Origin of the sequence: Serratia sp. NPDC078593 (assembly GCF_050268245.1) — a bacterium.
In the GTDB taxonomy this organism is placed as follows: Bacteria; Pseudomonadota; Gammaproteobacteria; order Enterobacterales; family Enterobacteriaceae; genus JBNNGK01.
The window spans coordinates 115,343-172,615 of sequence record NZ_JBNNGK010000006.1 but is presented as its reverse complement, the minus strand read 5'-3'; the positions used below and the strand labels follow the sequence as shown (position 1 = coordinate 172,615).

Annotated in this window: 56 protein-coding genes (2 of these 56 only partly in view); 42 read left to right on the top strand and 14 right to left on the bottom strand. The window is 51.8% G+C overall.

Annotation, left to right across the window (positions count from 1 at the left end):
• Both ACQKDS_RS09440 and ACQKDS_RS09435 read left to right on the top strand, forming a co-directional pair.
• A protein-coding gene (locus ACQKDS_RS09440) for a type II toxin-antitoxin system RatA family toxin (protein WP_399669146.1) crosses the window boundary here: on the top strand, positions 1-101 show its end. Its footprint begins 334 nt before the window's first position; 101 of the gene's 435 nt are visible here — the last part of the coding sequence; its start codon lies off the left edge, out of view; the stop codon is at positions 99-101.
• On the top strand, positions 94-378 hold the full coding sequence (locus ACQKDS_RS09435; protein ID WP_399669143.1) for an RnfH family protein: 285 nt from the start codon (positions 94-96) through the stop codon (positions 376-378). The genes ACQKDS_RS09440 and ACQKDS_RS09435 overlap by 8 nt, the downstream gene beginning before the upstream one ends.
• 110 nt (positions 379-488) lie before the next feature.
• Here the strand turns inward: ACQKDS_RS09435 and bamE are convergent, their stop codons facing one another.
• From bamE to nadK, 3 genes are all read right to left on the bottom strand, one after another.
• A complete protein-coding gene (gene bamE, locus ACQKDS_RS09430; RefSeq protein ID WP_399669140.1) occupies positions 489-827 on the bottom strand; it encodes an outer membrane protein assembly factor BamE in 339 nt (112 codons plus the stop codon).
• A 349-nt stretch (positions 828-1,176) separates the two neighbouring features.
• Positions 1,177-2,838 (bottom strand): DNA repair protein RecN, encoded by a 1,662-nt coding sequence (recN, locus tag ACQKDS_RS09425; protein ID WP_399669137.1) that lies wholly within the window; start codon positions 2,836-2,838, stop codon positions 1,177-1,179.
• A gap of 86 nt (positions 2,839-2,924) precedes the next feature.
• A complete protein-coding gene (gene nadK / locus ACQKDS_RS09420) occupies positions 2,925-3,803 on the bottom strand; it encodes an NAD(+) kinase (protein WP_399669134.1) in 879 nt (292 codons plus the stop codon).
• Between the two features lie 124 nt (positions 3,804-3,927).
• On the opposite strand from nadK, the gene grpE reads away from it, so the two are divergent.
• The gene (grpE, locus tag ACQKDS_RS09415; RefSeq protein ID WP_399669131.1) at positions 3,928-4,509 is read left to right on the top strand and encodes a nucleotide exchange factor GrpE; all 582 of its coding nucleotides are present in this window, start codon (positions 3,928-3,930) and stop codon (positions 4,507-4,509) included.
• 51 nt (positions 4,510-4,560) lie between these two features.
• On the opposite strand, the gene ung is transcribed toward grpE, so the two are convergent.
• The gene (gene ung, locus ACQKDS_RS09410) at positions 4,561-5,256 is read right to left on the bottom strand and encodes a uracil-DNA glycosylase (protein WP_399669128.1); all 696 of its coding nucleotides are present in this window, start codon (positions 5,254-5,256) and stop codon (positions 4,561-4,563) included.
• Positions 5,257-5,603: 347 nt separating this feature from the next.
• Between ung and grcA the strand changes: the two genes are divergently transcribed.
• The 3 genes from grcA to ACQKDS_RS09395 all read left to right on the top strand — a co-directional run bounded on the left by grcA (position 5,604) and on the right by ACQKDS_RS09395 (position 7,922).
• Complete coding sequence (grcA, locus tag ACQKDS_RS09405) at positions 5,604-5,987, top strand: autonomous glycyl radical cofactor GrcA (protein ID WP_399669125.1); 384 nt, start codon at positions 5,604-5,606, stop codon at positions 5,985-5,987.
• Between the two features lie 191 nt (positions 5,988-6,178).
• The gene (locus ACQKDS_RS09400) at positions 6,179-7,180 is read left to right on the top strand and encodes a phospholipase (RefSeq protein WP_399669122.1); all 1,002 of its coding nucleotides are present in this window, start codon (positions 6,179-6,181) and stop codon (positions 7,178-7,180) included.
• On the top strand, positions 7,173-7,922 hold the full coding sequence (locus tag ACQKDS_RS09395) for an ankyrin repeat domain-containing protein (RefSeq protein ID WP_399669119.1): 750 nt from the start codon (positions 7,173-7,175) through the stop codon (positions 7,920-7,922). Before ACQKDS_RS09400 ends, ACQKDS_RS09395 begins: the two co-directional genes overlap by 8 nt.
• A 174-nt stretch (positions 7,923-8,096) precedes the next feature.
• Here the strand turns inward: ACQKDS_RS09395 and srmB are convergent, their stop codons facing one another.
• On the bottom strand, positions 8,097-9,419 hold the full coding sequence (gene srmB / locus ACQKDS_RS09390; protein ID WP_399669116.1) for an ATP-dependent RNA helicase SrmB: 1,323 nt from the start codon (positions 9,417-9,419) through the stop codon (positions 8,097-8,099).
• Between the two features lie 131 nt (positions 9,420-9,550).
• Between srmB and trmN the strand changes: the two genes are divergently transcribed.
• Positions 9,551-10,297 carry a tRNA(1)(Val) (adenine(37)-N(6))-methyltransferase TrmN gene (gene trmN, locus ACQKDS_RS09385; RefSeq protein WP_399669267.1) on the top strand — a complete coding sequence of 249 codons (747 nt, stop codon included), beginning with the start codon at positions 9,551-9,553 and terminating at the stop codon, positions 10,295-10,297.
• Between the two features lie 42 nt (positions 10,298-10,339).
• Here the strand turns inward: trmN and nadB are convergent, their stop codons facing one another.
• Entirely contained in the window at positions 10,340-11,941 is a 1,602-nt protein-coding gene (nadB, locus tag ACQKDS_RS09380; RefSeq protein ID WP_399669114.1) for an L-aspartate oxidase, read from the bottom strand.
• A gap of 214 nt (positions 11,942-12,155) precedes the next feature.
• Between nadB and rpoE the strand changes: the two genes are divergently transcribed.
• The 4 genes from rpoE to rseC are packed head-to-tail and all read left to right on the top strand — an operon-like array spanning position 12,156 to position 14,847.
• Positions 12,156-12,731, top strand: a complete 576-nt coding sequence (rpoE, locus tag ACQKDS_RS09375) for an RNA polymerase sigma factor RpoE (protein ID WP_399669111.1) — start codon at positions 12,156-12,158, stop codon at positions 12,729-12,731.
• A 30-nt stretch (positions 12,732-12,761) separates the two neighbouring features.
• On the top strand, positions 12,762-13,418 hold the full coding sequence (rseA, locus tag ACQKDS_RS09370; RefSeq protein ID WP_399669108.1) for an anti-sigma-E factor RseA: 657 nt from the start codon (positions 12,762-12,764) through the stop codon (positions 13,416-13,418).
• Positions 13,418-14,374, top strand: a complete 957-nt coding sequence (gene rseB, locus ACQKDS_RS09365; RefSeq protein WP_399669105.1) for a sigma-E factor regulatory protein RseB — start codon at positions 13,418-13,420, stop codon at positions 14,372-14,374. Before rseA ends, rseB begins: the two co-directional genes overlap by 1 nt.
• Positions 14,371-14,847, top strand: coding sequence for a SoxR-reducing system protein RseC (gene rseC, locus ACQKDS_RS09360; RefSeq protein WP_399669102.1), 477 nt, complete (start codon positions 14,371-14,373; stop codon positions 14,845-14,847). Before rseB ends, rseC begins: the two co-directional genes overlap by 4 nt.
• Positions 14,848-14,852: 5 nt before the next feature.
• On the opposite strand, the gene ACQKDS_RS09355 is transcribed toward rseC, so the two are convergent.
• Positions 14,853-15,683, bottom strand: a complete 831-nt coding sequence (locus tag ACQKDS_RS09355) for a hypothetical protein (protein WP_399669099.1) — start codon at positions 15,681-15,683, stop codon at positions 14,853-14,855.
• A gap of 523 nt (positions 15,684-16,206) precedes the next feature.
• On the opposite strand from ACQKDS_RS09355, the gene lepA reads away from it, so the two are divergent.
• The 7 genes from lepA (at position 16,207) to acpS (ending at position 22,832) form a co-directional block, all read left to right on the top strand.
• Positions 16,207-18,006 (top strand): translation elongation factor 4, encoded by a 1,800-nt coding sequence (gene lepA, locus ACQKDS_RS09350; RefSeq protein WP_399669096.1) that lies wholly within the window; start codon positions 16,207-16,209, stop codon positions 18,004-18,006.
• Positions 18,007-18,037: 31 nt separating this feature from the next.
• Entirely contained in the window at positions 18,038-19,015 is a 978-nt protein-coding gene (gene lepB / locus ACQKDS_RS09345) for a signal peptidase I (protein WP_399669093.1), read from the top strand.
• Positions 19,016-19,324: 309 nt separating this feature from the next.
• Entirely contained in the window at positions 19,325-20,005 is a 681-nt protein-coding gene (gene rnc, locus ACQKDS_RS09340; RefSeq protein WP_004929158.1) for a ribonuclease III, read from the top strand.
• The gene (era, locus tag ACQKDS_RS09335) at positions 20,002-20,910 is read left to right on the top strand and encodes a GTPase Era (protein ID WP_399669087.1); all 909 of its coding nucleotides are present in this window, start codon (positions 20,002-20,004) and stop codon (positions 20,908-20,910) included. Before rnc ends, era begins: the two co-directional genes overlap by 4 nt.
• A 6-nt stretch (positions 20,911-20,916) precedes the next feature.
• Positions 20,917-21,648, top strand: coding sequence for a DNA repair protein RecO (gene recO / locus ACQKDS_RS09330; RefSeq protein ID WP_399669083.1), 732 nt, complete (start codon positions 20,917-20,919; stop codon positions 21,646-21,648).
• 72 nt (positions 21,649-21,720) lie between these two features.
• Positions 21,721-22,452 carry a pyridoxine 5'-phosphate synthase gene (gene pdxJ / locus ACQKDS_RS09325; protein ID WP_399669080.1) on the top strand — a complete coding sequence of 244 codons (732 nt, stop codon included), beginning with the start codon at positions 21,721-21,723 and terminating at the stop codon, positions 22,450-22,452.
• Complete coding sequence (gene acpS, locus ACQKDS_RS09320; protein WP_399669077.1) at positions 22,452-22,832, top strand: holo-ACP synthase; 381 nt, start codon at positions 22,452-22,454, stop codon at positions 22,830-22,832. Before pdxJ ends, acpS begins: the two co-directional genes overlap by 1 nt.
• Before the next feature lie 30 nt (positions 22,833-22,862).
• Here the strand turns inward: acpS and ACQKDS_RS09315 are convergent, their stop codons facing one another.
• Both ACQKDS_RS09315 and ACQKDS_RS09310 read right to left on the bottom strand, forming a co-directional pair.
• Positions 22,863-23,123 carry a YfhL family 4Fe-4S dicluster ferredoxin gene (locus ACQKDS_RS09315; RefSeq protein ID WP_399669074.1) on the bottom strand — a complete coding sequence of 87 codons (261 nt, stop codon included), beginning with the start codon at positions 23,121-23,123 and terminating at the stop codon, positions 22,863-22,865.
• 54 nt (positions 23,124-23,177) lie between these two features.
• The gene (locus tag ACQKDS_RS09310; protein WP_399669071.1) at positions 23,178-24,026 is read right to left on the bottom strand and encodes a MurR/RpiR family transcriptional regulator; all 849 of its coding nucleotides are present in this window, start codon (positions 24,024-24,026) and stop codon (positions 23,178-23,180) included.
• 166 nt (positions 24,027-24,192) lie between these two features.
• Here ACQKDS_RS09310 and murQ point away from each other — a divergent pair, with 166 nt between their 5' ends.
• Genes murQ through yfhb form a run of 3 tightly spaced genes read left to right on the top strand, consistent with a single transcriptional unit; the run spans position 24,193 to position 27,132 of the window.
• Entirely contained in the window at positions 24,193-25,086 is an 894-nt protein-coding gene (gene murQ / locus ACQKDS_RS09305; RefSeq protein ID WP_399669068.1) for an N-acetylmuramic acid 6-phosphate etherase, read from the top strand.
• Positions 25,087-25,104: 18 nt separating this feature from the next.
• Positions 25,105-26,472: a PTS transporter subunit EIIC gene (locus tag ACQKDS_RS09300; protein ID WP_399669065.1), complete on the top strand. Its 1,368-nt coding sequence runs from the start codon at positions 25,105-25,107 to the stop codon at positions 26,470-26,472.
• 3 nt (positions 26,473-26,475) lie between these two features.
• Positions 26,476-27,132 (top strand): phosphatidylglycerophosphatase C, encoded by a 657-nt coding sequence (gene yfhb / locus ACQKDS_RS09295; protein WP_399669062.1) that lies wholly within the window; start codon positions 26,476-26,478, stop codon positions 27,130-27,132.
• A gap of 40 nt (positions 27,133-27,172) precedes the next feature.
• On the opposite strand, the gene yiaY is transcribed toward yfhb, so the two are convergent.
• Positions 27,173-28,324, bottom strand: coding sequence for an L-threonine dehydrogenase (yiaY, locus tag ACQKDS_RS09290; RefSeq protein ID WP_399669059.1), 1,152 nt, complete (start codon positions 28,322-28,324; stop codon positions 27,173-27,175).
• A 319-nt stretch (positions 28,325-28,643) separates the two neighbouring features.
• Between yiaY and tadA the strand changes: the two genes are divergently transcribed.
• Complete coding sequence (tadA, locus tag ACQKDS_RS09285; protein WP_399669057.1) at positions 28,644-29,150, top strand: tRNA adenosine(34) deaminase TadA; 507 nt, start codon at positions 28,644-28,646, stop codon at positions 29,148-29,150.
• Here tadA and mltF read toward each other — a convergent pair.
• Positions 29,147-30,610 carry a membrane-bound lytic murein transglycosylase MltF gene (gene mltF / locus ACQKDS_RS09280; protein WP_399669054.1) on the bottom strand — a complete coding sequence of 488 codons (1,464 nt, stop codon included), beginning with the start codon at positions 30,608-30,610 and terminating at the stop codon, positions 29,147-29,149. The two genes, tadA and mltF, sit on opposite strands and share 4 nt — an antisense overlap.
• Positions 30,611-30,884: 274 nt before the next feature.
• Between mltF and purL the strand changes: the two genes are divergently transcribed.
• The 6 genes from purL (at position 30,885) to glnB (ending at position 41,478) form a co-directional block, all read left to right on the top strand.
• Complete coding sequence (gene purL, locus ACQKDS_RS09275) at positions 30,885-34,778, top strand: phosphoribosylformylglycinamidine synthase (RefSeq protein WP_399669264.1); 3,894 nt, start codon at positions 30,885-30,887, stop codon at positions 34,776-34,778.
• 1,013 nt (positions 34,779-35,791) lie between these two features.
• Positions 35,792-37,228 carry a sensor histidine kinase gene (locus ACQKDS_RS09270; RefSeq protein ID WP_399669051.1) on the top strand — a complete coding sequence of 479 codons (1,437 nt, stop codon included), beginning with the start codon at positions 35,792-35,794 and terminating at the stop codon, positions 37,226-37,228.
• Positions 37,229-37,231: 3 nt separating this feature from the next.
• Positions 37,232-38,104, top strand: a complete 873-nt coding sequence (qseG, locus tag ACQKDS_RS09265) for a two-component system QseEF-associated lipoprotein QseG (protein ID WP_399669048.1) — start codon at positions 37,232-37,234, stop codon at positions 38,102-38,104.
• Positions 38,101-39,438 carry a two-component system response regulator GlrR gene (gene glrR, locus ACQKDS_RS09260; protein ID WP_399669045.1) on the top strand — a complete coding sequence of 446 codons (1,338 nt, stop codon included), beginning with the start codon at positions 38,101-38,103 and terminating at the stop codon, positions 39,436-39,438. Before qseG ends, glrR begins: the two co-directional genes overlap by 4 nt.
• Positions 39,439-39,504: 66 nt before the next feature.
• A complete protein-coding gene (locus ACQKDS_RS09255) occupies positions 39,505-41,127 on the top strand; it encodes an NAD+ synthase (RefSeq protein WP_399669042.1) in 1,623 nt (540 codons plus the stop codon).
• Between the two features lie 12 nt (positions 41,128-41,139).
• Positions 41,140-41,478 (top strand): nitrogen regulatory protein P-II, encoded by a 339-nt coding sequence (glnB, locus tag ACQKDS_RS09250; RefSeq protein WP_004847623.1) that lies wholly within the window; start codon positions 41,140-41,142, stop codon positions 41,476-41,478.
• 69 nt (positions 41,479-41,547) lie between these two features.
• Here glnB and hmpA read toward each other — a convergent pair whose 3' ends face one another.
• Positions 41,548-42,738: an NO-inducible flavohemoprotein gene (gene hmpA, locus ACQKDS_RS09245; RefSeq protein WP_399669039.1), complete on the bottom strand. Its 1,191-nt coding sequence runs from the start codon at positions 42,736-42,738 to the stop codon at positions 41,548-41,550.
• Between the two features lie 356 nt (positions 42,739-43,094).
• On the opposite strand from hmpA, the gene glyA reads away from it, so the two are divergent.
• Both glyA and ACQKDS_RS09235 read left to right on the top strand, forming a co-directional pair.
• On the top strand, positions 43,095-44,348 hold the full coding sequence (glyA, locus tag ACQKDS_RS09240) for a serine hydroxymethyltransferase (RefSeq protein WP_399669036.1): 1,254 nt from the start codon (positions 43,095-43,097) through the stop codon (positions 44,346-44,348).
• A 499-nt stretch (positions 44,349-44,847) separates the two neighbouring features.
• Positions 44,848-46,002, top strand: coding sequence for a 3-phenylpropionate MFS transporter (locus ACQKDS_RS09235; RefSeq protein ID WP_399669033.1), 1,155 nt, complete (start codon positions 44,848-44,850; stop codon positions 46,000-46,002).
• Here the strand turns inward: ACQKDS_RS09235 and csiE are convergent.
• Positions 45,999-47,264, bottom strand: coding sequence for a stationary phase inducible protein CsiE (gene csiE, locus ACQKDS_RS09230; protein ID WP_399669030.1), 1,266 nt, complete (start codon positions 47,262-47,264; stop codon positions 45,999-46,001). The two genes, ACQKDS_RS09235 and csiE, sit on opposite strands and share 4 nt — an antisense overlap.
• 140 nt (positions 47,265-47,404) lie before the next feature.
• On the opposite strand from csiE, the gene ACQKDS_RS09225 reads away from it, so the two are divergent.
• The gene (locus ACQKDS_RS09225; RefSeq protein ID WP_399669027.1) at positions 47,405-48,073 is read left to right on the top strand and encodes a DUF1007 family protein; all 669 of its coding nucleotides are present in this window, start codon (positions 47,405-47,407) and stop codon (positions 48,071-48,073) included.
• Entirely contained in the window at positions 48,064-49,086 is a 1,023-nt protein-coding gene (locus tag ACQKDS_RS09220; protein WP_399669024.1) for a nickel/cobalt transporter, read from the top strand. Before ACQKDS_RS09225 ends, ACQKDS_RS09220 begins: the two co-directional genes overlap by 10 nt.
• A 190-nt stretch (positions 49,087-49,276) precedes the next feature.
• Here ACQKDS_RS09220 and suhB read toward each other — a convergent pair whose 3' ends face one another.
• Positions 49,277-50,080 (bottom strand): inositol-1-monophosphatase, encoded by an 804-nt coding sequence (suhB, locus tag ACQKDS_RS09215; protein WP_399669021.1) that lies wholly within the window; start codon positions 50,078-50,080, stop codon positions 49,277-49,279.
• A 128-nt stretch (positions 50,081-50,208) separates the two neighbouring features.
• On the opposite strand from suhB, the gene trmJ reads away from it, so the two are divergent.
• The 10 genes from trmJ to pepB form a co-directional block, all read left to right on the top strand.
• Positions 50,209-50,934, top strand: coding sequence for a tRNA (cytosine(32)/uridine(32)-2'-O)-methyltransferase TrmJ (gene trmJ / locus ACQKDS_RS09210; RefSeq protein ID WP_399669018.1), 726 nt, complete (start codon positions 50,209-50,211; stop codon positions 50,932-50,934).
• A gap of 205 nt (positions 50,935-51,139) precedes the next feature.
• Positions 51,140-51,634: a Fe-S cluster assembly transcriptional regulator IscR gene (iscR, locus tag ACQKDS_RS09205; RefSeq protein WP_399669015.1), complete on the top strand. Its 495-nt coding sequence runs from the start codon at positions 51,140-51,142 to the stop codon at positions 51,632-51,634.
• A 55-nt stretch (positions 51,635-51,689) separates the two neighbouring features.
• Positions 51,690-52,904, top strand: a complete 1,215-nt coding sequence (gene iscS / locus ACQKDS_RS09200; RefSeq protein WP_399669012.1) for a cysteine desulfurase — start codon at positions 51,690-51,692, stop codon at positions 52,902-52,904.
• 24 nt (positions 52,905-52,928) lie between these two features.
• Positions 52,929-53,315, top strand: a complete 387-nt coding sequence (gene iscU, locus ACQKDS_RS09195) for a Fe-S cluster assembly scaffold IscU (RefSeq protein WP_399669009.1) — start codon at positions 52,929-52,931, stop codon at positions 53,313-53,315.
• An 89-nt stretch (positions 53,316-53,404) separates the two neighbouring features.
• Positions 53,405-53,728, top strand: coding sequence for an iron-sulfur cluster assembly protein IscA (gene iscA, locus ACQKDS_RS09190; RefSeq protein WP_399669006.1), 324 nt, complete (start codon positions 53,405-53,407; stop codon positions 53,726-53,728).
• A gap of 100 nt (positions 53,729-53,828) precedes the next feature.
• Positions 53,829-54,347, top strand: a complete 519-nt coding sequence (gene hscB / locus ACQKDS_RS09185; RefSeq protein WP_399669003.1) for a co-chaperone HscB — start codon at positions 53,829-53,831, stop codon at positions 54,345-54,347.
• Positions 54,348-54,371: 24 nt separating this feature from the next.
• On the top strand, positions 54,372-56,222 hold the full coding sequence (gene hscA / locus ACQKDS_RS09180; protein ID WP_399669001.1) for a Fe-S protein assembly chaperone HscA: 1,851 nt from the start codon (positions 54,372-54,374) through the stop codon (positions 56,220-56,222).
• 2 nt (positions 56,223-56,224) lie between these two features.
• Entirely contained in the window at positions 56,225-56,560 is a 336-nt protein-coding gene (gene fdx, locus ACQKDS_RS09175; protein ID WP_399668998.1) for an ISC system 2Fe-2S type ferredoxin, read from the top strand.
• A 150-nt stretch (positions 56,561-56,710) separates the two neighbouring features.
• Positions 56,711-56,911 (top strand): Fe-S cluster assembly protein IscX, encoded by a 201-nt coding sequence (iscX, locus tag ACQKDS_RS09170; protein ID WP_399668995.1) that lies wholly within the window; start codon positions 56,711-56,713, stop codon positions 56,909-56,911.
• Positions 56,912-56,995: 84 nt separating this feature from the next.
• Positions 56,996-57,273: the 5' end (the start) of an aminopeptidase PepB gene (gene pepB / locus ACQKDS_RS09165; protein ID WP_399668992.1), read on the top strand. 1,018 nt of this gene lie beyond the right edge of the window; 278 of the gene's 1,296 nt are visible here — the first part of the coding sequence; it begins with the start codon at positions 56,996-56,998; its stop codon lies off the right edge, out of view.

Sequence of the window (57,273 nt, the reverse complement as noted above, 5' to 3'; positions counted from 1 at the left end):
ACAAATTGATTGAGTTGGCCTTCGGCAAAGTTTTCAAGGAGCTGGCAGGGAGCATGGTTCAAGCATTCACCCAGCGGGCAAAAGAGGTTTACAGTGTCTGATATACGCGTAGAAGTTGTCTACGCATTACCTGAGCGGCAATACTTGCGGTACGTGACGTTAAAAGCGGGCAGTACTGTTGAAGAGGCTATTCAGGCCTCCGGTTTGTTAGCGATACGTAAAGATATTGACTTAAGCGCTAATAAAGTGGGGATTTATAGTCGTCCTGCTAAGTTGGGTGATGAGCTGCATGATGGCGATCGGGTTGAAATCTATCGGCCTCTGATTGCCGATCCAAAAGAGCTGCGGCGGCAGCGGGCAGAGAAAGCAAAAAAATAAGGCGCTCAAAGCGCCTTATTTTTATCAAACAACACCTTCCGAGTTGCAGCCTACCACTGTCATGCCTGAGATCCTGCTTCCCGCATGGGCCGGAAGTGTTAGCGCATCGATTATTTGGTCAGTGTTGGTTTGTTTTGCATATCCGTTAGCACACCGGCACTGTCGAAAGTCAGCGTCAGCGTTTGCTGCGTGATTTTCTCATGGCCCGGTTGCTGACGGAACACGTAGAACCAAGTCTGAGTGCCAAACGGATCCTGTAGCATTGGGGTTCCCAGAGTGTAAGCCACTTGCTGTTGGGTCATACCCTTATGGATTTTTGCCACGTCGGTTGCGGTCAGGTAGTTCCCTTGGTTGATGTCCGGGCGGTAAACCACTTTCTCAAAGGTAGAACAGCCCGCAGTTAACATCACAAGAACCACAGCGGCAGCAGTTAGCATTTTACAGCGCATAGTAATCACATTCCTTTAGGGCATAAGCTGCCGATGATAATAGACCTTGCAGCAGTTGGAAACCTGAAATCTATTGAATACCCTTTCATTTTTCACGGTGTTGTGATGAAAGGGGGAGCGTTCTGGCGCAAACGTCGGACTGCATGATAGGAAAAAAGTTCAAATAGCCGCTAGCGTGTTGCTCTGCTCAGGGCATTGCCCTTTGACTACTGAAAAAATCGTAACCGATTTTCTAAGGGCAGGGCAGCGTACAATGCCTGCCCACATCTTTTTTGCATTATCTGAACCGGATACGTTTAGCCTGTCAGGTTCAGCAATATGCTTATTTTGTCGAAATTTTATTGGTGTGTTACGCCGCGAGCAGCTCTTTTGCGTTGGCCAGCGTGTTTCGGGTCACTTGGCTGCCGCCGAGCAGGCGCGCAAGTTCTTGCAGACGCGCTCGTTTGTCTAAGGGAGTCATTTGCGTTTCCGTCACGGTGCCGTCGGTTTGTTTGCTCACAAAGAAATGCTGATGCCCACAACCGGCCACTTGCGGTAGGTGGGTCACACACATCACCTGAGTGGACTCCCCAAGTTGGCGCAGTAAACGCCCCACGATAGCGGCAGTTGGGCCACTGATTCCCACATCAACCTCGTCGAAAATTAGCGCTGGCGTTTCCATTTTACGCGCGGTAATGACTTGAATGGCCAAGGCGATGCGCGAAAGTTCGCCGCCAGAAGCGACCTTAGCTAGCGCTTGCAGTGGTTGACCAGGGTTGGTGGAAACACAAAACTCCACGCGGCTCGCGCCTTCGGCCCCTAAATGTTCTGGCTCAAAATGCACCTCAATATGGAACTGACCGTGCGGCATTGAGAGCGTATGCATGCTGCTGGTAATTAACTGGGTGAGCTCATCAGCGTAATGCTGACGTTTTTGGTGCAACTGTTCGGCCAGTGCCAATGCGTGTTGATGATGCTGTAAAACCGCTTCGTTTAGGTGCTGATGGTCACTTTCCTGTTGAGAAAGTGCATGTTGCTCGTCAAGCAATTGTTGATGCCGCAGCGGCAGTGCTTCAGGCGCGATATGGTGTTTACGTGCCAGACTGATTTGGCGCGAAATGCGTTGTTCTAACTCGTATAAACGATTTGGATCCAGATCCATCCGTTCAGCGTAATGGCGCAGTTCATCGCTTGCTTCGCTGATTTGGATTGAGGCCTCCTCCAACATGTCGAGCAGGTTGGACAGCTTGTCATCCATCCCGGTCAATTCCACCAACAGATGTTTAACGCAATGCAGTTGGCTGAGCATGTTGTGCTCATCATCATCGGCCAAATGATGCAAAGCCTGTTGGCTCAGCGTCAGCAATTGGCCGCTGTTAGCCAGCCGCTTATATTCACTATCGATTTGCTCAAACTCACCGGGTTGTGGCGCGAATTCGTTTAGCTCTTTTAATTGATATTGCAGCAGTTGCTTACGCGCCTCACGCTCAATGGATTGCTGCTGATGGTGTGCCAGTTCTCGACAGCTTTGGTGCCACTGCTGAAAGGCTTGGCGCATCGATGCCATCAATGCTGTTTCACCGACGTAGGCATCCAGTAAAGATTTTTGGTGTTCGGGTTTCAGTAGCAGTTGGTGCGCATGCTGGCCGTGAATTTGAATCAACCGTTGACCCAATTCACGCAGTTGCGATAGAGGAACGGAGGTGCCGTTGATATAACCACGGGAGCGGCCATCGGTGCCGATGACCCGCCGGAGCAGGCATTCGTTACTGTCATCCAGATGGTTTTGCTCCAACCATTCGCGGGCGGATGGGGTATCAACCAAGGAGAAGCGCGCGCACAAATCGGCGCGAGAGGCACCTTGGCGCACAACGTTACCCTCGGCGCGGTTACCAAGGCACAGCCCTAACGCATCAATAGCAATCGACTTACCGGCACCGGTTTCACCGGTAATCGCCGTCATACCCGGTTGAAAGTCGATTTCCAACTCACGAACGATAGCAAAATTGCTGATGGTTAATTGTGCCAGCATGGGAACCTTCCTGTGTATAAACACATAACTGTTGTTACATACAGTATAAACTGGTTTTATATACAGTAAAGTGGTTGGCGCAAATTTTAGAATAATTTTTTTGACCAGCCTAGCTTGGTGCTTAATGTATTGAAATAGCTGTAATCTTTTGGATGTATTAGATTGAGATGGTAATCACTGCGGCGAATCAGCACCTCTTCACCTTCTTGGATTGGCAGGGCAATTTGGCTGTCGCAGCTGACTTCCAGGTCGCTACTCACGTGCGAAAACTTGAGGCGAATAGTGCTGTCACCGTTGATCACCAACGGGCGCGCAGAGAGGGTGTGCGGGAACATGGGCACCAATGCGATAGCTTCCAGCGATGGCGTCAGAATTGGGCCACCGGCGGATAACGAATAGGCTGTAGATCCTGTAGGGGTGGCGATGATCAAGCCGTCCGAACGCTGTGAAAAGGCGAAGCGATCGTCAATATAGACCTCAAACTCAATCATATGCGCCACTTTGCCGGGGTGCAGAACCACTTCGTTAATCGCCGTGCTGATGCGGCAATGCTGATGTTCACGATGGACGATGGTTTCCAGCAGGAAGCGTTTTTCGTCGATATACTTGCCTTCCAACACATCGGCTAATTGTTGCAAGGCATTATCGGGATCCAGATCGGTCAGAAAGCCGAGGTTTCCACGGTTAACGCCGATAACTTTGATGTCATAACGTGCCAATGCACGCGCGGCGCCAAGCATGTTGCCGTCGCCACCGACCACAACTGCCAAGTCCGCCTGTTGCCCTATATCCGCCAGGCTGCCCGTTATCGCGTTTTTTAACCCCAATTCTTTGGCGATTTGCCGCTCAATAAGCACGTTATAACCGTGTGCAACTAACCAGTGGAACAGCATCTCGTGGGTAGCCAACGCCGATGGATGACGTGGATGGCCAACAATGCCGATACATGTGAATTTTTTATTCATTGTTGTGATTTTCCTCACCGGAGCCAGAATATGCCCTACATTGTGACCGGTTGACTTGAAACCCCCGTATTGATCCCCATAATAAGCCAAGTTGCGAGATTAATGCTAAAACGCGGAGATATTCATGAGTAGTAAAGAACATAAGACGCCAAACGAGCAAGCCTCGGAAGAAATGGAAAACGTTCAGTACGAAGAAGTGTTGCCGGAAGCAGCTGAAGGTGTCGATCTGCGTGATGATCGCATTGCCGAGCTGGAAGCTCAACTGGCAGAAGCTCAGCAACGTGAGCGCGACAGTGTGCTACGTGCCAAAGCCGAGATGGAGAATGTTCGTCGCCGTACCGAATTGGATATCGAAAAAGCGCATAAATTCGCTTTGGAGAAGTTTTCATCTGATCTGTTGCCCGTGATTGATAACCTAGAACGTGCACTGGAGCTTGCGGATCGCAATAACCCGGAACTGACCGCGATGATTGAAGGGATTGAACTGACGCTGAAGTCCCTGTTAGATGTCGTGCGCAAGTACGGCATTGAGATCGTCGGTGACGTGAATGTACCTTTCAACCCAGATGTCCATCAGGCCATGAGCATGATGGAGTCTGAGGAACATCAGCCAAACCACGTGATGATGGTGATGCAAAAAGGCTATACGCTGAATGGCCGCTTACTGCGCCCAGCAATGGTCGCGGTGTCTAAAGCTAAAGCTTAAGGCACCTATCAACAAAAGGCACTTTAGTATGTGCCTTTTGTTGTATCTGAGTCAGGCCAGTTCTTCATTATCCGGCAGGTGTGGCGCCCAATCGATAGGAGCCAGTCCCTGCTGTTGCAATAATTGGTTTGTTTGCGAGAAATGGTGGCAACCGAGGAAACCGCGATGGGCGGAAAGTGGTGACGGATGTGGAGCCTTTAGCACGTGATGGCGGTTGCGATCGATAAAGTTACCTTTCTTTTGCGCGTGTGCGCCCCAAAGTAAGAACACCACACCTTCGCGGTTTTCATTTAATGCAGCAATAACTTTATCGGTGAAGGTTTCCCAGCCTAGATTGGCGTGTGAATGCGCGCGACCCGCCTCAACCGTTAATACGGTATTCAACAGTAGCACCCCTTGCTTAGCCCAGCTTTGTAAGCAACCGTGATTCGGCCGCTCAAAACCGGGAATATCCGTGACCAACTCTTTGTATATATTCACCAGCGAAGGCGGTGCCGGTATGCCGGGACGCACGGAAAATGATAACCCGTGCGCCTGATTTGGTCCATGGTAAGGATCTTGACCGAGGATCACCACTTTGACGTCGGCTAACTCCGTAAAGCGGAACGCGTTGAAGACGTCTTTTTGCGGTGGGTAAATGGTCTTACCTGCCTGGCGCTCTGCGGCAACAAAGGTGAGCGTATCAACAAAATAGGGTTGCTCTTTCTCTTTCCCGATGACGTCATGCCAGGTGAGGAGGGTAGTCATTAACGCTCTCCTTTGTTTTCGTTAGTAAAATTTATGATGCATAGCTTACCGCTTACTCACGTTCAGCGAAACCCGCTTTTATGCGTTTGCTCTGTGAGTCGGATGGTCTGAATTACAATTAATTTTTAAAATTTACAAAATTAATTGCGTTGGTGAAAATTTGGAATATTGATATAAAACATAAATTTGCCCTTACAGTGAAAAAGGGTATGCGCTGTAAATTGATTTTAATCAAAGAATTGCCGTTGCTGGGCTGGTATACAGAACAACAAGACAACAATGGTTTTACCAAATAGCCAAAACCATAAACGAAATAAAATTTCTCGCCCTAGTACGGAGGCATCAAAATGATTACCGGTATTCAAATCACCAAAGCAAACAATCAGGCGCTGGTTAACTCTTTCTGGCTGCTGGATGACGAAAAATCAGAAGCGCGTTGTGTTTGCGCTAAAGCGGATTACGCTGAAGACCAAATCGTTCCGATGAACGAGCTTGGCCAGATCGAATACCGCGAAGTTCCTATGGAGCTGCAACCTACCGTGCGCGTAGAAGGCGGTCAACATCTGAACGTTAACGTACTGCGTCGTGAAACATTGGAAGACGCCGTTAAAAACCCAGAAAAATATCCACAGCTGACCATCCGCGTTTCTGGCTACGCAGTACGTTTCAACTCACTGACGCCAGAACAACAGCGTGATGTGATTACCCGTACTTTCACTGAAAGTCTGTAATTCTAACGTCGTGTATGTATCAGGGAGCTTCGGCTCCCTTTTTACATTGTGGCTAGCCAGAAACCCAATCGCGATCACATTATCTGACAAAGATAATCGTTCTCATTACAGAATGATATCGACCTGCCGATAGCTAAATCAGCATTCATATGGAATGCGGCTATGAACCCTTTTTCGAACAAGGAGTCGGCATGAGTCTACCTTTGAGTTTCACCTCGGCGGTAAAGCCCACCGTTGCCCAGCCTGAAATCCCTCGCACTGCCATTTCAACCGCCACTCCGCCTGAAACATCTGTACAGTCTGCTAAACCACCACCGTTGAATTTATCGCCACAAACGCAAAATATGCGCAGCCTATTGAATTCGTTGGTTAACGATGTTTCGGCAACGGCAACGGCAACGGCAACGGCAACGGCAACGGCAACGGCAACGGCAACGGCAATGGCTAGCGCGACCATCGCGCGTGGGCAGCAACCGCAAGAGGGCGATTACACTTTGGCATTGCTGGCAAAAGACGTTTATAGCCCAAATAGTGCAGCAGTGAATGGCTTTAGTCGCTTGAGCGATAACGTACTTTTAAGTGCTGGTATTGACCCAGCCAGCCTGCAAGATACTGCTTCGGGTTTTCAGGCCGGTATTTATAGCGATGATCATCAATACGTATTGGCTTTTGCTGGCACCAATGACTGGCGTGATTGGTTAACTAACGTTCGCCAGGCCACGGGGTATGATGATGTGCAGTATAATCATGCGGTATCGCTGGCGAAAAGCGCCAAAGCCGCGTTTGGCGATCGGTTAGTCATTACCGGTCATTCGCTGGGTGGGGGCTTGGCGACCACCGCAGCGCTCAGCACCGGCACGGTTGCCGTGACGTTCAATGCCGCAGGCGTCTCCGATGGCACGTTGAACCGCTTTGGCGTAAACCCAGCCGCGGCGAAGCAAGATGCGCAGGCTGGTGGTATTCGGCGCTACAATGAACAATATGACATGCTAACGTCTACGCAAGAATCGACCTCGCTAATCCCTGATGCTATCGGCCATTCCATTATGTTAGCGAATAATGACACACTGAGCGGTGTGGATGATTGGCGTCCGAGTAAACATGTGGAACGCAGCCTGACGGCGCATGGTATCGACAAAATCATCAGCTCGATGGCCGAGCAAAAACCGTGGCAGGCGACGGCGAATGTTTGATAAATGGCGCTGGCCAACAATGTTTGCATTGTTGGGATTGATATTGGCTGGCGTATGGTTAGCAATGGCGAAGGAGCAACAAATGAAGCAGGAATCCACGCCGTTCGTTGGGTTATCCAATCAGGCTTTGGCGCATGCCGTTGCGCAGGGAGATACGCAGCAAATAGGCGTATTGGCCGCGCCAGAAAGCGTGCGACAGCGTGGTGAGCGGCAGGTGACGATGCTGCAATGGGCCATTCTCGCCCAACAGCCAACGAGCGTACGCGCATTATTACAGGCCGGAGCCGATGCAGCGCAAACCGGTCTGGACGGTAATAGTGCGTTGCATACCGCAGCTCAGATAGAGGATGCCGAGTATTTGTCGCAGTTGTTAACTTCTGGCGCATCGGTCAATGTGGGCAATAGCGTGACCGGGGCGACACCACTGGCTGCGGCAGTATTGGCGGGGCGGGAAAAACAGGTCAAGGTGCTGTTGGAAGCGGGAGCAAACAGCTCGCTGGCCGATCGGCTAGGTGACACCCCTCTGCATGTTGCCGCAAAAACCAATGCGCCCCAGTTGGCGATCATGCTATTGCAGGCTGGGGCTGATGCTAAGGCGCGCAATCAACAGGGGCTGACGTTTCTAGCGTATTTTTCGCAGACGCCGTCACACCTGCAAAACGAAGCCATGCGTGAGGCCTACAAACGGTTGGAAGCCTGGTTGCGGGCGCATCGTCTGGCGACGCAGTACGCGTCATCATAAGAAATAAAAAAACCGCCTTTTCAGGCGGTTACAGCTATTGAGAAAGCCAGTTATTAGCAAGGCCGTGGCGAAGAAGGCGGCGAGTCGTAAGACAGCGGGGTACCCCTCGCTATGCTAGACTTGGGTATCTCGGATCATCAGACAACGTTGCCACCTACCTCAACGCGACCCGGCTTATTTACCGCTGCCTTCTGGCTTGGCTTTTGCCTGACGGCGCTTACCGACGTTTTTGGCGTCGCGATGGCGCACTTTCACTTTGGCTTTTTCTTTGTTCTTTTCTTTATTTTCCGCGCGCTTGGCCAGCACTTTTTTGGACGGCTTACCGTTGCTCTTTTCGCTCGGCACTTTGGTGCTTGGGCGTAACTCATCGATCACGCGCGCTTTTAGCGGTTCATTGAGATAACGCCCCACTTTGCCTAACAGCAAATGGTCATGTGCTTCAACCAGTGAAATGGCGGTGCCTTTACGCCCGGCGCGGCCGGTACGCCCGATACGGTGCAGATAGGTGTCGGCAGTGCGTGGCATATCAAAGTTAAATACGTGAGTGATATCCAGGATATCTAAACCGCGTGCTGCGACGTCGGTAGCCACCAGCACGTTAACTCTACCGTCCATCATGCGTTTTACCGCTTCGTTACGTTTGGCCTGAACCATTTCCCCTTCAAGGTAGCAAGTATTGATACCGGCCTCGCGCAGCCAGGTCGCCAACTCATGCACACGCTCACGCTTACGCACGAAGATCACCGATTTTTGCACATCGGGTTGATTCAGTAAGTGAACCAGCAGCGCGGTTTTATGTTTTACGTCATCGGCGCGGTAGTACCATTGCAGAATTTTTTTGCGTTCGCGGCGTGATGGATCGGCTTCGACTTCTACCGGCTCTTTCAGAATGCGTTCAGCAAACTCACGGATGGCTTCGCCTTCCAATGTGGCAGAGAACAGCAAGGTTTGGTTGCGCCAGCGGGTTTCTGCCGAAATGGTTTCGATGTCCTGAGCAAAACCCATGTCCAGCATGCGGTCAGCTTCATCAAGGATCAGGGTTTCCACCGCTCGGCAGTCAAAATTCTCTTCTTTAATGTATTGCAGCAGACGTCCCGTGGTTGCAACCACCACGTCCTGATTCTCGCTGAACACTTCCGCGTGGTTCATATACGCGACACCGCCGGTGATAGTGGCGATATCCAACGAGGTATGCGCAGCCAGCTCACGCGCCTGATCGGCGACCTGCATCGCCAGCTCACGCGTTGGCGTCAGAATCAATACGCGTGGTGGGCCGGATTTCTTACGTGGGAAATCCAACAGGTGCTGCAACACTGGCAGCAAAAATGCGGCGGTCTTGCCCGTACCGGTGGGCGCCGAACCCAATACGTCACGCCCATCCATGGCCGGCGGAATGGCTGCGGCTTGAATGGCAGTTGGGCGGTCGTAGCCTTTATCGCGCAGGGCGGTTATTAGGCGTTCATCGAGATCGAGTTCGGAAAAATTGGTTGCTGTCATGGTCTACCTCTACTTGGGGCGCCGATTATAGACGGGTTGGCCGCTGGGTTCACCCTTTTTAAGGCAAGCATTGCTTTTACCCGTCGTCAGATTGCCTTATGCTACGACCGTTTTCCAGCCAGGTGATCAATGTGCCCAGTCAATCGAAAGCGAATTTTAAACCACGCCGCGGTGGTTTTACCTTTAAGCAATTTTTTGTTGCCCACGATCGTTGCGCGATGAAGGTCGGCACCGATGGCGTTCTGCTAGGCGCTTGGACGCCGTTGTACTCGGCGCGTAACATCCTGGATATCGGTAGTGGCAGTGGATTGATTGCGCTGATGTTGGCACAGCGCTCAACCGATGACGTACAGATTGATGCCGTTGAATTAGATGCCGCCGCCGCCGAGCAGGCGACAACCAATGTACAGGCATCGCCGTGGCTAAAACGTATCGCTGTGCATGCGCAAGATATTCAAACTTTCGCCCGCCAACATGTCGCCCGTTATGATCTGATTGTCAGCAATCCACCTTATTTTGAACCCGCGGTGGCTTGCAGCAATCGGGCGCGGGATGCGGCACGTTCGACAGAAACGCTGACGCATGACACGCTGCTGGATTGCTCACAACAGTTGTTAAACGCGAGCGGCATGTTGTGTGTGGTGTTACCGCATGAGATTGGGGAGGCATTTGCCGCTAATGCTCTGCGGCGCGGTTGGCATGTCGCGCAGCGGGTGAATGTCAGCGATCGTGCGGATACGCCACGCCATCGCATGCTTTTAGCACTGACGCGTACGCCACAACGGCATGCGGAAAGCGATTTAGCGATCAAAGAGGCGGATGGCAGCTACAGCAAGGCGTTTCGTCTACTGATTACGGACTTCTACCTGTTCTATTAAACCGAAATGCAGGGCGCCAAGGCGCCCTTGATGTTGCTGGGGTCAGGGTTGCAGTATCGTCGGCTGCGGGTTGGGCAGCAGTTCTGGATAGTCAAGCGTATAGTGCAAACCGCGACTTTCTTTGCGCGCCATCGCGCTACGCACGATCAGTTCAGCCACTTGCACCAGATTGCGCAGTTCTAACAAATTATTGGAAATGCGGAAGTTGGCGTAATATTCGTCAATTTCTTGCTGCAAGGTGTTGATACGGCGCAGTGCGCGCTCCAAGCGTTTGGTGGTGCGCACAATGCCGACGTAATCCCACATGAATAATCGCAACTCATGCCAGTTGTGCTGGATCACCACGCGCTCGTCGGAATCATCAACTTGGCTTTCATCCCAATGCGGCAGTGACTTGGCTAACTGGATAACCGGTAGACGGTTTATAATGTCTTCCGCCGCCGACCAGCCATACACCAAACATTCCAGTAATGAATTCGATGCCATGCGATTGGCACCGTGCAAACCGGTATAACTCACCTCACCGATAGCGTATAGCCCATCCAGGTCGGTTCGACCGTATTGATCTGCCATGACACCGCCGCAGGTATAGTGTGCGGCGGGCACAATCGGAATCGGTTGTTGAGTCAGGTCGAAACCGAGCGTCAGCAACTTTTTATGAATCATTGGGAAATGTTCCGTGATGAATTCAGCGGGTTTATGGCTGATATCCAGGAACATGCAGTCGGCACCGAGCCGTTTCATTTCATGGTCGATGGCGCGTGCCACGATATCGCGCGGTGCCAATTCGCCACGCGAATCGAAATCGGGCATAAAACGGCTGCCGTCCGGGCGTTTCAAGTAGGCACCTTCGCCGCGCAATGCTTCAGTCAGCAGGAAGTTACGTGCTTGCGGATGAAACAGACAGGTTGGATGAAACTGATTAAACTCCAAATTAGCGACTCGACAGCCAGCACGCCAAGCCATAGCGATACCATCGCCGGAGGAGATGTCTGGATTGGTGGTGTATTGGTAAACTTTGGCGGCACCACCGGTTGCCAGCACCACGATTTTCGCGCGGTAGGTTTCCACCTGCTCACGTTCGCGGTTCCAGACATAGGCCCCAACCACGCGCCGCGTGCCGGGTAAGCCAATTTTATCTGAGGTGATGAGGTCAACCGCGTTACGGCGCTCCATCACGCAAATATTCGGGTGGGCGCTTGCTTTCGCAACCAGGGTAGTCTCTACTTCCTTACCGGTAGCGTCGGCTGCATGTAATATACGACGGTGGCTGTGGCCGCCTTCGCGGGTCAGGTGATACCGTTCTTCGCCTTGCGCATTGGTTTCGGTGTCGAACAGCACGCCTTGGTTGATCAACCATTGCACGCAGTGGCGAGCGTTGCTGGCGATAAACTCCACCGCGTCTTTATCACACAATCCGGCACCGGCAATGAGCGTGTCATCGACGTGCGAGGCGATACTGTCCGTTTCATCAAATACCGCGGCGATCCCGCCTTGGGCATAAAAGGTTGCGCCTTCGTTAAGTGGGCCTTTGCTCAGCACGGTAACTTTACAGTGTGGTGCTAAGCGCAGGGCTAATGAGAGGCCAGCAGCGCCGCTGCCAACTATCAGTACATCGCTAACATGTTCATATGATGATTGCATAACGTATGATGTTTGCAGAAGAAGGGTGAAAATAATGTTAGCCTACTTATCCGGGCAAAAGCCACGGATCGGATGATATCAACAGAAAAAACAATGGCGATATGGAACTTTGGGTTTCATATGAGCTCCAAGCGAGTGCTTGCTCAGGAAAACAATGTATGGCTGGCAGTACAATTTCACGCGTGGAGGCAGCTTTGGGGAGAATTTACCTCGGATGAGCGAGCAGTTAACGGATCAGGTGCTGGTTGAGCGGGTCCAAAAGGGCGATCAGAAATCGTTTAACTTACTGGTAGTGCGTTACCAGCATAAAGTTGCGAGTCTCGTTTCCCGCTATGTGCCGCAGGGCGATGTGCCGGATGTGGTGCAGGAGTCGTTTATTAAAGCCTATCGCGCACTAGCATCATTTCGTGGTGATAGTGCCTTTTACACGTGGTTATATCGAATCGCTGTGAATACAGCAAAGAATTATCTGGTAGCTCAGGGGCGGCGTCCGCCGGCGAGTGATGTTGACGCCAATGATGCTGAAAATTACGAAAGCGCAGGCGCTCTGAAAGAAATTTCGAACCCTGAGAATTTAATGTTGTCTGAAGAGTTGAGACAGATAGTTTTCCGTACTATTGAGTCGCTCCCTGAGGATCTTCGCATGGCGATTACTCTCAGAGAGTTGGATGGTCTAAGCTACGAAGAGATAGCAACCATCATGGATTGCCCGGTCGGAACCGTACGTTCGCGTATTTTCCGTGCCAGGGAGGCTATCGATAATAAAGTTCAACCGCTGATCCAACGTTAACGATGGCGGACACAGGAAGGGTAACTAGGCATGCAGAAAGAAAAGCTTTCCGCTCTGATGGATGGAGAAACGCTCGACAATGAGCTGTTAGGCTCGTTGTCCAAAGACCAAGCGCTTCAACAAAGCTGGCAGAGCTATCACCTGATACGTGATACGTTACGTGGTGATGTCGGACAAGTAATTCATCTCGATATCGCCGATCGTGTTGCTGCTGCGTTGGAGAAAGAACCTGCACGGCTGGTTCCTTCGTCAGTCCGCGAATCTCAGCCGCAACCACATACTTGGCAGAAAATGCCGTTCTGGCATAAAGTTCGCCCTTGGGCGACACAACTGACTCAAGTGGGGGTTGCTGCGTGTGTATCGCTAGCAGTGATCGTCGGTGTACAGCATTACAATCAGCCAGCGGCTACCGAGCAGGGCGCGACTGAAACGCCAGTATTCAATACGTTGCCAATCATGGGGCAACCTTCACCCGTCAGCCTTGGCGTACCCGCGGACAGTTTCTCGGCCGGTAACGGTCAACAGCAGCAGGTACAAGAGCAGCGCAAGCGGATCAACGCGATGTTGCAAGACTATGAACTGCAACGCCGTTTGCACTCAGATCAGTTGCAACTTGAACAAGGTAATCCGCAGCAAGCGGCCGTTCAGGTTCCGGGCACTCAGTCTTTAGGAATGCAGCAGCAGTAATGAAGCAACTTTGGTTCTCCGTTTGTTTATTAACGGGTAGCCTGCTCTATTCAAACATCGCCCCGGCGCAGACTGCGTCCGGGGCGATGTTACAACAGATGAGCAGTGCCAGCCGTTCGCTTAACTATGAACTCGCCTATATCAGCATCAGTAAGCAGGGGATTGAGTCGTTACGCTATCGTCATGCCGTAATCGACCAGCAATCGCTTGGGCAACTGTTGCATATGGATGGCCCCCGCCGTGAAGTATTGCAACGCGGTGACGGTATTAGCTATTTTGAACCGGGTCTGGAGCCGTTTACGCTGTCCGGCGATCATATCGTCGACGCATTACCAGCCATTGTTTATGCTGATTTTGATCGTCTTAATCAATACTACGACTTTATTTCCGTTGGCCGTACGCGCATTTCCGATCGCCCCTGCGAAGTGATTCGTGTGGTGGCGCGTGATGGTTCGCGTTACAGCTATATTGTCTGGATGGATGAAACAACCAAGCTGCCGTTGCGGGTTGATTTACTCGATCGTGATGGTGAAACGCTAGAACAGTATCGCGTCATTTCTTTCACGGTCAGCCCTGACGTGCAGAATGTGATGCGAGGATTGTTGAAGGTGAATCTGCCACCACTGCTCTCGCTTCCGGCGGCGGAAAAGATCACTCTGAACTGGCAACCTGGCTGGTTACCGGCGGGGGTGACCGAGGTCGCACGTAACCGTCGTAAGTTACCGAATGTATCTGTGCCTGTGGAGTCGCGGTTATACAGTGATGGTTTGTTCAGCTTCTCGGTGAACGTTAGCCCATCGGGCAACGGTGTCAGTCAGCAGTTTTATCGTCAAGGGCGGCGTACTATTCAAACTGAGGTGCGTAACGGCAACGAAATCACCATCGTGGGCGAGTTACCACCGTCGACCGCCAAGCGTATTGCCAATAGCATTTCATTCAAGGTAGCAGCGCAATGATGAAAGAATGGGCCACGGTTATTTCGTGGCAGCAGGGCGTAGCATTGCTGCGCTGTGAACCTAAAGCGGGTTGCAGCAGTTGCAGTGCTCGCACCGGCTGCGGAGCGCGCGCACTCAATGAGCTGGTGCCAGAAACAGAACATCAATTGCAGGTGCACATTCAACAACCGCTTGAACCGGGTCAGCGGGTTGAAGTAGGTATCGCCGAAGGCAGTTTATTGCGCTCTGCCATGTTGGTCTATCTCACGCCGTTACTGGGCATGATCCTCGGAGGGTCGTTACTGCAACTGTGGCAAGGTACCGATGCGGCTGCGGCTTTGGGCGCGCTCATCGGCGGCGTGGGGGCATTTTTGCTGGCACGTAAGCTGGCGCAACGTATTGACGAACAGGATGCCTATCAGCCGGTTGTGTTGCAAATCGGTTTACCGCCGACGGCGTTACATATACGGCCTGACAATTCTCCCCCTCATTAAAATGATTACTTCGTCATCGCTGGGTTATGGTAAGCGGGAATGCGGCTGGCGATCATATGTTCCAATAGTGCAATGAACAAATCTGCACTTAGTAACGAAAAATAACACAGCGTGGCGAGCACCTGCCCCTGATTGTCCAGCAAGAGAATTCTTCCCTTCTGCGAGTCATTTTCCAACGAATGAATTTGCGCAATAGCGATTTCCCGCTGCGGCGTACACAGGCTTTTGGCGCTGAGGCGCAGCGTTTGGCTTCGCGCCTGATGTAAATTGCCACGTAATAGCAAACTTACCCACTGCATTTTGCCGTTGAGATAGCGGAAATCGACGGCATTCCCCTGATACATCGCGTTTAACGCCTGTGCCCCGCGTAACCGAATGTGCTGGTTGAGCAGGGTGTCACGTAGCATTTTGGCCTGCGCGATATTGCTGAAGACCGTAAACCAGCGTTGATCGGCTTCAGAACGAAACGCCACGATCCCGCCGAAGCTCCCCAGTATGGGCAAGTAGCGAAAGCGATAAATATCAGCAATTTTTTCAAACGCGATAAACCGTTCTTTATGATTGCGATTATGACTGACCCGGACGCCGTGCTCGTATAGGCGATAAGTCAATGTGGGGCGTAAAAAGTGGCGCGTAACCAACATAATACCGCCGAGGGAAATTGTTGCAGCACCGATTTGTAGCAATGCCAACACGCGGCTTTCTTCCATGCCACTGAGCAGCGACAATAATAACAATGTGCCGCCAATGGATAACAACGCTGCCGCAACGGCCAAAATGCCCCAATTGATTTTAGAGAAATCGTGCCGACTCAACAGTTGTCCTTTATCGATCATGACCCCCTCCAATCAATGTGCAGAGATAGACTGGCGAACTCAGCTAAGCCCTAATCGTTATGCTTTTGCCGAGCCCTGTTTCCTTTTTATATTTGCCAGTCCAATGCGTATATGGGGATTTTCCTAAAGCTGAAATGAAGCTTTGAAATGTAATTCATTGATCAAGTTATTATTTTTCTTTATTTAGGCGGTGGGTTATTGCGTCATCATCGGTTAGGTATGCGCAGGATAAAATTCAAGCAGAACGCTTGATACGCATTATGCGCTGCGCTAGTTTGCTCTTTGTCTTTTCCGTTCGCACATACTGTTAACATCTACTTTCACAACTTGGCGGGGGATGTAACAATAAACTGAGCATAATAGCGTGCCTTCACTGCACCGATCGCTAGGTTTTCAGTGTTGTGGCATGTAGAATGCAGCGATTCAGGCGAAAGACGGCCGAACCCATTCACTGTCGCTTTAGGTCCATACGGGTTTCTATAGGCGAGTAATTCAGAAATACCAAGGCAGAAAAACTTTTATAATGAAGCATATACGAAATTTCTCCATTATTGCCCATATTGACCACGGTAAGTCGACGCTGTCCGACCGTATTATCCAGATTTGCGGCGGCTTGACCGAGCGTGAAATGGCCGCGCAGGTTCTCGATTCCATGGATCTGGAGCGTGAGCGTGGCATCACCATCAAGGCACAAAGCGTCACGCTGGATTACAAAGCGCTGGATGGCCAGACTTACAATCTTAACTTTATCGATACTCCCGGCCACGTTGACTTCTCTTATGAAGTATCCCGTTCGTTGGCAGCCTGTGAAGGCGCGCTACTGGTGGTGGATGCCGGGCAGGGCGTAGAAGCGCAGACGCTGGCTAACTGCTACACCGCGATCGAAATGGATCTGGAAGTGGTGCCGGTACTGAACAAAATTGACTTGCCAGCGGCCGATCCCGATCGCGCAGCGCAGGAAATCGAAGATATTGTCGGTATCGATGCGACCGATGCGGTGCGCTGCTCGGCAAAAACCGGTGTAGGCGTCTCTGAGGTGCTGGAACGGCTGGTTCGTGACATTCCTCCACCGGAAGGCGATCCAGAAGCACCACTACAGGCGCTGATTATTGATTCATGGTTTGATAACTATCTCGGCGTAGTATCACTGGTGCGTATTAAAAATGGCACTATGCGCAAAGGCGATAAGATCAAGGTGATGAGCACCGGGCAGGTGTATAACGCCGATCGCCTGGGCATCTTCACGCCAAAACGCGTTGACCGTGATGTGCTGAACTGCGGCGAGGTGGGTTGGCTGGTTTGTGCTATCAAAGACATCCTGGGTGCCCCAGTCGGCGATACCTTGACGCTGGCGCGCCAACCCGCAGAAAAACCGTTGCCTGGCTTTAAAAAGGTGAAACCGCAAGTTTATGCCGGTTTGTTCCCTATTAGCTCCGATGATTATGAAGCTTTCCGCGATGCGTTGGGCAAACTCAGTCTGAATGATGCGTCGTTGTTCTACGAACCAGAAAGCTCTACAGCGCTTGGTTTTGGCTTCCGCTGCGGCTTCTTGGGGCTGCTGCATATGGAGATCATTCAGGAGCGCTTGGAGCGTGAATACGATCTGGATCTGATCACCACTGCGCCGACGGTTGTCTACGAAGTAGAAACTACCGGTGGTGAGACGATCTACGTTGATAGTCCTTCGAAATTGCCGCCGTTAAACAATATTGGCGAACTGCGTGAGCCTATCGCTGAGTGTCATATGTTGATGCCGCAGGAGTATCTGGGCAACGTTATTACACTGTGCGTGGAAAAGCGTGGTGTACAGACCAACATGGTTTATCACGGTAATCAGGTTGCCTTGACGTATGAAATCCCGATGGCGGAAGTGGTTCTGGATTTCTTCGATCGCTTGAAATCCACGTCACGCGGTTATGCATCGCTGGATTACAACTTTAAACGTTTCCAGGCGTCTGACATGGTGCGAGTTGACGTGTTGATCAACGGCGAGCGTGTAGATGCGCTGGCGCTGATTACACACCGTGACAATGCTCCGTATCGTGGTCGTGATTTGGTCGAAAAGATGAAGGAATTGATCCCGCGTCAGCAATTCGACATTGCGATTCAGGCAGCGATTGGCACGCACATCATTGCGCGTTCAACGGTGAAGCAGTTGCGTAAAAACGTCCTGGCGAAATGCTACGGCGGTGACGTTAGCCGTAAGAAGAAACTGCTGCAGAAACAGAAAGACGGTAAAAAGCGCATGAAGCAGGTGGGGAACGTTGAGCTGCCACAGGAAGCGTTCTTAGCCATCCTGCACGTTGGGAAAGACGGTAAGTAAGAGCGGAAGCTCACGTAACGAGGGAATTTACATGGCGAATATGTTTGCCCTGATCTTGGCAACGGCAACGTTGGTGACCGGGATCATCTGGTGCTTTGAGCGCTTTAAGTGGGCGCCAGCACGTCGGGCGAAAATCGCATCGCTCAATGAACAAACTGCCGGTGCGGTAGATGAAAAAACGTTGGCTTTGGCGGCTAAGCAGCCAGGCTGGATTGAAACTGGGGCATCGGTTTTTCCGGTATTGCTGCTGGTCTTTGTGGTGCGTTCGTTTATTTACGAACCGTTCCAGATCCCTTCAGGCTCAATGATGCCAACGTTGCTGATTGGCGATTTTATTCTGGTGGAAAAATATGCCTATGGCATTAAAGATCCGATTACCCAGACCACGCTAATTGAAACCGGTCATCCTAAACGCGGGGATATTGCCGTATTTAAGTATCCGCTTGATCCTAAATTGGATTATATCAAGCGCGTCGTGGGGGTTCCGGGTGACCGCGTGACTTACGATCCTGTCAATAAGCGCGTAACCGTGCAGCCGTCGTGCAATACTGACCAACCTTGCGATAAAGCGTTGGCGGTCACGTATAACAATGCGCAGCCAAGTGACTTCGTGCAAATGTTTAGCCGGAGTGGTATGGGCGAAACCAGCAATGGTTTTTATCAAATCCCGGTGACTGATAATGTGCCGCAGGGTGGCATTCGCTTGCGTGAGCGTAATGAAACGCTGGGCAATGTGACACACCACATTCTGAGCGTGCCGGGCACGCAGGATCAAGTGGGTGCTTATTATCGGCAGCCTGGGCAACAACTGGCTGAATGGATTGTGCCAGCGGGCCATTACTTCATGATGGGTGATAACCGTGATAACAGCGCTGACAGCCGTTATTGGGGCTTTGTACCTGAGAAGAACTTGGTCGGTAAAGCGACGGCTATCTGGATGAGTTTTGAAAAACAGGAAGGCGAGTGGCCTACCGGGGTGAGATTGAACCGCATCGGCGGGATTCATTAATTAATCTCGCGTTTATACCCCTGCATTTTGCGTGCTGGCATGCTGAGCGCTGGCGAAATCCCCGGGAGCTTGATCACCAAGCCACCGGGGATGCAAGCGGGAAGCCAACGCCAACCGTGTGGAATATGCCGGGGATATAAACGCAGCATTTAATTCTCGCCCGTTGTAGAATACCGCCTTGAGCGATAAAAAGTTGGCTCCTTATCAGGAGCCACTGCAAACGAAACAGCTTTGGATCGGCTTTCGGCGAAGCAGGCCTGTTCCGTATGCTGCAAAGTTTTTGACGCATTCTTGATCTATTGGTAACTCATGAATCCCATCGTAATAAACAGGCTACAGCGAAAGCTGGGCTACACTTTTCAACAGCAGGAACTCTTACTGCAAGCGTTGACTCACCGTAGCGCGAGCAGCAAACACAATGAACGTCTTGAGTTTCTGGGTGACTCTATTCTGAGTTTTGTCATCGCCAATGCGCTTTATCACCGCTTTCCTCGCGTTGATGAAGGCGATATGAGCCGTATGCGTGCCACGCTGGTGCGTGGAAATACGCTGGCAGAAATGGCGCGTGAATTCGATCTAGGCGAATGTCTACGTCTTGGGCCGGGAGAACTCAAAAGTGGCGGTTTCCGCCGCGAGTCGATTCTGGCCGATACGGTGGAGGCATTGATTGGCGGTGTCTTCTTGGATAGTGATATCCAAACCGTCGAACGCCTGATTTTGGACTGGTATCGCAGCCGGTTAGATGAAATCAGTCCTGGTGATAAGCAGAAAGACCCAAAAACCCGCTTGCAGGAGTTTTTACAAGGTCGCCATCTGCCATTGCCTTCTTATCTGGTGGTGCAGGTTCGCGGTGAAGCGCACGATCAGGAGTTTACTATCCACTGCCAGGTGAGTGGTTTGAGCGAGCCCGTAGTGGGCACCGGTTCAAGCCGTCGTAAAGCTGAGCAGGCGGCAGCGGAACAAGCGCTGAAAAAGCTGGAGCTTGAATGAGCGAAGAAATACAACACTGCGGGTTTATCGCCATCGTTGGTCGACCAAACGTGGGCAAATCTACGTTACTGAACCAACTGTTGGGGCAAAAAGTTTCGATTACTTCGCGCAAACCGCAGACCACGCGCCACCGTATCATGGGCATCCATACCGAGGGGGCTTATCAGGCGATTTACGTGGATACCCCCGGGCTGCATATTGAAGAGAAGCGTGCCATTAACCGGTTGATGAACCGCGCGGCCAGCAGTTCGATCGGTGACGTGGAGCTGGTTATTTTTGTCGTGGAAGGCACCAACTGGACTGCCGATGATGAAATGGTGGTCAATAAACTGCGTAGCCTACGCTGCCCGGTCTTATTGGCGATCAACAAGGTCGACAATGTTTCCGATAAAGGTAAGCTATTGCCGCACATTGCTTTCCTCAGCCAGCAGATGAACTTCCTCGATGTGGTGCCGATCTCTGCTGAAAAAGGCATGAATGTGGATACCATTGCCGGTATCGTTCGTAAATTGTTGCCGGAAGCCGGGCACCATTTCCCCGAAGATTACATCACCGATCGGTCACAGCGCTTTATGGCGTCGGAAATCATCCGTGAAAAGCTGATGCGCTTCCTGGGTGAAGAGCTGCCGTATTCGGTGACGGTAGAAATTGAGCAGTTTGTGGCTAACGACCGAGGGGGCTATGACGTTCACGGTCTGATCCTGGTTGAACGCGAAGGCCAAAAGAAAATGGTCATCGGCAACAAAGGCTCGAAGATTAAAACCATCGGCATTGAAGCCCGTCAGGATATGGAACAGATGTTTGAAGCCAAAGTGCATCTGGAACTGTGGGTGAAAGTGAAATCAGGCTGGGCAGACGACGAACGCGCGCTGCGTAGCCTGGGCTATGACGATGATATGAAGTAACGTTTTATGGAAGGCTGGGAGCGCGCTTTCGTCCTGCATGGGCGGCCGTATAGTGAAACCAGTCTGATGCTGGATTTATTCACGGAAGGTCATGGGCGCGTGCGTTTGCTGGCCAAAGGCGCGCGCAGCCGCCGTTCCACCTTAAAGGGTTGCTTGCAGCCCTTTACTCCTCTCTTAGTGCGCTGGGGCGGTCGTGGCGAAGTCAAAACGCTGCGCAACGCTGAAGCGGTCTCCCTCGGTTTACCCCTTAGCGGCATGATGCTGTACAGTGGCCTATATGTTAATGAACTGCTTTCGCGGGTACTGGAGCAGGAGGCCAATTATTCGATACTGTTCTTCGACTACCTGCAATGTTTGCAAGCACTGGCTGGGGCAGACGGCTCACCAGAACATGCACTCAGGCAGTTCGAGTTAGCGTTGCTTCATCATCTGGGTTACGGCCTCGACTTCCTGCATTGCGCAGGTAGCGGTTTGCCGGTCGATGACACTATGACCTATCGCTACCGTGAGGAAAAAGGCTTTATCGCCAGCATGGTGGTGGACCATTACAGTTTTACCGGCCGTGAATTACGTGCGCTGGCAGAACGCCAGTTTCCTGATGCCGATACCCTGCGTGCCGCCAAGCGTTTCACCCGCATAGCGCTTAAACCTTACCTTGGCGGCAAACCGCTGAAAAGCCGTGAACTGTTCCGTCAGTTCGTGCGTAAACAGCCTGATACGCCGATAGATGATGCATAACCCGCTTTCTGCTTTTGCGACCTTCCAGCTGCGTGTAAACTGCTGACACTGAAATCGTACTGAGAGGTTGTCATGGCTGATTTGCTGCTCGGCGTTAATATTGATCACATCGCCACCTTGCGTAACGCGCGCGGAACGCATTATCCCGATCCGGTTCAGGCGGCCTTTACCGCTGAACAGGCGGGGGCGGATGGCATCACGGTTCATCTACGTGAAGATCGTCGTCATATCACCGATCGCGATGTTCGCATTTTGCGGCAAACTATTCAGACGCGAATGAACCTGGAAATGGCCGTGACCGACGAGATGCTGGATATTGCCTGTGAGTTGCAACCGCATTTCTGCTGTCTGGTGCCAGAAAAACGTGAAGAGGTGACGACGGAAGGGGGGCTGGACGTTGCTGGTCAATTGGACAAAATGTGCGTGGCGGTTGAGCGATTAGCACAGGCTGGCATTCAGGTTTCTTTGTTTATCGATCCAGACCATCGCCAGATTGATGCCGCAGTTGCGGTGGGCGCGCCGTATATCGAAATTCACACTGGCGCTTATGCAGAAGCGCGGGGTGAACTGGCGGTAACGGCGGAACTGAAGCGTATTGCACAAGCGGCGAGCTATGCGGCCAGCAAGGGGCTGAAAGTTAATGCCGGCCATGGCCTGACTTACCATAATGTGCAACCCATCGCGGCACTGCCGGAAATGCATGAATTGAATATTGGCCACGCGATTATTGGTCAGGCGGTGATGAGCGGATTGGCCGCGGCGGTATCTGATATGAAGCTGTTAATGCGGGAAGCGCGTCGATAATGGCTGTTCTTGGCCTTGGCACCGACATTGTTGAGATAGCGCGTATTGAAGCGGTGATTGAACGCAGCGGGGAGCGCTTGGCTCGGCGCGTATTGAGTGCCGATGAATGGGCGGTATATCAACAACACCAGCAGCCGGTGCGCTTTCTGGCGAAACGCTTTGCGGTGAAAGAAGCCGCGGCCAAGGCTTTTGGCACCGGTATTCGCAACGGTTTGGCGTTTAATCAGTTCGACGTTTTCAATGATGAATTAGGTAAGCCGAATATTCGCTTGCATGGGCGGGCGGCCGAATTGGCGCAAGAATTGGGGGTCACTTCAATTCACGTTTCTTTGGCGGATGAACGCCGTTATGCCTGTGCGACGGTGATTATCGAAAAGTGAACACAACGGGCGCCCTCATTCGCGCCCGTTTTACAGACGGTCTGCGTGGTGCAACACCACAAACTTTTCCCACAGCTGTTCCTGGCTTTCAATGTGGCTTGGATCGATGATGATGGTGTTATCGATAGGACACACTTGCTGACAGGTTGGTGTTTCGTAATGCCCAACACATTCGGTACAGCGCTCAGTGTCAATTTGATAGATGTCCTTACCCATCGAGATCGCCTGATTCGGGCATTCTGGTTCACACATGTCACAGTTGATGCATTTACGTGTGATTATCAGGGCCATGCTTATCTCTCATTATTTACCGGGGTATGCTTAGCGAAGCGCGAATTATACGCCCTACACTAATTTTTTCATCAATTGTTCACTGCGTTTTATGCGATTGCGTGCATGATCCAAATCATGTTGGATCAGTGCCATAAATAACAGGTCGGTGAGAGCATATTGCGCCGTACTGGAAGAGATCGCCGCACTGCGTGTGTTGGGTTCTTCGGCGATGGTATATAGGCAGTGGTCGGCACGTTGTTGCAGCCCGTTTGGCGAGAAGCAAGTTAAGGCCAATACGCGCGCACCGGCGATGCGGGCTTCTTCGGCTGCCAAATTGATCTCTCGCCGCTCACCGCTGAATGAAATGGCGACCAGTAAATCCTGCTTATCCAATGCCTGAACCGCCGCCAGTTGCACATGCATATCCGATTCAGCCACCGCCATTACGCCAATTTTTAGTAGCTTGAAAGAAAAGTCTTTTGCCACCAGCCCGGAAGCGCCAATGCCGACCAGAATCACTCGCCGGGCGTCCCGCAGCATCGTCAACGCTTGATGTAGCCGTTCCTCGCTGTTGATATCCAATGTGGCACGTAGCGCCGCATGTTTCTCTACCAATAGTTTTTCGCCGACGGTTTTCAGCGCATCGCTGCTAAGGATCTGGTTATGAACGGTGACGACGGGTTCACTTTGCGGTTGGGCGAGAGTTTCGCTCAACGCGAGTTTTAATGCCGGAAAACCTTTATAGCCCATCTTTTGGGCGAATTTGACCACGCTAGATTGGCTAACGCCAGCCTCTTGAGCCAGTTTCTGCGAACTGAGATGACGGGCCTGCTCGGCGTGATGCAGCAGAAAATCCGCGAGTTTGCGATCGTTTTGGGCCAGCGCGGGATACATCTGGCGAATGCGAAGAAGGGTACTCATCGATTATTCCTTTGTGCGAATGGGCATTCTGCCACGGTACGCGCAAAAATGCTCCGCGAAAATTTTTGTGAGCCCATCGGTAAACTAGCAAATAGTGCTCGCTTTAACGAATAAAATATTCAAACATTGATTTAACTTTGTGAATTAAAAATTCAAGGATCATAAGATGAACTTAGGTGCATTAGTGTCTGAAACCCGTAACCCGGCCACCATGAAACTCGACGAAATGTCCACGCTGGAGATGATGGCCTGCTTTAACCAAGAAGATCGCAAAGTACCCTTGGCAATTGAAGCGGTATTACCGCAGATTGCACAGGCAGTGGATCTTGCCGCAGCTGCGTTGCAGGCCGGCGGGCGATTGATTTATCTCGGTGCCGGTACCAGCGGTCGTTTGGGCGTATTGGATGCCTCCGAATGTCCGCCAACGTTTGGTGTGCCGCACGGCGTGGTGGTTGGTTTGATTGCGGGGGGGCCCGGTGCGCTGTTGAAAGCGGTAGAGGGGGCGGAAGACGACGCTATGCTCGGCGAGCGCGATTTGCAGGATCTTCAATTGACCCCGATTGACATGGTGGTGGGAATCGCCGCTTCCGGGCGCACACCCTATGTGATTGGCGCATTGCGCTACGCCCGGCAAATAGGTTGCCCGACAGCGGCGATTTCCTGCAACCCGGATTCGCCAATCGCTAAAGAGGCGCAGGTAGCGATTTCGCCGGTTGTCGGGCCAGAGGCACTGACGGGGTCAACGCGGATGAAGTCTGGTACGGCGCAAAAGCTGGTGCTGAACATGATCTCTACCGGGGCGATGGTCAAGTCAGGCAAGGTTTATCAGAACCTGATGGTTGATGTTAAAGCGACTAACGTCAAGCTGATGGATCGCGCTTGCCGGATTGTGATGGAGGCCACCGGTAGCGGGCGTGAGCAGGCCGAAAACGCGTTAGCGCAAACTACGTTTGAAGTGAAACCGGCAATCTTGATGATTTTGGCTGACGTGAGTGCTGAAGAAGCACAGCGACGGTTGCAGTTACACCATGGCTTTTTACGGACGGCATTGGCGGGTTAATTCACGGCGGGGTAAGTAATGGACAACACGACGGTATTGGCAACGCAAATTCTGACGGGGATTGGCGGCGAAGGAAATATTCTTAAGTTGGAAAACTGTATGACGCGGGTGCGTGTGGAGGTGAGTAATGAGCAGTGCCTCGATCTGCCTGCGTTGAAAAAATTAACCGGTGTGAAAGGCTATATCAAGCAGGGCAATCAGCACCAGTTCATCGTCGGTCCTGGAACTGCCGCCAAAGTGGTAGACGCAATGCGTTCACTATCACGTTCCGTTGAGCCTGTGGAGTCAGTGAGGGATGACATCTCGCGTCATAAAGCTGCAGCCAAGGCCAAGTATGCCGCACCGATGAGTGAGGCCTTAAAAAAGTTGGCCAATATTTTTATTCCTTTGATTCCGGCTTTTATCGCATCGGGTTTGATTACTGGCATCATTAATATTCTTAAACGCCCGGATATCGCCGGTGATATTGCCTTGTCTTACCCTAACCTTCTGGGCCTATTAGCGCTATTCGGCAGCGCAGTATTTGCCATTATGAATATTTTGGTTGGCGTAAATACTGCACGGGTGTTTGGGGGTTCGCAGGCGATGGGGGGAGTGATGGCCGGGATCCTCTCTAGCCCACAATTGGCGGAGATAACGCTGTTTGGTGACGCATTGCAGCCGGGGCGTGGCGGTGTCATTGCGGTATTGTTAGTTGTGGTATTGATGTGTTGGGTGGAAAAATACCTGCGTCAGCGGTTACCGGAATCGATCGAACTGATTGTTAATCCACTACTGACTACGTTGATCACGGCTTCGCTGGCGATTGTGATCCTTCAACCGCTAGGGGGATATATTTCTGATGCTATTGCGCACGGTGCCAATATGGCGATCGACCAAGGTGGTTTGCTGGTGGGTGCGCTGCTATCCGGTTTGTTCTTACCTTTGGTGTTGACCGGGCTGCATCAGGGATTGGTGCCTATCCATGTTGAGCTGGTACAGGCGCATGGCTCGAATCCTCTGTTGCCTATTTTGGCAATGGCTGGCGTGGGTCAAGTAGGGGCAGCGCTGGCCATTTTATTGAAAACCCGTAATGTGCGCCTAAAAAAGGTGATAAAAGGTGCGCTGCCGGTAGGGATCTTAGGGATCGGTGAACCTTTAATCTTTGGCGTAACGCTGCCGCTCGGTAAACCCTTTATCGCTGCCTGTCTTGGCGGCGCCGTTGGCGGGGCGTTGATCAGCTATTGGAAAGTGGCGACGGTCATTACTTTTGGCCTTTCAGGTTTGCCTTTAGCGTTAACCATCGTTTCAGGTAAGGTAATGTTGTATCTGGCGGGGATGCTGATTACGATGATAGCTGGTTTTATTTTCACTTGGATAATGGGATTCAACGATCCTGAGGAGTAACGCTTGAGTGACAATCCGCATCAGGATACTCGGGAAAATCGTCGTGTCGTGTTCTTTGACTTGGACGGTACGCTGCACCAGGAAGATATGTTCGGCAGTTTTTTGCGATTTTTACTGCGTCGTCTGCCGCTAAATTTATTCCTCGTCATGCCGTTATTACCCATCGTCGGCGTTACGATGTTGGTTGCTGGCCGTGCGGCACGTTGGCCCATGAGCGTGCTGCTGTGGTCGATAACGTTTGGGCGTCCAGATGCCAAACTTAGAGCGCTTGAATTACAGTTTGTCCGGTATTTCCGCAACAAAGTCACGGCATTTCCGGTGGTACAGCTGCGTTTGCGACAGTATTTGGATGCGCATGATGCGCAAGTGTGGTTGATCACGGGCTCACCTGAGCGTTTAGTAGAACAGGTCTATCAGGATTCGGTGTTCTTGCCGCGTGTGCGCTTGGTCGGCAGCCGTATCGCACGGCGTTACGGTGGATGGGTGTTGGCGATGCGTTGTTTAGGCGTACAAAAAGTGGTGCAGTTAGAACAACGTATCGGTGCACCGCTGAAGTTATACAGTGGTTATAGCGACAGTAAACAGGATAACCCGCTACTGTTTTTCTGTGAGCACCGCTGGCGTGTCAGTAAAGAAGGCGAGCTACAACAATTGGAATAAAAAAAGGGCGGAAATTCCGCCCTTATCGTTTTTACAGTGCTTACATCGCTGCTTTAAAGATATCAACGATTTGTTGATGATTCGCTTGAATCGGGTTAGTGAAACCGCAGGCGTCTTTCAATGCATTGGTTGCTAACGTATCAAAATCTTCTTCTTTTACCTGCAAATCACGCAAGCCAGCTGGAATACCGACATCCTGTGCCAGTTTACGGATAGCCGCGATACAGGCAGCAGCACCTTGGCGATCGTTCAAGTGAGCCACGTCTAACCCCATCGCCGCTGCAACATCTTTCAAGCGATCGGCGGCAACGCTGGTGTTGAACTCTTGTACGTGTGGTAGTAACACGGCATTGCACACGCCGTGCGGTAGGTTATAAAAACCGCCCAGCTGGTGCGCCATGGCGTGAACGTAACCTAAAGAGGCATTGTTAAACGCCATCCCTGCCAGGAATTGAGCGTATGCCATGTTTTCGCGCGCTTGCATGTTTTGGCCATCGGCAACGGCATCACGTAATGATTCTGCAATCATCGTGACTGCTTTCAGCGCACAGGCATCGGTGATCGGGTTGGCAGCGCTGGAAACGTATGCTTCGATCGCGTGGGTCAATGCGTCCATACCGGTGGCTGCGGTCAGACCTTTTGGCATACCGGCCATCAAGTGCGGATCGTTCACTGACAGGATTGGCGTGACATGTTTATCGACGATCGCCATTTTTATGTGGCGTGCTTCATCGGTGATGATACAAAAACGCGTCATTTCTGAGGCAGTACCGGCGGTGGTATTAATGGCAACCATTGGCAACTGGGGTTTTGCCGAGCGATCAACGCCTTCGTAGTCTTTGATTTCGCCCCCATTGGTTGCCACTAATGCGATGCCTTTGGCACAGTCATGTGGTGACCCACCGCCGAGAGAAACAACACAGTCGCAATGATGTTCGCGCAATAACGCTAAACCTTGTTTAACGTTCTCAGTGGTGGGGTTAGGTTGAGTACCGTCATAAACACAACTCTCAATTTGTTGTGCTGCCAAGAGTTTTTGCACCTGGGCAACGATACCGATTTGCGTCAGCATCTGGTCAGTCACGATCAGCGCCTGACGCAGACCGTGCTCTTTCATTGTTTTTGCGGCTTCTTCGAGACAACCGGAACCAATCATATTGACAGAAGGAATAAAGAAAGTTGAAGCAGGCATACTGCACTCCTTAAAAAAGCTCTTATGTTTAGTTATAACATTACGGTGCTAATGATTAAGGCGAAATGATCTATCGCAATTATTTGCTAAATAAATCAGGTTACTGATTTGGTTTAATATTGAGCGGAATCAATTTAAGGTTTGTCTGATACATATAAAAATATGATGATTAAATATCGCTAATAGTAACGTTAATTATTGGTACGCCCGTCTTGATGCGATTCTGAGTGGAGGCAAGCGTGACGACAGGTGACAAAAGAGGAGCGATGTTACGCTACTGTGTATAATGCCCGCCGCAAAGCGCACGAGGACTTATACGATGATTGAATACAACGACGACTACTGGATGCGTCAGGCGCTAACATTGGCCCTGCGTGCGCAACAGGAGGGCGAGGTACCGGTCGGGGCACTGTTGGTGCTCGATAACCAAGTGATTGGCGAAGGGTGGAATCGGCCGATTGGTCATCACGATCCGACCGCGCATGCAGAAATCATGGCATTGCGGCAGGGAGGGGCGGTAATACAGAACTATAGGCTGTTAAATGCCACTTTATATGTAACATTGGAGCCTTGTGTCATGTGTGCCGGCGCGATGGTACACAGCCGCATTCGTCGGCTGGTATATGGTGCATCTGATGAAAAGACCGGCGCGGCGGGTTCATTAATCGATATCTTACGGCACCCAGGTATGAATCATCAGATCGAGATTGTTTCGGGAGTGTTAGCGGATGAATGCGCCGCTACGCTGAGTAATTTTTTCCGTCTGCGTCGTGAGCAGAAAAAAGCGTTAAGGCGAGCTGAGCGGGCGGCAAAACCCGCGGATTAATCGAGATTGAGCGCTAGCGTAGGCGTAACGGCGGGATAACCTTGCCCTAGCGCCGTTTGCGCGATCATCTCCTGAGCCGCCTTCTTCTCTTTTTCCTGCAAATAGCCGACCAGACTGACCTGATAACGGCGAATATTCTCTACGTAATTATAGGCTTCCCTACCGCGGGCATAGCCGTAGGTAAGTTGCGGATAATAGCGTTTTTGGCTGAGCATGGGCAGGCGCTGTTTGACATCTACCCAGCTGTCAGGATTGCCTTGCTGCATCTTAGTCAGTTTACGAGCGTCAAGCATATGCCCCCAGCCGATATTGTAAGCGGCTAATGCGAACCACACCCGTTCATCTTCCGGCACCGTTTCCGGGACTTTGTCCATCAGCCGTTGTAAATATAAGGCTCCCCCCTGGATGCTTTCTTCTGGATCGAGCCGATCCTTAACACCTAAACCCTCAGCGGTTGCGCGGGTTAACATCATCAGGCCGCGTACGCCCGTGGGGGAGGTCGCCAATGGGTTCCAATGCGACTCTTGATAAGCGATCGCCGCGAGCAGTTTCCAATCGATAATATTGGCGTACTTTTCGAATAAGGGTTGGAATGTGGGTAAAACGGAGTCAATGGCTGACAAAAAAGTTTTGGTATCAACGTAATCGAAACTGCCAACGTGGCCCAGGTACTTCTCTTCCAACCGTGCCAGCGTGCCGTCTTCGACCATTTGGCTGTAGAAATCGAGCATGGCGGCGTACAGGCTGTCGTCGTTGCTGCGTTTCAGATACCAGGTAACAGGCTCCTCATCGGTTACGTCAAACGCGACCGCCAATTGCGGATGAATGCGTTGTAATAGCGCAATGGTTACGGAATCGCCTAAGGTGTAATCCAATTTGCCATTGGCAACCCGTTCTAGCAGTTCTTTAGCGCTCAAATCGCTGGAAGCTTCCCAACTGAGCTCAGGGTATTTCTGTTGCTTAAGCTGTTTCAGCGTGCTGACGTGTGCTGAACCAGACGTGACCGCTAATCTGCCTTTGACCTCGGCAAAGTTTTTAGGCCGCGCGGTGCCAAGGCGGTAAACCAGTTGCTGAGAAACCGAGTAATACGCTGGGCCGGTACGTGCGCGGCTGAGCCGTTCCTGATTGTAGATGAGGCCCGCGGCGAGAATATCGGCGTCGTCGTCATCCAGATCGTCAAACAGATCGTTAATGTTCTGGTGTGGCAAAACGACCAGTTTCACGCCCAAGTAGTTGGCAAAGCGTTTTGCCAGCTCATAATCAAGGCCGCTTGGGCCTTTTTGGGTCGTGAAATAGGTTAACGGTGAATTCAACGTACTGACACGCAGTTCACCACGTGATTTTATCTCGTCGAGTTGCCCCTTTTGGTCGCCACGCCAAGAAATATTCGGCCATAGGGCAAGCGCTAAAAGCAGGGTGACAACACCGATTAGGATATAATTTAATTTTAGGCGTTTCAAATAGTTGTCTCTCGGCTATGCAGGTTTATAGCAGGCCGGAAAGGATTTTTTAGTATGGTTAAATCAACAGTGTATGGGCATTTTGCGTAACAAAACGCCAGCGTGCAACTTTATTGACACGTTATGACATTTCAACGACAAGAATACGATTTATTAATTATAGCCACGCAAACGGTTTCGTCGGCGGCGCGGATTCTCTATAATAATGCGCGTTTTCCCCTGTTGCGCCCAATGAAGTGCTGAAGTCAGTTGCTTCGAAGACGAGAGAACTTTGATTATGGAAATACTGCGTGGTTCGCCCGCTTTGTCGGCTTTTCGTATTACCAAACTGCTGTCCCGCTTTCAGGACGCACATCTTCCGGTCAGTGATATTTATGCCGAGTACGTCCACTTTGCCGATGTTAGCGCCGCGCTCAGTGCCGAAGAACTCGCCAAGCTTGAGCGTCTGCTTAAGTACGGCCCCTCTCTCGCCGAACACGCCCCAGAAGGGCGCTTGCTGTTGGTCACCCCGCGCCCCGGCACGATTTCGCCGTGGTCATCAAAAGCGACCGATATTGCACATAACTGTGGGTTGTCTAAGGTCGTTCGCTTGGAGCGCGGTTTAGCGTTTTACATTACTGCGCCGACATTGACTGAAGCGCAATGGCAACAACTGGCCGCATTACTGCATGACCGCATGATGGAAACCGTATTCAGCGATATGCAACAGGCGGAAAAACTGTTCGCTCATCATCAACCTGCCCCCTACCAAGCGGTAGATATTTTGCGGGAAGGGCGCAGCGCACTTGAACAGGCCAACGTAAAGCTTGGTCTGGCGCTGGCACAGGACGAAATTGATTATCTGTTGAATGCGTTTAACGGATTAGGGCGCAACCCGACGGATATTGAACTGTATATGTTCGCACAGGCTAACTCTGAGCACTGTCGACATAAAATCTTTAATGCCGACTGGATTATTGACGGTGAGCAGCAGCCCAAGTCGCTGTTTAAGATGATCAAAAATACCTTTGAGCACACGCCGGATTATGTGCTGTCGGCGTATAAAGACAACGCCGCGGTTATGGAAGGTTCGTCAGTGGGGCGCTTCTTCGCCGCGCCGGAAAACGGCCAATACGATTATCATCAGGAAGAGGCACATATTCTGATGAAAGTGGAAACCCACAACCACCCAACGGCGATTTCACCTTGGCCGGGAGCCGCGACCGGCTCCGGTGGTGAAATCCGTGATGAAGGCGCCACCGGGCGTGGTGCCAAGCCGAAAGCCGGATTGGTGGGTTTCTCGGTATCTAACCTGCGGATACCCGGTTTTGAACAGCCGTGGGAGCAGGATTTCGGCAAGCCAGAGCGCATTGTTACCGCGCTGGATATCATGACCGAAGGCCCGTTGGGCGGTGCTGCGTTCAACAACGAGTTTGGTCGCCCGGCACTGCTCGGCTACTTCCGTACCTATGAAGAACAGGTCAACAGCCATAATGGCGTTGAGCTGCGTGGCTACCATAAACCGATCATGCTGGCAGGGGGGATCGGCAATATCCGCGCCGACCACGTGCAAAAAGGTGAAATCACCGTTGGCGCGAAACTGGTAGTGCTGGGTGGCCCGGCGATGAACATCGGTTTAGGCGGCGGTGCTGCGTCCTCCATGGATTCCGGCCAGTCTGATGCCGATTTAGATTTCGCTTCCGTACAGCGCGATAACCCGGAAATGGAGCGGCGTTGTCAGGAGGTGATTGACCGTTGCTGGCAGTTGGGCGCAGATAACCCGATTCTGTTTATCCACGACGTTGGTGCGGGCGGATTGTCCAACGCGATGCCAGAATTGGTCAGTGATGGTGGACGCGGTGGCCGTTTCGAGCTGCGCGATATTCTTAACGATGAACCCGGCATGAGCCCGCTGGAAGTCTGGTGTAACGAATCCCAAGAGCGTTATGTAATGGCCGTTGCGCCTGCACAGATGGCGCAGTTCGACGAAATCTGTCGGCGTGAGCGGGCACCGTATGCGGTGATAGGCGAAGCGACACAAGAGCAGCATTTAACACTGAACGATCGGCATTTCGATAATCAGCCCATCGATATGCCGTTAGACGTATTGCTGGGTAAAACGCCGAAAATGACGCGCGATGTCAATCGGTTGCAGGCCAACGGCCAGCCAGTTCTGCGCGACACGATTACCGTGGCGGATGCGGTGAAACGGGTATTACATTTGCCAGCGGTAGCAGAGAAAACCTTCCTGATTACGATCGGCGATCGTACCGTGACCGGTATGGTGGCACGGGATCAGATGGTGGGTCCATGGCAGATCCCGGTAGCAGACTGTGCCGTAACCACCGCCAGTCTCGATAGTTATTACGGCGAGGCGATGTCCATTGGCGAACGTGCGCCGGTTGCGCTGTTGGACTTTGCCGCTTCCGGCCGTTTGGCGGTAGGGGAAGCGCTGACCAACATGGCGGCGACCGAAATTGGCTCGCTTAAACGTGTGAAACTTTCCGCTAACTGGATGGCCGCGGCGGGGCACCCTGGTGAAGATGCCGGTTTGTATGAGGCGGTGAAAGCGGTAGGTGAGGAGCTGTGCCCGGCACTGGGGATTACCATTCCGGTGGGCAAAGATTCGATGTCGATGAAAACCCGTTGGCAGGAAGGTAACGAGCAGCGCGAAATGACATCACCATTGTCGCTGGTGATTACCGCGTTTGCTCGGGTAGAGGACGTGCGCCATACGGTAACGCCACAGCTACGGACAGATAAAGGCGACACCGAGTTGCTCTTGATTGATCTCGGTAACGGCCATAATGCATTGGGGGCTACGGCGTTGGCGCAGGTCTATCGTCAACTGGGCGATAAGCCGGCGGACGTTCGCAGTGCAGAGCAGCTGGCCGGTTTCTTCAATGCGATGCAGCAGTTGGTGAAAGAACGTGCGTTGCTGGCTTATCACGACCGCTCTGACGGCGGGTTGCTGGTCACATTGGCGGAAATGGCATTTGCAGGCCATTGCGGCGTGGAAGTGGATATTCAGGCGTTGGGCGACGACGCGCTGGCGGCGTTGTTCAATGAAGAGTTGGGCGCCGTGATTCAGGTTCGTACCGAACAGCGCGAGCAGGTACAAAACATTTTTGCGCAGTATGGCTTGGTGACCCAAGTACATCACATCGGGCAAGTACACGAAGGCGATCGCTTTGTGATTACCCAAGGCGACAAACCCGTTTACAGCGAGAGCCGAAACACGCTGCGTACCTGGTGGGCGGAAACGACCTGGCAAATGCAGCGTCTGCGTGACAATCCTGAGTGCGCCGATCAGGAGCATCAGGCCAAGCAGGATAACAGCGATCCTGGCTTGAACGTTAAATTGACGTTTGCGCCGGAAGACGATGTTGCTGCGCCTTATATCGCCACGGGCGCACGGCCAAAAGTAGCGGTGTTGCGCGAGCAGGGCGTGAACTCTCACGTTGAAATGGCGGCAGCGTTCCATCGCGCCGGTTTTGATGCAATAGATGTGCACATGAGCGATTTGCTGGAAGGGCGCCGCGACCTGCAGGATTTCCACACGCTGGTGGCCTGTGGCGGCTTCTCTTATGGTGATGTGCTCGGTGCGGGCGAGGGGTGGGCAAAGTCCATTCTGTTTAACGAACGGGTACGCGACGAATTTGCCGCTTTCTTCCACCGGCCGCAGACCTTGGCGTTAGGGGTCTGTAACGGTTGTCAGATGATGTCCAATCTGCGGGAGTTGATCCCAGGTGCGGAACAGTGGCCTCGCTTTGTACGCAATCAGTCCGATCGCTTTGAAGCGCGTTTCAGTCTGGTGGAGGTAGCGGCCAGTCCGTCAATCTTTATGCAGGGGATGGTTGGCTCTCGGATGCCTATTGCTGTTTCACACGGCGAAGGCTTGGTTGAAGTGCGTGATGCGGCACATCTGGCGGCCTTGGAGAATCAGGGGCTGGTGGCGCTGCGCTTTGTCAACAATGCTGGTCAGGTAACAGAAACCTATCCAGCTAACCCGAATGGTTCGCCAAACGGCATTACTGCCGTGACCAGCGCTAGCGGGCGCGCTACAGTGATGATGCCGCACCCAGAGCGGGTGTTCCGCACGGTGAGCAACTCATGGCACCCGGAAGAGTGGGGTGAAGACAGCCCATGGGTGCGTATGTTCCGTAATGCGCGTAAAGCATTGGGGTGATGCGTTACACGAAGTGGTAAGTGAATCATGGACGCAAGAGATTGCGTCCTAAAGTTGATGACCATGTTGCCTTTGAACCCGAGATACTCGGGCCTAGCGTACCGAGGGGCGCTCCGGCGGCAAGCCGCTACGACCCCTTGGCACGCTTTCCCTAATAACAGATTTTGTCCGCAGTCTGAGGACGCAAGAGATTGCGTCCTTTTCATTTTCTGATTTTAAGGTTTTTTGATTTGTCGGTATTTTGCGACAAACGTTATTTACACTGTCGTCAAAAGGTGACGCGTAACTCGTTGATTTTTATGTGGTGAAAATAAATTGGCTTAGGTTGTCGTTTTTTGACGACATTGTGGTGGATAAATCGACACCTTGCCAGACGGACAGAGTGGTTTATGATCTGTTTTTATATTTTTATCTAATAAAAATCAATGTAATACAAAATAAATTGAAAAGTTGGCACGTATAATGCATTATAACTGGCAGTTGCTCATTCACCTTTTTATGATGGCTCCGTATATAAACGGAACAGCGCCTCATAAGCCTTAGAATGATGCCGTAGAAATGGTGCCTATCGTCCAACCAAACCGATAACAGACGCTCACGCGGCTTTATCAAGCATCGGACGACACGTGGAGTGAGGCACCGCCTGTATCCAACTGTGATGAAATGTTCATCAGCTCAGGATACTTTTGGATGCTATTCGTCCTATTCGATGCCAGCCTTTGGGCTACATCACCCTGGGGACGAGACTGAAGGGCATCCACTTATTCCTTGCGATGGGGCAATCATGCCCCAACGTCAATTCTCTGTCTTATCCTTAATGTCATTTCAGACACTTTTCAACTGCCATTTCCTAACGAAACCTTTCGGTGAAATATGCGTGGCCTGTGGCGTGCGGCCGTGATTTATTGGCGGCGTTTGCGGGTATTTTGCGTAACACATTCCGGATTATCCACGCGCGGGCTTTTCTCTTATCGATGACTCGGTTAGCATCAGGACAGACAAGAGACAATGAGATGATTTCGTTGAAAAGATGGCGTTTATTCCCCCGCTCGCTGCGCCAATTGGTGCTAATGGCGTTTTTGCTGGTTCTGTTACCGCTGCTGGTATTAGCCTATCAGGCGTATCAGAGTTTGAATCATCTCAGCTCACAAGCGGCCGATATTAACCGTACCACCTTGGTGGATGCACGCCGCAGTGAGGCGATGACCAGTATCGCGCTGGAAATGGAGCGTAGTTATCGGCAGTATTGCGTATTGGTCGATCCCACATTGGAACGTCTGTACCAGAATCAGCGAAAACAGTATTCGCAAATGCTTGATGCCCATGCGCCAATCTTACCCGACCAACGCTATTACCAAACTTTGCGCGACTTGCTAACCCAACTTGCGACGATTAAATGCCAAAACAGTGGCCCAGAGAACAATGCCTCGGCACTGTTGGAGTCATTCTCACGTTCCAATGCAGAAATGGTTCAAGCGACGCGGGCGGTGGTGTTCTCGCGTGGTCAGCAATTACAACAGGCGATTGCCGAACGTGGCCAATTCTTTGGCTGGCAGGCGTTGTTGTTATTCCTGGTCAGTGTGTTGCTGGTGGTCTTATTTACTCGCATGATTATCGGGCCGGTAAAAGCGGTCGAGCGTATGATTAACCGTTTGGGCGAAGGGCGATCATTAGGATCGGTGGCCACCTTTAAAGGGCCGCGTGAACTACGTTCGTTGGCGCAACGGATTATCTGGCTAAGCGAAAGGCTGGCGTGGTTGGAATCACAGCGCCATGAGTTCTTGCGGCATATTTCCCATGAGTTGAAAACCCCGTTGGCCAGCATGCGAGAAGGCACTGAACTGCTCGCGGATGAAGTCGCAGGATCGCTGACGGCCGATCAAAAAGAAGTGGTGACCATTCTCGATCACAGCAGCCGGCATTTACAGCAACTGATCGAGCAATTGCTAGACTACAACCGAAAGCTGGCTGATGGGCCGGCGGAGCATGAAAATATTGAACTGACGGAAATGATCGACATGGTTGTCGCAGCCCACAGTTTACCGGCCAGAGCGAAGTTAATTCACACTGAGATTGACCTTGAGGCAAAAATTTGTTGGGCGGAGCCTACGCTATTAATGCGTGTGTTGGATAATCTCTATTCCAATGCGGTGCACTACGGCAAGGAATCCGGTAACATTTGGATTCGCAGCCGCCAAATTGGTCAACAAGTACAGATTGATGTTGCCAATACCGGCACGCCAATCCCCGAAGCCGAACAGGCTATGATTTTTGAGCCTTTTTTCCAAGGTAGTCACCAACGAAAAGGGGCGGTAAAAGGAAGCGGACTGGGCCTGAGCATCGCGCACGATTGTATTCGTCGAATGCGTGGCGAATTGCAGCTAGTCAGCGTCAACGACGCGGATGTCTGTTTCCGAATTGAGTTGCCATTAACCGCCGAGAATGAATAAATAATGTACACATGGTCTAAACGCGCTCGTCTATCCAAGACTGAACGTTCAACGTGCGACACGCAGTACGCACCGCTCGGCAAGCGTCCACTTTTCTTTTTGGGCTCATTTCTTGTTGTTCCGTTTTTGTTAGCCAGCTGTGCCGATCGTGCCGTTAGCCGCGGCCTGGAACCGTTGCAGCAAGAGGCGATACCTGACGCGAAAGTGGTGGATTATCGTATCGCCCCTTGCGATACCCTGTGGTCACTGGATGAAAAAGACGCGCTGGATAACTCCCTTTATTGGCTTCGCGCTATGGATTGCGCCGATCGTATCGGTTCCACTCAGGCGCGCGCATTAGCGAAAACGTTACCGGCCATGAGCTGGGAGGGGGTTTTCAAACAAAGTATTTTGTTGGGGAGCGCTGAGCCGACCTCTGCCGAGCGCCGTCAAATGATTGACCGCCTGAACAGCTATCGCTTGGATTTTCCCAGCACCTTGCGCCCATTATTACAATTGTGGCGTCAGCAACAGACGTTGCAAATTTCACTGTTTGATGAGCGCGCCCGCTATCAGCATTTACAAGAAAATACCGACAATCAAATTGATACACTGCGCCAAACTCAGATTAGGCTGCAAAATCAGTTGCAAGAAACGTCACGTAAGCTGGAAAACCTGACCGATATCGAACGTCAACTTTCCTCCCGTAAGCAAATGCAAGGGGACATGCCGGATAATAGCGCTACGTTGGCCAAACCGAATGTGGCTGACAAGGCTGCCGATAAAACGAAAATCGTGGAGCCGGATAGCGTATCGGAGAAGGGCACGGCCTTACCGGTTGAGCCAGAAGATACCTATGCGCCGCCACCTGCTAATAAGGAGCCACAAGCGCAATGACCGCTCGCAAACCGGCAAATTTGTTATTAGTTGACGACGATCCCAGCCTGTTGAAGCTGTTGGGAATGCGCCTGAGCAGTGAAGGTTTTCATGTCACTACGGCAGAAAGCGGCCAAGAGGCGTTGCGCCTGTTAGCCCGTGAAAAAATCGATCTGGTGATCAGTGACCTTCGCATGGATGAAATGGACGGCATGGCGCTGTTTGCTGAAATCCAAAAACATCAGCCAGGCATGCCGGTCATCATTCTGACTGCGCACGGCTCTATTCCAGATGCCGTCGCCGCAACGCAGCAAGGCGTCTTTAGCTTCTTGACCAAACCGGTCGATCGTGACGCGTTGTATAAAGCCATCGATGAAGCGTTGTCGCTGTCACTTCCAGCAGGGGATGAAAGTTGGCGTGAAGATATTGTCACCCGCAGTCCCATCATGTTGCGCTTGCTCGAGCAGGCGAAAATGGTGGCGCAATCAGACGTTAGCGTACTGATTAATGGGCAAAGCGGTACCGGGAAAGAAGTGTTTGCACAGGCGATACACGCGGCCAGCCCGCGGGGTAAGAAAGCGTTCATCGCCATCAACTGCGGTGCGTTACCTGAGCAATTGTTAGAGTCCGAACTGTTTGGTCACGCGAAAGGCGCGTTTACCGGTGCGGTCAGTAGCCGTGAAGGGTTGTTCCAGGCTGCCGCTGGGGGAACGTTGTTCTTGGATGAGATCGGCGATATGCCGCTTTCTCTGCAAGTTAAACTGTTGCGCGTACTGCAAGAGCGTAAGGTGCGTCCGCTGGGCAGTAACCGTGACTTGGATATTGACGTGCGTATTATCTCCGCAACCCATCGCGACCTCCAAAAAGCGATGGCAAAAAATGAATTTCGCGAGGATTTATACTACCGTCTGAACGTCGTTAATTTGAAAATTCCGGCGTTGAATGAGCGTGCCGAGGATATTCCGTTGTTGGCAAATCATTTGCTCAGGGAATCCGCTAAACGTCACAAACCGTTTGTGCGCAGTTTCTCTTCTGATGCCATGAAACGCCTGATGACCGCCAGTTGGCCGGGCAATGTGCGGCAATTGGTCAATGTGATTGAACAATGTGTGGCATTGACCTCTGCGCCAGTGATCGGTGAAGCATTGGTGGAGCAAGCGTTGGAAGGTGAAAACACCGCCTTACCGACCTTTGTCGAAGCACGTAATCAGTTTGAATTGCATTATCTGCGTAAGCTGTTGCAGATTACTAAAGGTAACGTGACCCAGGCCGCCCGAATGGCTGGTCGTAATCGTACCGAGTTTTATAAGTTGTTGTCGCGCCATGAATTGGATGCCAACGATTTTAAAGAATGATGTTTTCTTTTCTGGACCTGCATAAGCAGGTTCTCAATGAATCAGCCGGAATCAGAACATAGAGATATGAGCAGATCACTTTCCATTGCGTTAGCCCAGTTGAATTTGCTGGTGGGCGACATAGAAGGCAACAGCGAACGCATGTTGCAAATCGTGCAAGAGCAACAGAAGGCGGGAGCCGATCTGGTTATGTTCACCGAGCTGGCGTTATCGGGGTATCCGCCGGAAGACCTACTATATCGCGACGATTTTTATCAACGTTGCGACGTGCAATTGAATCGTTTGCAACAGGCTTCAGGCGAGGTGGCTATTCTGGTTGGTCATCCGTGGCGTGAGGGTGGCAAGTTGTACAATGCGTTGTCACTGTTTGCGGAAGGTAAGTTGTTGGCACGTTATTTCAAGCAACAGTTGCCGAACTATGGCGTGTTCGATGAGAAACGTTATTTCCACGAAGGCAGTGAATGTTGCGTTGTGGAGTTAAAAGGTTACCGTTTGGGGCTATTGATTTGCGAAGATCTGTGGTTCCCTGAGCCCATTGATGCCGCGAAAGCAGCCGGTGCTGAAATTGTGCTATCGATCAATGCGTCGCCGTATAACCGAGAGAAGCCGTACATCCGTAAAACGCTGATGGCAGAACACTGTCGCCGTACCAACCTGCCGTTGGTGTACCTAAACCAGATTGGCGGTCAGGATGAGTTGATTTTTGACGGCTGTTCGAAGGTATTTGATGCGGCGGGCAACATGACGCACCGTTTGGCAGCCTTTGCCGAGCAGGTGACACGTTTGCAATTCAACGAATGTGACGTGGTGCCGATGACCGCCCCAGCTGCGGAATTACCCCAATTGTCACAAATTTATGAAGCGCTGGTGCTTGCGGTTCGTGATTATGTTAATAAAAATGGTTTCAAAGGTGCCGTGTTGGGGCTTTCTGGCGGTATTGATTCGGCGTTAACGCTGGCAATTGCGGTTGATGCACTGGGCAAAGAAAAAGTGCAGGCGCTGATGATGCCGTTCCGCTATACCGCGGATATCAGTATTGCCGATGCTAAAGAAGAAGCGGAAATTCTGGGCGTTGAGTTTGATGTGGTTTCTATTGAACCGATGTTCGATGCTTTCATGGGGCAACTGGCACCGATGTTTGCCAACACCGAGCGCGATACCACCGAAGAGAACCTCCAGGCGCGCTGTCGTGGCGTGGTGCTAATGGCGCTTTCAAACAAGCGGCGCAGCATAGTGCTGACGACGGGCAATAAGAGCGAAATGGCCGTGGGTTACGCGACGCTGTATGGCGATATGGCGGGTGGTTTCGATGTGTTGAAAGACGTGCCGAAAACATTGGTATTTAAGTTATCGGAATACCGTAATAGCGTGTCTTATGTGATCCCACAGCGCGTTATCGATCGTCCGCCGTCTGCTGAGCTGGCTCCGGATCAGGTCGATCAGGATAGCTTGCCACCGTATGATATTTTAGATGCTATTCTGGAAGGCTACGTTGAACGCGATATGTCAGTTGCCGATCTGGTGGCCGCAGGCTTTGAAGAGGCGGTGGTGCGTAAGGTGATCCGTCTGGTGGACATCAACGAATACAAACGCCGTCAGGCGGCCGTGGGGCCACGCATTACCGCGCGTAACTTCGGTAAAGACCGTCGTTATCCGATTACATCCGGCTTTGGCCGCAAAAATTGGTAATAAGGAAAAAAGATGAAAAAAATTGACGCTATTATCAAGCCATTCAAACTGGATGACGTGCGTGAGGCGCTGGCCGAGGTAGGTATTACCGGCATGACCGTGACCGAAGTTAAAGGGTTTGGCCGCCAGAAAGGTCACACCGAGCTGTATCGCGGTGCGGAATATATGGTCGATTTCTTACCGAAGGTGAAAATTGAAATTGTGGTGGCCGATGATATCGTCGACACCTGCGTTGAAACCATTATGCAAACGGCGCAAACCGGCAAGATTGGTGACGGTAAAATTTTTGTCTTTGATGTCGCTCGAGTTGTGCGTATTCGTACCGGCGAGCAAGACGAAGAAGCCATTTAATATTTTCAGCTATTCAAAATGGGCGAAGCATGCTTCGCCCATCATCACAGCTAAACCCGCCTATCGCCGCTATAACACCTTATGCGGGCCAAAGCATTCATAGTGGATGCGTTCTGCTGCAACGCCCATATCCAGTAGTTGTTTACCGATGAACTGCATGAATGCCACCGGGCCACAGAAGTAATAATGCATTTGTGGATTACTCAGTGCAGAGCGGACAACGCTGAGATCCATCAAACCGCGTGATTGATAATCGCGCCCTTCCTCATCGTTTTGCCCCGGTTCGCGATACCAAACATGACGACTCAAATTTGGCATTTGTCCTGCAATGTCGGCCACTTCGTCGGCAAAGGCATGTACGCTGCCGTTCTCCGCGGCGTGTAGCCAGTGAACGTCTGCTTGGTGCTGATGGTTATACAGCGCATTTAGCATGCCGAGCATAGGGGTTTGGCCGACGCCTGCGGAAATTAATGCCACCGGAGTGGTTGGGGCGACATCGAGGAAAAAATCGCCGTGCGGTGGGGCAAGGTAGATGACATCGCCTTCTTTTGCTTGCTGATGCAGGTAAGTCGATACAATACCCTGTTGTTCCCGTTTTACCGCGATACGGTAAAATTCGCCGTTAGGTGCCGCGGTGAGCGAATACTGGCGAATTTCTTGATGTTCGAGACTGTCATCGTTGATGTAAACCGCCAAGTATTGACCCGGTTTGAAGTCGATTACGCGGCCGCCATCTTCCGGTGCCAGAATGAAACTGCTAATAACATCACTTTGCGGCTGTTTTTTTACGATACGGAAGGCACGTCTATCGCGCCAGCCGCCATTACCGGTTGCGCTTTCTTGATAAATCTGTCCTTCACGTTGGATAAATACGTTTGCCAATACGGCATAAGCCTTGCCCCAGGCATCGAGCACTTCCTGACCCGGATTGAACATTTCGTCCAGCGTTGCCAACAGGTGGGTACCCACAATTTGATACTGCTCCGGTTGAATGTTGAAGCTGGTGTGTTTTTGCGCAATGCGCTCAACCGCTGGCAGGAGTGCTGCCAAATTGTCCAGATTGCTGGCATACGCGCAAATGGCATCAAACAGTGCTTGACGTTGATCGCCATTGCGTTGGTTACTCATATTGAAAATATCTTTCAATTCGGGGTTATGCGCGAACATCCGATCATAAAAGTGTGCTGTCAGCTTTGGGCCGGTTGCAGCTAGCAGGGGAATAGTGGATTTAACGGTGGCGATGGTTTGGCTATCCAGCATGCTGATGCTCCTGTATACGATTTTGTTAAGATACTTCAATGTTGCATTTTAAATGCATCTTATAGGGTTGCAGTATGCTTGTAAATACCCACTTTTTTGTTGCGTGTTTGTTAATAACCGATCGGCTTCACAGAACATGAAAAAACCGCATCAATACCGTGAGAAAATATCCGTTGAATATTGCGAGGCGTTAGCGGATCAAAGCCTTGCTGCAGCTAAAGCCAATCGTTTGCGTAAAAACCTCTGTCAAGACCTATCCTCAACGGGGGAAAACAGTTTACACTGTTGCCCAGAACCCAAACGGGTAGTTATTTGGTCACTTTTTAGTTAGCTGGATTCAAGTCAGGAGATGCCGGATGTTAAAGCGTGAAATGAACATTGCCGATTACGATGCCGAACTGTGGCGCGCAATGGAGCAAGAAGTGGTGCGTCAAGAAGAGCATATCGAACTGATTGCCTCTGAGAACTACACCAGCCCGCGCGTGATGCAGGCGCAAGGTTCCCAGTTGACTAATAAATACGCTGAAGGCTACCCGGGCAAGCGTTATTACGGGGGATGCGAACACGTTGATATCGTTGAGCAATTGGCTATAGATCGTGCCAAGGAACTGTTTGGTGCAGATTACGCTAACGTACAACCGCACTCCGGTTCACAGGCTAACTTTGCGGTTTACACCGGGCTGTTACAACCGGGTGACACTATTTTGGGTATGAACCTGGCGCATGGTGGCCACCTGACTCACGGTTCGCCGGTTAACCTGTCTGGTAAGTTGTACAACGTAGTGCCTTACGGCATCGATGAGAAAGGGCAGATCGACTACGACGAACTGGCTACACTGGCGCAAACCCATAAACCCAAAATGATCATCGGTGGTTTCTCTGCCTACTCTGGCGTGGTTGATTGGGCCAAAATGCGGGAAATCGCTGACAGCATCGGCGCTTATCTGTTTGTAGATATGGCGCACGTTGCCGGTCTGATCGCGGCTGGCGTGTACCCGAACCCGGTTCCTCATGCACATATCGTGACCACCACCACCCACAAAACGCTGGCAGGCCCGCGTGGCGGTTTGATCTTGGCGAAAGGGGGCGATGAGGAGCTGTATAAGAAACTGAACTCCGCGGTTTTCCCGGGTAGCCAGGGCGGTCCTTTGATGCATGTGATTGCGGGTAAAGCAGTTGCACTGAAAGAGGCGATGGAGCCTGAGTTCAAGATTTACCAGCAGCAAGTGGCGAAAAATGCCAAAGCGATGGTGGAAGTGTTCTTAGAGCGTGGCTATAAAGTCGTTTCTGGCGGTACACATAACCACCTGTTCCTGTTGGATTTGGTCGATAAGAACCTGACCGGTAAAGAAGCGGATGCTGCCTTGGGGCGCGCCAACATTACCGTTAACAAGAACAGTGTACCTAACGATCCGAAGAGCCCGTTTGTGACTTCCGGTATCCGTATCGGTACGCCAGCAGTCACCCGTCGCGGTTTCAAAGAAGCGGAAGTGCGTGAACTGGCAGGTTGGATGTGCGATGTGTTGGATAATATCAACGACGAAGCCACCATTGAACGTACTAAGAAGAAAGTACTGGATATCTGCGCCCGCCTGCCGGTTTACGCATAATCTCAGTCTTTCTATTTAAAAGTTTCGCTTAGGCGCAATAAAGTTCAGTGAATACTGGGCGGCATTGCGCCTTATTTTATGACAGCCCCATCGGGCTATCAGGAATACACGCCGCTCTTGCCTCGGACAATTGTCAACACTGTCGTTCCACCTCCACCTTCCTCGCTTTGCGTAACGTGATCAGGCATCCTTCGAAGCTATTATTAGCGGGCATTGTTAGCCGTCGTTTTAAACCAACGTGACCACATTATCTGATTGTTTGAACGGGTTGGTTGGGGCAACAATATGTGAGGCGCATGGCGTGATGTGCTGATAGCGACCAACAATCCCATCTGTCCGGCATAAAAACGTTCACTGACAAGCCGTATCGCGTCGGCGGATTTTTATATCCATAAGCGTCAAAGTGTGAGCTACATTGCACTCTAATGGGATGATCTTGAGCCAAGATTGCTAGCTGATGTGAGCTCTGTCAAAGTATCGCCCACACACCGGAGGGAACATGGTCTTGCAATCAACGCGTTGGCTAGCGCTCAGTTATTTCACCTATTTCTTTTCTTATGGCATTTTTCTCCCATTCTGGGGCGTTTGGTTAAAAGGTGAAGGGCTGGAGCCTGATACCATCGGCATCTTGTTGGGGGCCGGGTTGGTGGCGCGTTTTCTCGGTAGCTTATTGATTGCGCCGCGCGTTAAAGATCCTTCTCAACTGGTCACTGCTTTACGCATTTTGGCATTACTGACATTGGCATTCGCGATTGGTTTTTGCTTTGGCAACGGCTGGGGATGGTTGATGCTGGTGATTGCTGGTTTTAACCTGTTCTTTTCGCCGCTGGTGCCGCTGACCGATGCCTTAGCTGCGACCTGGCAAAAGCAAATCCCGATGGATTATGGGCGGGTGCGGCTGTGGGGTTCACTGGCATTTGTGATTGGTTCAGCGCTGACCGGGCAGTGGGTGTCGGCTTGGGGGCATAGCGCCATTCTGTATAGCCTGCTTTTTAGCTTGCTGGCGATGCTGTTAGCGATGTTGCTAAAACCTAGCGTGATGCCACAGGCAGAGGAAACGCGTTCTATCGATGAGCCCAGCCGCTCATGGCGCGCACTGCTTAGTGAAGGGCCGGTCTGGCGATTTTTATTGTGTGTCACGCTGTTACAGGGCGCGCACGCGGGTTATTACAGCTTTGCCTCGATTTATTGGCAGGAGGCCGGGTATTCGGCTTCGGCCATCGGCTATTTTTGGTCATTGGGTGTGGTGGCTGAAGTGATTATTTTTGCCAGCAGTAATCTGCTGTTCCGCCGTTGGAATGCGCGTAGTTTACTGTTGCTGTCTGCCTGCTGTGGTGTACTGCGTTGGGGCTTGATGGCTTCGACGACTGAGTTGGGCTGGCTGCTGTTGGTGCAGGTGTTGCATTGCGGTACCTTCACCGTTTGCCACTTGGCCGCGATGCGCTTTATTGCCGCCCGCAAGGGGCCTGAAGTGATTCGATTGCAGGCGGTTTATTCGGCATTGGCGATGGGCGGAGGAATAGCGGTGATGACAGTGATTGCCGGGTTCCTGTTTGAGCATTGGCAGGGCGGGGTTTTCTGGGTTATGGCGGCGATTGTGTTACCGGTATTATTTATCCGCCCGCCTGCCGTGGCAAACACCGCGTTACGTTAAGGCGTTTCTAACAGGGCGCGGATTGTTTTACGTTGTTGGCGCTTGAGCGGCAATTCGGTGTGGATGAGCGTCGGCTGTGTGACAGGTTGCAGCGTGGCGTAAGGGGTGATCACCAGTGTTATGCCTTGGGGCGCCCCGGCGCGTAAAAATTCGTTCAGCGATTGATACTTAATATTTAACGGGAGTAGCGTCAGTTCGCGGATCTGATATTCCACTTCTTCTTCTAGCTGTGGGTTATCCAAGGTCAGCAACAATACCTGCTTTTCCTGCAACGCATTTTCTTGCATTAGCCAAGCCCCAAAGCTGATGGCGACTAAACCGGCCTCTTCGCGAGAAAAATGAATGCCGTACTCTTGCTCAAACGGCTGCATGGCTTCCTGTGTCGTGCGCATCAAACGCGGATATTTACGTACGACCTCCTCGAGTAGCAGATTGTCGATACCGATATTAAAGTGGCAACGTTCGACGGCGGGAGCCAGGTGGGCAAAAAGGTGCGTGATCAGATCTTTTTGGCTACTGAAATTCATGCCGGATATCCGTTGGAAGCGCTCTACCATGCGTTCAATGGCGACAATCAGACGTAAATCTTCTGCGGAATTATTGCTTTCATAGCGGTGGTTTTTCAACAGGGTAAACATCAGCGCCAGAAAATCCTGTTCGTTGGTCTGGTGTGGGTGTCCAAATTGCTGAGCTAACATCTGTGATAACGCTGACGCGGCTTGATACTCCATTTTTTGATGCAGCCAGGCACGCTGACTTTCGTTGAATTGTGGATGACGTTGGCAAGCGTTTTCCCATAGGTAATAACACAGATAATGCTGTAAGAATTGGCGTTCACGGGCATCAATATCGCGTTTAAGCCGTTGTGCACAGTCATCGATACAATCTTGTAATCGAGCCGGAAAGCCGTCATTAGCCGCCAGTGCGCGCAGCAATTGGCGGCTGAAGGTATCGTTTATAAACTGCGGGCAACAGCGCAGCGCTCGCCGCAGCCAATGGATAAGGCAGAGGCGTTTATTCAGCGTGCTTCCTATTATGTGGTAGCTATTGTCGGGGTTATCAGTCATGTCCAAGTGGTGGAAACGCTGGATTTCGCTGGTAACCTCGGCTATATCTTGCCGGCAGGTAGCGAGATCGACACGGTTGATTTGGCTGATAGTCTCCAGTTTTACTGTGAGTAGCGGCATATACAGCATCAATAAAATGTGGCAGCGCCGTTGTTGACCGGAGAGCTCAGGCACAGGAAAACTGTCCAGGCTCATATTACCTTCTAGCAGCTAACGTAGAAGCATAAGCATAGCAAAAGGTGCCGTGGAGACACGGCGGTAGTGAACGCTTTTACGTCGGCTTACAACTTTGGTCACAGTTATTGTGCCAGAAAGGCGCTGAACGGCAGGTTATTATGTTACTTTATAACAATATTGAGTGTGGTGTGATGATGAAGTCTTTGAGGTTAATCGCCGGTCTGGTCATGTTGTATAGCGTCAACGCCGTTGCACATCCACACAGTTTTATTGATATGAACGCCACGTTTGTGGTGAAAGATCGGCAATGGGTTGGTTTGAAAATGGTATGGGTTATGGATGAGATCACCTCAGCAGATCTGCTGTATGACGCGAAAAATGCCAAAAGTGATTCAGAAGTGTGGAAGAAGCTAGCAGCACAAGTGATGGCTAATGTGTTGGGGCAGCATTATTTCACTGATATTTATCGCGATGGGAAAGCGGTTAAATATTTAAATTTACCCACGGAATATCAACTTTCGCGCCAAGGGCATAAAGCGGTGTTGGAGTTTGTGCTGCCTTTGGCGCAAGCGCAGCCGTTGGCCGGTAAGCCGTTCGAGATAGCAACTTACGATCCGACCTTTTTTGTTGATATGAGTTACAAAGATCAAACGGCTATTCATTTGCCAGAAGAGATGGCACAGCAGTGCCAAGTTAACCTGATGACACCCAAGCCAAATGCTTCGCTACAAGCCTATGCATTGTCGCTCGATAAAAATGATTCGCCGGGCGAAGATATGCAGCTTGGCCAGCAATTTGCACAACGGATCACCTTGCAATGTCAATAAATGTTAGCTCATCCGCTTCTCGCCAGCGCCATTGGGCACTCAGCCTGTGGCCGTTGCTGCTGTTCGTTATTGTTTTGGCGGGTGCCTTACAGTTGATTTGGCACTATTGGCCGCAAATTTTGCTACAAAGTGTGGTGTGGCAAAAGGCGCTGAACCAGCAGATGGCCGGTTTACTGCAACAGGTTAAAGCCGCACCGCAACAGGCTGGATGGGCATTGGTGTTATTTAGCCTAAGTTACGGCGTACTCCATGCGTTAGGCCCCGGCCACGGCAAGGTGGTGATTTCAACCTATCTGGCAACTCATCCGGCACGATTAAAAAGCAGTCTGCGGCTCACTTTCGCGGCTTCACTGGTGCAAGGGGGCGTAGCCATTGCACTCGTCACGTTGGTGCTGGGTGTGTTGCAACTCTCTTCGCGCCAGTTGCATCAAAGCAGTTTCTGGCTTGAGAAGGGCAGTTATCTGTTGGTGGTGTTACTTGGCCTGTTGCTAACCTGGCGTGCGCTTCGGCGTTTATACCGCATCATTAAAGCGTTGCAACCTGCACCAGCATTGAGAATTCATCGTGTACAACCGCTGTCAGAAGAGCATGTACACAGCGCGAATTGTGGTTGTGGCCACCGCCATCTACCGAGCGACAATGAGCTGCAAGCTGGAAGCGATTGGCGTACTCAACTGGCGATTGTTCTGGCGATGGGCATGCGGCCGTGTTCCGGCGCGATTCTGGTTTTGTTGTTTTCAAAAGTGATTGACGTATTTTATTGGGGCGTGATTTCTGCGTTGGCAATGGCGTTGGGCACGTCGTTAACCATTTCATTGTTGGCGTTATTTGTCCATTACAGTCGCCGTTTAGCGGTGCGGATCAGCGGCACGCGTGCGCCAGCGGCCTGGAGTGCAATAGCGTGGGGGGCGTTAGCCTTGGCTGGTGGGCTGATTTTGCTATTTGCAGGAATACTTCTTTACGCCAGCGCCTTGCCGGAGTTTGGCAGCGGCGTACGGCCTTTCTCACGATAAATAAAAAACGCTGCACAAGTGCAGCGTCATACGGTTGACAAAGCCTGTTATTAGGGAGAGTGTGCCGAAGGGGTCGTAGCGGCTTGCCGCCGGAGTGCCCCTCGGTACGCTAGGCCCGAGTATCTCGGGCTCAAAGGCAGCGTTGTCATCAACCTAAAATGCCACACAAGTGCAGCGTTTTTTACCACGATTAGCGTTTTAACGCCTCGCTCAGCTCTTCCCGCATAGAAGAGAGAATGGCTTTAACGACACGCGGATTACCTGCCACGATGTTGCCGGAGCTGTAATGGTTGTGACCCCCAACGAAGTCGGTGACCAAACCGCCTGATTCGCGGACTAGCAATTCGCCGCCAGCGAAGTCCCATGGCTTCAGGCCAATCTCGAAGAAACCATCAACGCGACCCGCGGCAACGTAGGCCAGATCCAGCGCGGCAGAACCGGTGCGACGGAAATCTGCGCATTGAGTAAACAGTTTGCCAACCACGTTGATGTAAGCCGGTGCATGCTGTTTAACTTTGAATGGGAAGCCGGTCGCCAGAATGGTGCCATCAAGGTCTTTGGCGTTGGTGCCGCGCAGACGGTAGCCATTAAGCTGTGCGCCTTGGCCGCGAGTCGCGGTAAACAGTTCGTTGCGCATTGGATCATAAACCACGGCCACTTCGGTGCGGCCTTTAATGCGCACGGCAATAGAGACAGAAAAATGCGGGAAACGTTTGATGAAGTTTGACGTGCCATCCAGTGGATCGATTACCCATTGTACATCCCGATCTTCGCCGGCCAGCTCACCGCGTTCTTCGCTGATGATGGTATGTTGCGGGTAAGACTTGCGGATAACGTCAATGATCAGATGCTCTGCATCGCGATCGACGTTGGTGACGAAATCATTAGTCCCTTTTTGGCTCGCTTCGACAGCGTCCGGGGTCTCGTAGTTTTTGGCAATCAGGTTACCGGCCTTACGCGCAGCGCGCACGGCGATAGTCAGCATCGGATGCATGGGTATCTTCCAACTAGGATGTTAAAGAACAGGAAACGGCGCGGAGTATAGCAGCTGTTCGGCAAAATACCTAATACCCATCATCTTGTGTTAAGATGTTATGATTTTCCGCTACGCTCAGAGTTTGTATGCTGCACAATATCCGCATTGTTTTGGTTGAAACCTCCCACACCGGTAACATGGGCTCGACGGCCAGAGCCATGAAAACGATGGGATTAACCAACCTTTATCTGGTTAACCCACTGGTAAAACCCGATTCTCAGGCCATCGCCTTGGCCGCCGGTGCCAGTGATGTCATTGGCAACGCCACCCTTGTTGATACCTTTGATGAAGCGATTGCCGGCTGTAGTCTGGTTGTTGGCACTAGTGCGCGTTCACGCACGCTGCCATGGCCAATGCTGGAACCGCGTGAGTGTGGTGTGCGCGCCGTTCAAGAGGGTGAACATGCCCCGGTAGCGCTGGTTTTCGGCCGTGAACGCGTGGGCTTGACCAACGATGAATTGCAGAAATGCCATTATCACGTCGCTATTCCGGCTAATCCCGACTATAGCTCGCTAAATTTGGCGATGGCAGTGCAAATTCTGGCGTATGAAGTGCGCGTGGCGTATCTCGACAGCCAACAGGCTGATGCCCCCCCAGCAGTGGAAGAGGCGTATCCACTGGTCGACGATCTTGAGCGTTTCTATCAGCACTTAGAAAAAACGCTACACAAAACCGGTTTTATCCGCCCGGCACATCCTGGGCAGGTGATGAGCCGCCTGCGTCGTCTCTTTACCCGTGCGCGCCCTGAAGCGCAGGAATTGAATATTCTGCGCGGCATGCTGACGTCGATTGATAAACAAGAGAAAGAGTAAGGGTATCAGTAACAACCTGGTTTCAGCATGAAACAGTAAAAGCATGACTAATCCGTCAGTTATAACATGTATTTTATATACAATAGCTGTGGTTTATGACAAACAGTGCTAATACTTGAGTAAATTACTAGGTTAAATAGTTGACTGGATTACTCGGGAATGTCAGACTTTCGCACATGTTTCACCAACAGGTAACCATTTAGCTATGAGACTGACATCCAAAGGTCGTTATGCAGTAACCGCTATGCTCGACGTGGCATTGCACTCCCAGGAAGGGCCCGTTCCTCTGGCGGATATTTCAGAACGTCAGGGTATTTCGCTCTCTTATCTGGAGCAATTGTTCTCCCGTCTGCGTAAAAATGGCTTGGTGGCCAGCGTGCGTGGGCCGGGCGGTGGTTATCTGCTGGGTAAAGATGTGAGTGAAATCGCCGTGGGCGCGGTGATTACTGCCGTTGATGAATCGGTAGATGCCACCCGTTGCCAGGGTAAAGAAGGTTGTCAGGGCGGCGATCGCTGCCTGACTCATACTCTGTGGCGTGACTTAAGCGAACGCATTAGTGGGTTCTTGAACAACATTACGTTAGCTGAACTGGTGAACAGCCAGGAAGTGCTCGACGTAGCAGACCGTCAGAATAACGATACGCGCCGTGGTGCCAACGGTCGTCTGCAAGAAACCATTAACGTTAATCTGCGCGCATAAGCAGCTGACGAGACTCTATTTTGTTTTTGGAAGTGATGTACGGAGCACAAGAGCAATGAAATTACCGATTTATCTGGATTACTCAGCGACGACGCCGGTTGACCCGCGTGTTGCTGAGAAAATGATGCAGTTTTTAACCCTGGACGGTACTTTCGGTAACCCGGCTTCCCGTTCCCACCGTTTCGGGTGGCAGGCGGAAGAAGCGGTCGATATCGCCCGTAACCAAATTGCTGAGCTGATAGGTGCCGACCCGCGTGAGATCGTGTTCACCTCCGGTGCCACCGAATCCGACAACCTGGCGATCAAAGGTGCGGCCAATTTCTATCAAAAGAAAGGCAAGCACGTTATCACCAGCAAAACCGAACACAAAGCCGTGCTGGACACCTGTCGTCAGCTGGAGCGCGAAGGGTTTGAAGTAACCTATCTGGCGCCGCAGAGTAACGGCATTATCGATCTGAAAGAGCTTGAAGCGGCGATGCGTGACGACACCATTTTGGTTTCTATCATGCATGTGAATAACGAAATCGGTGTGGTACAGGATATCGCGGCTATTGGTGAGATGTGCCGCGCGCGCGGTATCATTTACCACGTTGATGCGACTCAAAGCGTAGGCAAACTGCCTATCGATCTGAGCACGTTGAAAGTCGATTTAATGTCGTTTTCCGGCCACAAAATCTACGGGCCGAAGGGCATTGGTGCACTGTATGTGCGCCGTAAGCCACGTATCCGTATCGAGGCACAAATCCACGGCGGTGGCCACGAGCGCGGTATGCGTTCAGGCACGCTGCCGGTGCACCAGATCGTCGGCATGGGCGAAGCGTATCGCATTGCCAAAGAAGAAATGGACGGCGAAATGGCGCGCTTGCGCGTGTTGCGTGACCGTCTGTGGAACGGCGTGAAGGATATGGAAGAAGTTTATCTGAATGGCGATTTAGAGCAGGGTGCGCCTAACATCCTGAATGTCAGCTTTAACTACGTTGAAGGTGAATCGCTGATCATGGCGTTGAAAGACCTGGCCGTTTCCTCTGGCTCCGCCTGTACCTCCGCCAGCTTGGAACCTTCCTATGTGCTGCGGGCGCTGGGGATGAGCGATGAATTAGCGCACAGTTCGATCCGTTTCTCTCTGGGGCGTTTCACCACGGAAGAAGAGATCGACTACACCATTCAGTTAGTGCGCAAGTCTATTGGCCGTTTGCGCGATCTTTCTCCACTGTGGGAAATGTTCAAGCAGGGCGTAGACATTAACAGCATCGAATGGGCACACCATTAATTCACCGAGTTCAGGAGTACGGTCATGGCTTACAGCGAAAAAGTAATCGATCACTATGAAAACCCGCGTAACGTGGGTTCCTTTGATAACGAAGATCCTAGCGTTGGTAGCGGCATGGTGGGTGCACCGGCCTGCGGTGACGTGATGAAACTGCAAATCAAGGTGAATGAAGCGGGCATCATCGAAGATGCACGTTTCAAAACTTACGGTTGTGGCTCTGCCATTGCGTCAAGCTCGCTGGTGACCGAATGGATGAAGGGCAAATCTTTGGAGCAGGCGGAGACGATCAAGAACACGCAGATCGCCGAAGAACTGGAATTACCGCCGGTTAAGATCCACTGCTCGATCCTTGCTGAAGATGCCATTAAAGCCGCGATTGCCGATTACAAAAGCAAACACAGCGCCAAGTAATTATTTTTGAGTGATACCCCACAGACGTCACACTACCGCTATCATGGCGGTAGTGTGAAAGAACAAGGGGAATTGAGTGTGAGGTTGTTATGTCGATTACGATGAGCGACAGCGCTGCGCAACGCGTCCAGGCTTTTCTGGACAACCGGGGTAAAGGGCTTGGCCTACGCCTTGGGGTTCGCACCTCTGGCTGTTCCGGGATGGCGTATGTGCTCGAATTTGTTGACGAAATGAACGATGATGACATCATCTTCGAAGACAAAGGCGTCAAGGTGATCATTGACGGCAAGAGCCTGGTTTACCTGGATGGCACCGAGCTTGATTTCGTTAAGGAAGGCCTTAACGAAGGGTTCAAGTTCAACAACCCGAACGTCTCAAGCGAGTGCGGCTGCGGCGAAAGCTTTAACGTCTGACAGTCCATCGTGTTCCTCCGCCAGCTACTCGCGGTTTATGAGATGCTCCCCCGCCTACGTGGGGGAACCTAAATCCTCACGATAACGCCCAGAGCACGCTATGGATTACTTTACTTTATTCGGGCTGCCAGTTCGCTACGCCGTGGACGGCAGTCTGCTTGCATCCCACTATCAGGATCTGCAACGCCAATTCCATCCCGACCGTTTTGCCAGCCAGCCAGAGCGTGAACGCCTGATGGCGTTACAGCAGGCGGCGACCATCAATGAAGCCTACCAAACGCTAAAGCACCCGTTAAAACGCGCGGAGTATATGTTATCTTTGCACGGCTTTGATTTGGGTAATGAGCAGCATACCCTGCGTGATACCGCATTCCTGATGGAACAACTGGAACTGCGCGAAGAGCTTGATGCGATTGAACGTAAAGCGGATGAAAGCGCGCTCGCCGCTTTCGGTGAACGGTTGAACGGTGCCTACAAACTGCGCAGCACACAAATGGTGCTGGAGTTAGATAACCAGCAGTGGCCGGTGGCTGCCGATACCGTGCGCAAACTGCGCTTCTTGGACAAACTCCAGCAACAGGTTGAACAACTCGAAGAAAAACTGCTGGGTTTTGAGTGATTCTTTTTATTTTGGAAGCTCAACATGGCCTTATTACAAATTAGTGAGCCCGGCCTTAGCGCCGCGCCACATCAGCGCCGTTTAGCTGCGGGAATCGATCTGGGCACCACCAACTCGTTGGTTGCCACGGTACGCAGCGGGCAGGCGGAAACGCTACCTGACAGCCAAGGCCGCCAACTGTTGCCTTCCGTCGTCCATTACGGCGCAGAGGGGCACCACGTAGGCTGGACGGCGCGCGAGCAGGCGGCACAAGATCCGACGAATACTATCAGTTCAGTCAAGCGCATGATGGGCCGCTCTCTGGCCGATGTGCAGCAACGCTATCCCGATCTGCCTTATCAGTTCCAAGCCAGCGACAACGGGTTGCCAATGATGGCAACCCGTGGCGGTTTGGTGAATCCGGTTGGCGTGTCCGCCGATATTCTCCACGCACTGTCTGCCCGTGCGCAACAGGCGTTGGACGGTGAGCTGGATGGTGTGGTGATTACCGTTCCCGCCTATTTTGATGACGCACAGCGGCAGGGCACCAAAGATGCTGCGCGTTTGGCTGGCCTGCATGTGTTACGCCTGCTGAACGAACCGACCGCCGCGGCGATCGCCTACGGGCTGGACTCCGGTCAGGAAGGGGTGATCGCGGTATATGATTTGGGCGGCGGTACCTTTGATATTTCTATTTTACGTCTTAGTCGCGGTGTGTTTGAAGTATTAGCCACCGGTGGCGATTCTGCACTGGGTGGTGATGATTTCGATCACCTGTTGGCAGACTGGCTGCGTGAGCAGGCTGGCGTCGCCGATCGCAGCGATCATGGCGTACAGCGACAACTGCTGGACGCGGCCATCAAAGCCAAAATTGCATTGAGCAGTGCGGATAGCGCAGCGGTCGAGGTGGCTGGCTGGCGCGGTGAAGTTACCCGCGAGCAATTTGAAACGCTAATCGCTACGCTGGTGAAGCGTACGCTAATGGCTTGTCGCCGTACCTTGAAAGATGCTGGCGTCACTGCCGAAGAAGTATTGGAAGTGGTGATGGTCGGCGGTTCTACCCGCGTACCGTTGGTGCGTGAGCAGGTCGGTGCATTCTTTGGCCGCACGCCGCTGACCTCTATCGACCCGGATAAAGTGGTGGCGATCGGCGCGGCGATTCAGGCAGACATTCTGGTCGGCAACAAACCGGACAGTGAAATGCTGCTGCTTGACGTGATCCCACTGTCGTTGGGGTTGGAAACCATGGGCGGCCTGGTTGAAAAGGTCATCCCGCGCAACACCACCATTCCGGTGGCGCGTGCACAGGAGTTCACAACCTTCAAAGACGGCCAAAGTGCGATGATGATCCACGTATTGCAGGGCGAGCGTGAACTGGTGCAGGATTGCCGTTCGCTGGCGCGCTTTACACTACGTGGCTTGCCGCCGCTTCCTGCCGGTGGGGCGCACATTCGTGTCACTTTCCAGGTTGATGCCGACGGGTTGCTGAGCGTGACCGCGATGGAAAAATCTACCGGCGTTGAAGCGTCGATTCAGGTGAAGCCGTCTTATGGGCTGTCAGATGCTGAAATCGCAGGCATGATCAAAGACTCAATGGCCAATGCGCAAAGCGATGTCAGTGCACGTATGTTGGCCGAGCAACGCGTTGAGGCTGCGCGCGTGCTGGAAAGTTTACAGGGCGCTTTAGCCAGCGATGCGGCCTTGTTGAACGCCGAAGAAAGCCAGGCGATCGACGCCGCGATGGCGGCGCTGCAACAGGCCGTACAAGGCACCGTTCCTGCCGCGATCGAAGCGGCGATTAAAACACTCGATGCAACAACACAAGATTTTGCCGCGCGCCGCATGGATGCTTCCATTCGCCGGGCGCTGGCTGGCCATTCCGTGGATGAGGTTTAACCATGCCTAAAATAGTTTTCCTGCCCCATCAAGATTTATGCCCAGAGGGGGCAGTGCTGGAAGCCCAACAAGGGGAGTCAATCCTCGATGTTGCGCTGCGTAACGGGATTGATATTGAGCACGCCTGCGAGAAATCGTGCGCGTGTACCACCTGTCACTGCATCGTGCGTGAAGGGTTCGATTCGCTGGATGAAAGCAGTGAATTGGAAGATGACATGCTGGATAAAGCGTGGGGGCTGGAGCCGGAAAGTCGGCTTAGCTGCCAGGCGCGGGTCACCGATGAGGATCTGGTGGTTGAGATGCCGCGCTATACCGTCAACCACGCGCGCGAAGGTTAATACCCTACGATTTTCACGCGACAGCGGCGTTATTGGTTATGCGGGCTTACTTTAGTCGCGTAAGGGGGGAAGCCCCCGGGGATTCTCCCCACTTACTGCCTGGCTGTAACCTGAAATTCATTGGTATCACTGAGTGAGAGGAATGAAATTATGGCATTAAAGTGGACCGATAGCCGTGAAATCGGCGAAGCCTTGTACGACGCGTATCCGGACACCGATCCGAAAACCGTGCGCTTTACTGATCTGCACCAGTGGATCTGCGATCTGGAAGACTTCGATGACGATCCGCAGGCTTCCAATGAAAAAATACTGGAAGCCATATTGCTGGTCTGGTTAGATGAAGCAGAATAAATAGCGTAACGGGCTGCCATTGGCGGCCCATTTATTTTGTATCCGACAAGATAATAACGAATAAAAGCATATACGGAGTAGGCAATGACGACAGAATCTATGCAGGTAGTCCTTTCTTATGAACCGGCGGATGCACGCTGGGGAGAAAAGGCGCTGCTGAGTACCAATAACGACGGCATGGCAATTCACCTGATCGGTAATGACAAGTTGGCGACGATTCAACGTGCCGCACGTAAGATCGACGGTCAGGGTATCAAAAATGTCACGCTGGCCGGTGAAGGCTGGGATCTGGAAAACAGCTGGGCATTTTGGCAGGGGTTCCGTGGGCCGAAAGGTCAACGCCATGTGGTCTGGGCGGAACT

Excerpts from the sequence above, each read along its gene's own strand:
- bamE (WP_399669140.1), bottom strand. The coding sequence starts at position 827 with ATGCGCTGTAAAATGCTAACTGCTGCCGCTGTGGTTCTTGTGATGTTA.
- recN (WP_399669137.1), bottom strand. The coding sequence starts at position 2,838 with ATGCTGGCACAATTAACCATCAGCAATTTTGCTATCGTTCGTGAGTTG.
- nadK (WP_399669134.1), bottom strand. The coding sequence starts at position 3,803 with ATGAATAAAAAATTCACATGTATCGGCATTGTTGGCCATCCACGTCAT.
- grpE (WP_399669131.1), top strand. The coding sequence starts at position 3,928 with ATGAGTAGTAAAGAACATAAGACGCCAAACGAGCAAGCCTCGGAAGAA.
- ung (WP_399669128.1), bottom strand. The coding sequence starts at position 5,256 with ATGACTACCCTCCTCACCTGGCATGACGTCATCGGGAAAGAGAAAGAG.
- grcA (WP_399669125.1), top strand. The coding sequence starts at position 5,604 with ATGATTACCGGTATTCAAATCACCAAAGCAAACAATCAGGCGCTGGTT.
- ACQKDS_RS09400 (WP_399669122.1), top strand. The coding sequence starts at position 6,179 with ATGAGTCTACCTTTGAGTTTCACCTCGGCGGTAAAGCCCACCGTTGCC.
- ACQKDS_RS09395 (WP_399669119.1), top strand. The coding sequence starts at position 7,173 with ATGTTTGATAAATGGCGCTGGCCAACAATGTTTGCATTGTTGGGATTG.
- srmB (WP_399669116.1), bottom strand. The coding sequence starts at position 9,419 with ATGACAGCAACCAATTTTTCCGAACTCGATCTCGATGAACGCCTAATA.
- nadB (WP_399669114.1), bottom strand. The coding sequence starts at position 11,941 with ATGCAATCATCATATGAACATGTTAGCGATGTACTGATAGTTGGCAGC.
- rpoE (WP_399669111.1), top strand. The coding sequence starts at position 12,156 with ATGAGCGAGCAGTTAACGGATCAGGTGCTGGTTGAGCGGGTCCAAAAG.
- rseA (WP_399669108.1), top strand. The coding sequence starts at position 12,762 with ATGCAGAAAGAAAAGCTTTCCGCTCTGATGGATGGAGAAACGCTCGAC.
- rseB (WP_399669105.1), top strand. The coding sequence starts at position 13,418 with ATGAAGCAACTTTGGTTCTCCGTTTGTTTATTAACGGGTAGCCTGCTC.
- rseC (WP_399669102.1), top strand. The coding sequence starts at position 14,371 with ATGATGAAAGAATGGGCCACGGTTATTTCGTGGCAGCAGGGCGTAGCA.
- ACQKDS_RS09355 (WP_399669099.1), bottom strand. The coding sequence starts at position 15,683 with ATGATCGATAAAGGACAACTGTTGAGTCGGCACGATTTCTCTAAAATC.
- lepA (WP_399669096.1), top strand. The coding sequence starts at position 16,207 with ATGAAGCATATACGAAATTTCTCCATTATTGCCCATATTGACCACGGT.
- lepB (WP_399669093.1), top strand. The coding sequence starts at position 18,038 with ATGGCGAATATGTTTGCCCTGATCTTGGCAACGGCAACGTTGGTGACC.
- rnc (WP_004929158.1), top strand. The coding sequence starts at position 19,325 with ATGAATCCCATCGTAATAAACAGGCTACAGCGAAAGCTGGGCTACACT.
- era (WP_399669087.1), top strand. The coding sequence starts at position 20,002 with ATGAGCGAAGAAATACAACACTGCGGGTTTATCGCCATCGTTGGTCGA.
- recO (WP_399669083.1), top strand. The coding sequence starts at position 20,917 with ATGGAAGGCTGGGAGCGCGCTTTCGTCCTGCATGGGCGGCCGTATAGT.
- pdxJ (WP_399669080.1), top strand. The coding sequence starts at position 21,721 with ATGGCTGATTTGCTGCTCGGCGTTAATATTGATCACATCGCCACCTTG.
- acpS (WP_399669077.1), top strand. The coding sequence starts at position 22,452 with ATGGCTGTTCTTGGCCTTGGCACCGACATTGTTGAGATAGCGCGTATT.
- ACQKDS_RS09315 (WP_399669074.1), bottom strand. The coding sequence starts at position 23,123 with ATGGCCCTGATAATCACACGTAAATGCATCAACTGTGACATGTGTGAA.
- ACQKDS_RS09310 (WP_399669071.1), bottom strand. The coding sequence starts at position 24,026 with ATGAGTACCCTTCTTCGCATTCGCCAGATGTATCCCGCGCTGGCCCAA.
- murQ (WP_399669068.1), top strand. The coding sequence starts at position 24,193 with ATGAACTTAGGTGCATTAGTGTCTGAAACCCGTAACCCGGCCACCATG.
- ACQKDS_RS09300 (WP_399669065.1), top strand. The coding sequence starts at position 25,105 with ATGGACAACACGACGGTATTGGCAACGCAAATTCTGACGGGGATTGGC.
- yiaY (WP_399669059.1), bottom strand. The coding sequence starts at position 28,324 with ATGCCTGCTTCAACTTTCTTTATTCCTTCTGTCAATATGATTGGTTCC.
- tadA (WP_399669057.1), top strand. The coding sequence starts at position 28,644 with ATGATTGAATACAACGACGACTACTGGATGCGTCAGGCGCTAACATTG.
- ACQKDS_RS09270 (WP_399669051.1), top strand. The coding sequence starts at position 35,792 with ATGATTTCGTTGAAAAGATGGCGTTTATTCCCCCGCTCGCTGCGCCAA.
- qseG (WP_399669048.1), top strand. The coding sequence starts at position 37,232 with ATGTACACATGGTCTAAACGCGCTCGTCTATCCAAGACTGAACGTTCA.
- glrR (WP_399669045.1), top strand. The coding sequence starts at position 38,101 with ATGACCGCTCGCAAACCGGCAAATTTGTTATTAGTTGACGACGATCCC.
- ACQKDS_RS09255 (WP_399669042.1), top strand. The coding sequence starts at position 39,505 with ATGAGCAGATCACTTTCCATTGCGTTAGCCCAGTTGAATTTGCTGGTG.
- glnB (WP_004847623.1), top strand. The coding sequence starts at position 41,140 with ATGAAAAAAATTGACGCTATTATCAAGCCATTCAAACTGGATGACGTG.
- hmpA (WP_399669039.1), bottom strand. The coding sequence starts at position 42,738 with ATGCTGGATAGCCAAACCATCGCCACCGTTAAATCCACTATTCCCCTG.
- glyA (WP_399669036.1), top strand. The coding sequence starts at position 43,095 with ATGTTAAAGCGTGAAATGAACATTGCCGATTACGATGCCGAACTGTGG.
- ACQKDS_RS09235 (WP_399669033.1), top strand. The coding sequence starts at position 44,848 with ATGGTCTTGCAATCAACGCGTTGGCTAGCGCTCAGTTATTTCACCTAT.
- csiE (WP_399669030.1), bottom strand. The coding sequence starts at position 47,264 with ATGAGCCTGGACAGTTTTCCTGTGCCTGAGCTCTCCGGTCAACAACGG.
- ACQKDS_RS09225 (WP_399669027.1), top strand. The coding sequence starts at position 47,405 with ATGTTACTTTATAACAATATTGAGTGTGGTGTGATGATGAAGTCTTTG.
- ACQKDS_RS09220 (WP_399669024.1), top strand. The coding sequence starts at position 48,064 with ATGTCAATAAATGTTAGCTCATCCGCTTCTCGCCAGCGCCATTGGGCA.
- suhB (WP_399669021.1), bottom strand. The coding sequence starts at position 50,080 with ATGCATCCGATGCTGACTATCGCCGTGCGCGCTGCGCGTAAGGCCGGT.
- trmJ (WP_399669018.1), top strand. The coding sequence starts at position 50,209 with ATGCTGCACAATATCCGCATTGTTTTGGTTGAAACCTCCCACACCGGT.
- iscR (WP_399669015.1), top strand. The coding sequence starts at position 51,140 with ATGAGACTGACATCCAAAGGTCGTTATGCAGTAACCGCTATGCTCGAC.
- iscS (WP_399669012.1), top strand. The coding sequence starts at position 51,690 with ATGAAATTACCGATTTATCTGGATTACTCAGCGACGACGCCGGTTGAC.
- iscU (WP_399669009.1), top strand. The coding sequence starts at position 52,929 with ATGGCTTACAGCGAAAAAGTAATCGATCACTATGAAAACCCGCGTAAC.
- iscA (WP_399669006.1), top strand. The coding sequence starts at position 53,405 with ATGTCGATTACGATGAGCGACAGCGCTGCGCAACGCGTCCAGGCTTTT.
- hscB (WP_399669003.1), top strand. The coding sequence starts at position 53,829 with ATGGATTACTTTACTTTATTCGGGCTGCCAGTTCGCTACGCCGTGGAC.
- hscA (WP_399669001.1), top strand. The coding sequence starts at position 54,372 with ATGGCCTTATTACAAATTAGTGAGCCCGGCCTTAGCGCCGCGCCACAT.
- fdx (WP_399668998.1), top strand. The coding sequence starts at position 56,225 with ATGCCTAAAATAGTTTTCCTGCCCCATCAAGATTTATGCCCAGAGGGG.
- iscX (WP_399668995.1), top strand. The coding sequence starts at position 56,711 with ATGGCATTAAAGTGGACCGATAGCCGTGAAATCGGCGAAGCCTTGTAC.